Annotated in this window: 53 protein-coding genes, 2 pseudogenes and 2 riboswitches (1 of these 57 running past the window's edge); of the genes and pseudogenes, 33 read left to right on the plus strand and 22 right to left on the minus strand. The window is 36.6% G+C overall.

Annotated features, from left to right (window positions below):
* Window positions 1-752 precede the first annotated feature (752 nt).
* From HNP81_RS06760 to HNP81_RS06770, 3 genes are all read left to right on the plus strand, one after another.
* On the plus strand, window positions 753-1,973 hold the full coding sequence (locus tag HNP81_RS06760; RefSeq protein ID WP_220478514.1) for a M20 metallopeptidase family protein: 1,221 nt from the start codon (window positions 753-755) through the stop codon (window positions 1,971-1,973).
* Between the two features lie 115 nt (window positions 1,974-2,088).
* Window positions 2,089-2,907 carry a DUF3100 domain-containing protein gene (locus tag HNP81_RS06765; RefSeq protein ID WP_028392422.1) on the plus strand — a complete coding sequence of 273 codons (819 nt, stop codon included), beginning with the start codon at window positions 2,089-2,091 and terminating at the stop codon, window positions 2,905-2,907.
* Window positions 2,908-2,935: 28 nt separating this feature from the next.
* Complete coding sequence (locus HNP81_RS06770; protein ID WP_182502041.1) at window positions 2,936-3,379, plus strand: hypothetical protein; 444 nt, start codon at window positions 2,936-2,938, stop codon at window positions 3,377-3,379.
* A 139-nt stretch (window positions 3,380-3,518) separates the two neighbouring features.
* On the opposite strand, the gene HNP81_RS06775 is transcribed toward HNP81_RS06770, so the two are convergent.
* The 4 genes from HNP81_RS06775 to HNP81_RS23760 all read right to left on the minus strand — a co-directional run bounded on the left by HNP81_RS06775 (window position 3,519) and on the right by HNP81_RS23760 (window position 6,693).
* The gene (locus HNP81_RS06775; protein WP_182502042.1) at window positions 3,519-4,187 is read right to left on the minus strand and encodes a DUF5342 family protein; all 669 of its coding nucleotides are present in this window, start codon (window positions 4,185-4,187) and stop codon (window positions 3,519-3,521) included.
* A 111-nt stretch (window positions 4,188-4,298) separates the two neighbouring features.
* The gene (locus tag HNP81_RS06780) at window positions 4,299-4,625 is read right to left on the minus strand and encodes a PepSY domain-containing protein (RefSeq protein WP_182502043.1); all 327 of its coding nucleotides are present in this window, start codon (window positions 4,623-4,625) and stop codon (window positions 4,299-4,301) included.
* A 903-nt stretch (window positions 4,626-5,528) separates the two neighbouring features.
* Window positions 5,529-6,236 (minus strand): hypothetical protein, encoded by a 708-nt coding sequence (locus HNP81_RS23755; protein ID WP_246399259.1) that lies wholly within the window; start codon window positions 6,234-6,236, stop codon window positions 5,529-5,531.
* Window positions 6,190-6,693, minus strand: coding sequence for a hypothetical protein (locus tag HNP81_RS23760; RefSeq protein WP_246399260.1), 504 nt, complete (start codon window positions 6,691-6,693; stop codon window positions 6,190-6,192). Before HNP81_RS23760 ends, HNP81_RS23755 begins: the two co-directional genes overlap by 47 nt.
* Before the next feature lie 400 nt (window positions 6,694-7,093).
* Here HNP81_RS23760 and HNP81_RS06790 point away from each other — a divergent pair, with 400 nt between their 5' ends.
* Entirely contained in the window at window positions 7,094-7,579 is a 486-nt protein-coding gene (locus tag HNP81_RS06790; protein ID WP_182502044.1) for a GNAT family N-acetyltransferase, read from the plus strand.
* 242 nt (window positions 7,580-7,821) lie between these two features.
* On the opposite strand, the gene HNP81_RS06795 is transcribed toward HNP81_RS06790, so the two are convergent.
* Window positions 7,822-8,376, minus strand: coding sequence for a helix-turn-helix domain-containing protein (locus tag HNP81_RS06795; protein WP_182502045.1), 555 nt, complete (start codon window positions 8,374-8,376; stop codon window positions 7,822-7,824).
* Between the two features lie 117 nt (window positions 8,377-8,493).
* On the opposite strand from HNP81_RS06795, the gene HNP81_RS06800 reads away from it, so the two are divergent.
* Both HNP81_RS06800 and HNP81_RS06805 read left to right on the plus strand, forming a co-directional pair.
* Window positions 8,494-9,078 (plus strand): LysE family transporter, encoded by a 585-nt coding sequence (locus HNP81_RS06800; RefSeq protein WP_028392414.1) that lies wholly within the window; start codon window positions 8,494-8,496, stop codon window positions 9,076-9,078.
* Between the two features lie 494 nt (window positions 9,079-9,572).
* Window positions 9,573-9,929 carry a nuclear transport factor 2 family protein gene (locus tag HNP81_RS06805; protein ID WP_182502046.1) on the plus strand — a complete coding sequence of 119 codons (357 nt, stop codon included), beginning with the start codon at window positions 9,573-9,575 and terminating at the stop codon, window positions 9,927-9,929.
* Between the two features lie 178 nt (window positions 9,930-10,107).
* Here HNP81_RS06805 and HNP81_RS06810 read toward each other — a convergent pair whose 3' ends face one another.
* A complete protein-coding gene (locus HNP81_RS06810; RefSeq protein WP_028392412.1) occupies window positions 10,108-11,307 on the minus strand; it encodes an MFS transporter in 1,200 nt (399 codons plus the stop codon).
* Between the two features lie 126 nt (window positions 11,308-11,433).
* Between HNP81_RS06810 and HNP81_RS06815 the strand changes: the two genes are divergently transcribed.
* The gene (locus HNP81_RS06815; protein ID WP_182502047.1) at window positions 11,434-11,595 is read left to right on the plus strand and encodes a hypothetical protein; all 162 of its coding nucleotides are present in this window, start codon (window positions 11,434-11,436) and stop codon (window positions 11,593-11,595) included.
* A 23-nt stretch (window positions 11,596-11,618) separates the two neighbouring features.
* Here the strand turns inward: HNP81_RS06815 and kimA are convergent, their stop codons facing one another.
* Entirely contained in the window at window positions 11,619-13,445 is a 1,827-nt protein-coding gene (kimA, locus tag HNP81_RS06820; protein WP_182502048.1) for a potassium transporter KimA, read from the minus strand.
* A 156-nt stretch (window positions 13,446-13,601) separates the two neighbouring features.
* A riboswitch (cyclic di-AMP (ydaO/yuaA leader) is annotated at window positions 13,602-13,731 on the minus strand.
* A 162-nt stretch (window positions 13,732-13,893) separates the two neighbouring features.
* On the opposite strand from kimA, the gene HNP81_RS06825 reads away from it, so the two are divergent.
* Together HNP81_RS06825 and HNP81_RS23765 are read left to right on the plus strand one after the other, a co-directional pair.
* Window positions 13,894-14,037 carry a hypothetical protein gene (locus tag HNP81_RS06825; protein WP_182502049.1) on the plus strand — a complete coding sequence of 48 codons (144 nt, stop codon included), beginning with the start codon at window positions 13,894-13,896 and terminating at the stop codon, window positions 14,035-14,037.
* A 281-nt stretch (window positions 14,038-14,318) separates the two neighbouring features.
* Window positions 14,319-14,600: pseudogene (locus tag HNP81_RS23765) on the plus strand (amino acid permease); the annotation flags it as partial.
* A 348-nt stretch (window positions 14,601-14,948) separates the two neighbouring features.
* Here HNP81_RS23765 and HNP81_RS06830 read toward each other — a convergent pair.
* Window positions 14,949-16,181: an AraC family transcriptional regulator gene (locus HNP81_RS06830; protein ID WP_182502050.1), complete on the minus strand. Its 1,233-nt coding sequence runs from the start codon at window positions 16,179-16,181 to the stop codon at window positions 14,949-14,951.
* 207 nt (window positions 16,182-16,388) lie between these two features.
* Between HNP81_RS06830 and HNP81_RS06835 the strand changes: the two genes are divergently transcribed.
* Window positions 16,389-18,695: a glycoside hydrolase family 2 protein gene (locus HNP81_RS06835; protein WP_182502051.1), complete on the plus strand. Its 2,307-nt coding sequence runs from the start codon at window positions 16,389-16,391 to the stop codon at window positions 18,693-18,695.
* A 192-nt stretch (window positions 18,696-18,887) separates the two neighbouring features.
* Here the strand turns inward: HNP81_RS06835 and HNP81_RS06840 are convergent, their stop codons facing one another.
* Window positions 18,888-19,676, minus strand: coding sequence for a histidinol-phosphatase HisJ family protein (locus tag HNP81_RS06840; RefSeq protein ID WP_182502052.1), 789 nt, complete (start codon window positions 19,674-19,676; stop codon window positions 18,888-18,890).
* Window positions 19,677-20,036: 360 nt separating this feature from the next.
* On the opposite strand from HNP81_RS06840, the gene HNP81_RS06845 reads away from it, so the two are divergent.
* Window positions 20,037-20,513, plus strand: a complete 477-nt coding sequence (locus HNP81_RS06845; RefSeq protein WP_246399261.1) for a hypothetical protein — start codon at window positions 20,037-20,039, stop codon at window positions 20,511-20,513.
* 699 nt (window positions 20,514-21,212) lie between these two features.
* Here HNP81_RS06845 and HNP81_RS06850 read toward each other — a convergent pair.
* Window positions 21,213-22,046 carry a TetR/AcrR family transcriptional regulator gene (locus HNP81_RS06850; protein WP_182502053.1) on the minus strand — a complete coding sequence of 278 codons (834 nt, stop codon included), beginning with the start codon at window positions 22,044-22,046 and terminating at the stop codon, window positions 21,213-21,215.
* A 101-nt stretch (window positions 22,047-22,147) separates the two neighbouring features.
* On the opposite strand from HNP81_RS06850, the gene HNP81_RS06855 reads away from it, so the two are divergent.
* Window positions 22,148-25,234 (plus strand): efflux RND transporter permease subunit, encoded by a 3,087-nt coding sequence (locus HNP81_RS06855; protein WP_182502054.1) that lies wholly within the window; start codon window positions 22,148-22,150, stop codon window positions 25,232-25,234.
* Window positions 25,235-26,024: 790 nt separating this feature from the next.
* The gene (locus HNP81_RS06860; RefSeq protein WP_182502055.1) at window positions 26,025-27,053 is read left to right on the plus strand and encodes a polysaccharide deacetylase family protein; all 1,029 of its coding nucleotides are present in this window, start codon (window positions 26,025-26,027) and stop codon (window positions 27,051-27,053) included.
* 162 nt (window positions 27,054-27,215) lie between these two features.
* Here HNP81_RS06860 and HNP81_RS24565 read toward each other — a convergent pair whose 3' ends face one another.
* Entirely contained in the window at window positions 27,216-27,353 is a 138-nt protein-coding gene (locus tag HNP81_RS24565; RefSeq protein WP_182502056.1) for a DUF2922 family protein, read from the minus strand.
* Window positions 27,338-27,496: a DUF1659 domain-containing protein gene (locus tag HNP81_RS06870; RefSeq protein ID WP_246399262.1), complete on the minus strand. Its 159-nt coding sequence runs from the start codon at window positions 27,494-27,496 to the stop codon at window positions 27,338-27,340. Before HNP81_RS06870 ends, HNP81_RS24565 begins: the two co-directional genes overlap by 16 nt.
* 492 nt (window positions 27,497-27,988) lie before the next feature.
* On the opposite strand from HNP81_RS06870, the gene HNP81_RS06875 reads away from it, so the two are divergent.
* The 3 genes from HNP81_RS06875 to HNP81_RS06885 all read left to right on the plus strand — a co-directional run bounded on the left by HNP81_RS06875 (window position 27,989) and on the right by HNP81_RS06885 (window position 32,182).
* Entirely contained in the window at window positions 27,989-29,293 is a 1,305-nt protein-coding gene (locus tag HNP81_RS06875) for an aspartate aminotransferase family protein (RefSeq protein ID WP_028392399.1), read from the plus strand.
* Between the two features lie 122 nt (window positions 29,294-29,415).
* Window positions 29,416-30,789: a YjiH family protein gene (locus tag HNP81_RS06880; protein WP_246399263.1), complete on the plus strand. Its 1,374-nt coding sequence runs from the start codon at window positions 29,416-29,418 to the stop codon at window positions 30,787-30,789.
* Window positions 30,790-30,829: 40 nt separating this feature from the next.
* The gene (locus HNP81_RS06885) at window positions 30,830-32,182 is read left to right on the plus strand and encodes an FAD-binding oxidoreductase (RefSeq protein ID WP_182502058.1); all 1,353 of its coding nucleotides are present in this window, start codon (window positions 30,830-30,832) and stop codon (window positions 32,180-32,182) included.
* Between the two features lie 126 nt (window positions 32,183-32,308).
* On the opposite strand, the gene HNP81_RS06890 is transcribed toward HNP81_RS06885, so the two are convergent.
* A complete protein-coding gene (locus tag HNP81_RS06890; RefSeq protein ID WP_182502059.1) occupies window positions 32,309-32,527 on the minus strand; it encodes a DUF2922 domain-containing protein in 219 nt (72 codons plus the stop codon).
* A 29-nt stretch (window positions 32,528-32,556) separates the two neighbouring features.
* Window positions 32,557-32,775, minus strand: coding sequence for a DUF1659 domain-containing protein (locus tag HNP81_RS06895; protein WP_246399264.1), 219 nt, complete (start codon window positions 32,773-32,775; stop codon window positions 32,557-32,559).
* 553 nt (window positions 32,776-33,328) lie between these two features.
* On the opposite strand from HNP81_RS06895, the gene HNP81_RS06900 reads away from it, so the two are divergent.
* From HNP81_RS06900 to HNP81_RS06920, 5 genes are all read left to right on the plus strand, one after another.
* Window positions 33,329-33,637, plus strand: a complete 309-nt coding sequence (locus tag HNP81_RS06900; protein WP_182502060.1) for an urease subunit gamma — start codon at window positions 33,329-33,331, stop codon at window positions 33,635-33,637.
* A gap of 183 nt (window positions 33,638-33,820) precedes the next feature.
* Window positions 33,821-35,863: an urease subunit alpha gene (gene ureC / locus HNP81_RS06905; protein ID WP_182502061.1), complete on the plus strand. Its 2,043-nt coding sequence runs from the start codon at window positions 33,821-33,823 to the stop codon at window positions 35,861-35,863.
* Between the two features lie 10 nt (window positions 35,864-35,873).
* On the plus strand, window positions 35,874-36,590 hold the full coding sequence (locus HNP81_RS06910) for an urease accessory protein UreF (RefSeq protein ID WP_182502062.1): 717 nt from the start codon (window positions 35,874-35,876) through the stop codon (window positions 36,588-36,590).
* Between the two features lie 239 nt (window positions 36,591-36,829).
* A complete protein-coding gene (gene ureG, locus HNP81_RS06915) occupies window positions 36,830-37,504 on the plus strand; it encodes an urease accessory protein UreG (RefSeq protein ID WP_182502063.1) in 675 nt (224 codons plus the stop codon).
* The gene (locus HNP81_RS06920) at window positions 37,501-38,313 is read left to right on the plus strand and encodes an urease accessory protein UreD (protein WP_246399276.1); all 813 of its coding nucleotides are present in this window, start codon (window positions 37,501-37,503) and stop codon (window positions 38,311-38,313) included. The genes ureG and HNP81_RS06920 overlap by 4 nt, the downstream gene beginning before the upstream one ends.
* Before the next feature lie 310 nt (window positions 38,314-38,623).
* On the opposite strand, the gene HNP81_RS06925 is transcribed toward HNP81_RS06920, so the two are convergent.
* A complete protein-coding gene (locus HNP81_RS06925; RefSeq protein WP_182502065.1) occupies window positions 38,624-38,842 on the minus strand; it encodes a DUF2922 domain-containing protein in 219 nt (72 codons plus the stop codon).
* Window positions 38,843-38,871: 29 nt separating this feature from the next.
* A complete protein-coding gene (locus tag HNP81_RS06930) occupies window positions 38,872-39,090 on the minus strand; it encodes a DUF1659 domain-containing protein (RefSeq protein WP_246399265.1) in 219 nt (72 codons plus the stop codon).
* Between the two features lie 351 nt (window positions 39,091-39,441).
* On the opposite strand from HNP81_RS06930, the gene HNP81_RS06935 reads away from it, so the two are divergent.
* Both HNP81_RS06935 and HNP81_RS06940 read left to right on the plus strand, forming a co-directional pair.
* The gene (locus tag HNP81_RS06935; RefSeq protein WP_182502066.1) at window positions 39,442-40,362 is read left to right on the plus strand and encodes an EamA family transporter; all 921 of its coding nucleotides are present in this window, start codon (window positions 39,442-39,444) and stop codon (window positions 40,360-40,362) included.
* Window positions 40,363-41,231: 869 nt separating this feature from the next.
* Complete coding sequence (locus HNP81_RS06940) at window positions 41,232-41,804, plus strand: competence protein ComK (protein WP_182502067.1); 573 nt, start codon at window positions 41,232-41,234, stop codon at window positions 41,802-41,804.
* 154 nt (window positions 41,805-41,958) lie between these two features.
* Here the strand turns inward: HNP81_RS06940 and HNP81_RS23770 are convergent.
* Window positions 41,959-42,024, minus strand: a pseudogene (locus tag HNP81_RS23770) (8-oxo-dGTP diphosphatase MutT); the annotation flags it as partial.
* A 450-nt stretch (window positions 42,025-42,474) separates the two neighbouring features.
* Here HNP81_RS23770 and HNP81_RS06945 point away from each other — a divergent pair.
* From HNP81_RS06945 to HNP81_RS06970, 6 genes are all read left to right on the plus strand, one after another.
* The gene (locus HNP81_RS06945; protein ID WP_182502068.1) at window positions 42,475-43,485 is read left to right on the plus strand and encodes a LacI family DNA-binding transcriptional regulator; all 1,011 of its coding nucleotides are present in this window, start codon (window positions 42,475-42,477) and stop codon (window positions 43,483-43,485) included.
* A gap of 75 nt (window positions 43,486-43,560) precedes the next feature.
* Complete coding sequence (locus tag HNP81_RS06950; protein WP_182502069.1) at window positions 43,561-44,790, plus strand: ABC transporter substrate-binding protein; 1,230 nt, start codon at window positions 43,561-43,563, stop codon at window positions 44,788-44,790.
* Window positions 44,791-44,877: 87 nt separating this feature from the next.
* Complete coding sequence (locus tag HNP81_RS06955; RefSeq protein WP_182502070.1) at window positions 44,878-45,738, plus strand: carbohydrate ABC transporter permease; 861 nt, start codon at window positions 44,878-44,880, stop codon at window positions 45,736-45,738.
* Complete coding sequence (locus tag HNP81_RS06960) at window positions 45,738-46,559, plus strand: carbohydrate ABC transporter permease (protein ID WP_182502071.1); 822 nt, start codon at window positions 45,738-45,740, stop codon at window positions 46,557-46,559. Before HNP81_RS06955 ends, HNP81_RS06960 begins: the two co-directional genes overlap by 1 nt.
* 30 nt (window positions 46,560-46,589) lie before the next feature.
* The gene (locus tag HNP81_RS06965; protein ID WP_028392380.1) at window positions 46,590-48,275 is read left to right on the plus strand and encodes a glycoside hydrolase family 13 protein; all 1,686 of its coding nucleotides are present in this window, start codon (window positions 46,590-46,592) and stop codon (window positions 48,273-48,275) included.
* A gap of 221 nt (window positions 48,276-48,496) precedes the next feature.
* Window positions 48,497-48,955 (plus strand): DinB family protein, encoded by a 459-nt coding sequence (locus HNP81_RS06970; protein ID WP_028392379.1) that lies wholly within the window; start codon window positions 48,497-48,499, stop codon window positions 48,953-48,955.
* Window positions 48,956-49,306: 351 nt separating this feature from the next.
* On the opposite strand, the gene HNP81_RS06975 is transcribed toward HNP81_RS06970, so the two are convergent.
* Window positions 49,307-49,924, minus strand: a complete 618-nt coding sequence (locus tag HNP81_RS06975) for a nitroreductase family protein (RefSeq protein ID WP_220478515.1) — start codon at window positions 49,922-49,924, stop codon at window positions 49,307-49,309.
* 129 nt (window positions 49,925-50,053) lie between these two features.
* On the opposite strand from HNP81_RS06975, the gene HNP81_RS06980 reads away from it, so the two are divergent.
* Entirely contained in the window at window positions 50,054-50,410 is a 357-nt protein-coding gene (locus tag HNP81_RS06980) for a winged helix-turn-helix transcriptional regulator (protein WP_051404981.1), read from the plus strand.
* A 46-nt stretch (window positions 50,411-50,456) separates the two neighbouring features.
* On the opposite strand, the gene HNP81_RS24570 is transcribed toward HNP81_RS06980, so the two are convergent.
* The 4 genes from HNP81_RS24570 to HNP81_RS07000 all read right to left on the minus strand — a co-directional run bounded on the left by HNP81_RS24570 (window position 50,457) and on the right by HNP81_RS07000 (window position 53,969).
* Entirely contained in the window at window positions 50,457-50,642 is a 186-nt protein-coding gene (locus HNP81_RS24570; protein ID WP_182502199.1) for an SDR family NAD(P)-dependent oxidoreductase, read from the minus strand.
* A gap of 701 nt (window positions 50,643-51,343) precedes the next feature.
* A complete protein-coding gene (bioA, locus tag HNP81_RS06990; protein WP_182502072.1) occupies window positions 51,344-52,705 on the minus strand; it encodes an adenosylmethionine--8-amino-7-oxononanoate transaminase in 1,362 nt (453 codons plus the stop codon).
* On the minus strand, window positions 52,692-53,405 hold the full coding sequence (gene bioD, locus HNP81_RS06995) for a dethiobiotin synthase (RefSeq protein WP_182502073.1): 714 nt from the start codon (window positions 53,403-53,405) through the stop codon (window positions 52,692-52,694). Before bioD ends, bioA begins: the two co-directional genes overlap by 14 nt.
* 3 nt (window positions 53,406-53,408) lie before the next feature.
* On the minus strand, window positions 53,409-53,969 hold the full coding sequence (locus tag HNP81_RS07000) for a biotin transporter BioY (RefSeq protein ID WP_182502074.1): 561 nt from the start codon (window positions 53,967-53,969) through the stop codon (window positions 53,409-53,411).
* A gap of 116 nt (window positions 53,970-54,085) precedes the next feature.
* On the opposite strand from HNP81_RS07000, the gene bioB reads away from it, so the two are divergent.
* From bioB to HNP81_RS07015, 3 genes are all read left to right on the plus strand, one after another.
* Entirely contained in the window at window positions 54,086-55,081 is a 996-nt protein-coding gene (gene bioB / locus HNP81_RS07005; RefSeq protein ID WP_182502075.1) for a biotin synthase BioB, read from the plus strand.
* A gap of 114 nt (window positions 55,082-55,195) precedes the next feature.
* Window positions 55,196-55,297, plus strand: a riboswitch (purine riboswitch).
* 283 nt (window positions 55,298-55,580) lie between these two features.
* The gene (locus HNP81_RS07010) at window positions 55,581-56,774 is read left to right on the plus strand and encodes a purine nucleoside transport protein NupG (RefSeq protein WP_028392371.1); all 1,194 of its coding nucleotides are present in this window, start codon (window positions 55,581-55,583) and stop codon (window positions 56,772-56,774) included.
* Between the two features lie 497 nt (window positions 56,775-57,271).
* Window positions 57,272-57,671: the beginning of a YitT family protein gene (locus HNP81_RS07015; RefSeq protein ID WP_182502076.1), read on the plus strand. 467 nt of this gene lie beyond the right edge of the window; 400 of the gene's 867 nt are visible here — the first part of the coding sequence; its start codon is at window positions 57,272-57,274; its stop codon lies beyond the right edge, outside the window.

Below are 57,671 nucleotides of genomic sequence, written 5' to 3' on the forward strand. Positions count from 1 at the left end.
AAGATAAAATTCTAAGCAGGGGGATAGGTGAATAGAAGACGATGAATGTTTACTGTGGTGGCATATGCAATAAATTTTTAGATGAATTGGAATTCGACTAAATGCTGCATACATACGTAAATACATGTACCTATTACTCTACGTTTATCCCGCATTAACGGGCAGTCAGCCCCCACTGATTGAAGTTTCACTTTACATAGTTATACTTTTCTAAACTTTCATTTTCCCCACAACATGGACATAAATCATCATAAATCGCACATTTATCTATATAACCGCAGTCATTACAAATCAAGACAAACACGAAGTCATTTATAGGAAATGATTATACTGGAAGCCACCTCCTCGTTGAAAACGATTATCAATTATTTTTTCGTATTTTTTGACGCATAGTAACAATCGTTTAGATGTTTGTATGGAGGAATTTACATAGAAATCGGCAGTTGCTTTAGTTTTTTAGTCTAATAGATGATTTAAATCTTAATGAGATGTTATAAAAATACAATTGTATTTTTCAGATTTACAGTTGTTTTTTAGTCTAATAGATGATTTAAATCTTAATGAGATGTTATAAAAATACAATTGTATTTTTCAGATTTACAGTTGTTTTTTGATATGGTAGTATATCAATATCAATTTCGAATTTTCTAAATTACATGTTTTATCTGATGTTATTTATTTTTCCATAATAATGAAATTTTTATTTTTAATAACAGAGAACGGCTATCTAATTTTTTAGGGGATGAACAGCTATGAATGTCCAGAAAATTACAAAAACAATAACTTCAGCTGAAATCGTAGAAAAAACAGTTGGAATATATGAAGAAGCGGTGAGTTTAAGAAGAAAGATCCATGAACATCCAGAGCTTGGGTTTGAAGAGTATAAAACAGCTGAATTGATTGCTACTTACTTGCAAGAACTTGGAATCGAAGTAACAACAGGAGTAGCGGAGACAGGTGTTGTCGGCATTCTTCGCGGAGAGCTTGAAGGACCAGTGCTTGCTTTAAGAGCAGATATAGATGCTTTACCGATTCAAGAAAAAACAACCGTAAGCTATAAGTCGAAAAATCCAGGAATCATGCACGCTTGTGGACATGATATGCATACGGCAATGTTACTCTCTGCAGCAAAAATCTTATCTGAAAATAAGCAATATGTTTCTGGGACGATCAAATTTATTTTTCAACCGGCTGAAGAGATGAAAGGCGGAGGAATCATGATGGTTGAAGAAGGTGTATTAAGTAATCCACCTGTTGACCATGCTTTTGCCTTTCATGTTTGGCCCGAGTTACCGACCGGCGTATATGGATTTAGAAACGGCCCGATGATGGCGAGTATGGATACCTTTGATGTTGTATTAACTGGAAAACAAGGTCATGGAGCAGCACCGCATCAAGGAGTAGATGCGATTGTTGGGGCTTGTCATGTTGTTACAGCTCTACAAACGATTGTTAGTAGAGAAACCGATCCAGTAGACTCTGCTGTTATTACAATAGGCACCATTGAAGCAGGAGATGGTTATAATATCATTCCAGAAAAAGCTCGTTTTAAAGGAACGGTACGGACACTTAATGAAAACACTCGGAAAGAAGTACAAAATAGTATAAAACGAATTATCGAAGGAGTAGCTGCTGCTCTGAAATTGGAAGTTGAAATCAATTACAATTTTACAGTAGGCTATCCTGTTACAATGAATGATATTAAATTTAATGAACATGTGGCTTGCATTGCTACAGATTTATTTGGCGAAAATTCCGTGCAGTGGATGAGCAAACCAAGTATGGCAAGTGAAGATTTTGCCTTCTATTTAGATCAAGTACCTGGTACATTTGTTTTTCTAGGTGTTGGTGAAAATCCAGAGGAACCGATGAAACTGCATAGTGACGTGTTTTTACCAGACGAAAAGGCAATGATTCGAGGGATCTCGCTAATCGTTGGACTAGCTTTAAATACGACTGAAAAAATTCAATGAGTTGATAATTTGTATGACGATTGGAAAGCGGCGGTGTGAAGCAGCTTTTGCGAAGACCCGCTCTTTTTTCTGTTTGTTAAAATCAGCACATTTATAGAAATGGAGTGCAAAAAAAATGCAAGAAAATTCTTTAAGAAATTGGAAAATTCATTTATTTGTTTTGATATTAGTATGTGTGACAGAATTTATCGGCGTAAAAACATTAAATATCGGAATTGGAGCCATTGCCTTATTTCCAATGTTGTATGCATTAATTATTGGAGCCATTATTAGTTTACCGTCTTTAAAAATATTAAAAACAAAAGAAATGAATATAGCCGCTAATATTTTAGGTATTTCATTTATGCTATTTGTCGCAAAATTAGGCATGTTAATGGGACCATCATTACCGAAGATTTTTGAAGCGGGAATTTCTTTAGGATTACAAGAAGTAGGCCATTTTGCGGGTACAATCCTATTAGGACTACCAATCGCTTTACTACTTGGAATGAAAAGAGAAGCAGTCGGAGCCACTTTCTCAATCGATAGAGAACCTAACTTGGCCATTATTGCTGAAAAATACGGTTCTGATTCACCAGAAGGAAGGGGAGCCTTAGGCGTATATGTATGCGGTACTTTATTTGGAGCTTTATATCTGTCGGTGTTAGCAAGCGTGATGGCTCAAACTGGTTGGTTTCATCCCATTTCATTAGCCATGGGTGCTGGTGTTGGTTCAGGTAGTATGATGGCTGCTATGTCTGGTGCATTAGCCGTTATTTTCCCGGAATCGGCAAAGGATATCGCAATTTTTGCTGGTGCTGCTAACTTAATTACAACAATTTTAGGCACGTATATTTGTGTATTCTTTTCTCTCCCTTTTACAAACTATCTATACAAAAAACTTGAACCAATTTTGGGAAGAAAAGCAAAACAAGATCAAATGAAAAATATTTGAGCGTAGGACATAAAAGAGGAGATTTTATATGAAAGATAAAATATTAACTTTTGTAACTATTGGAATAATAGCCCTTATGGGAAATTGGATTGGGTACAATGTTTCACCTACTGAAGCATTACCAGGTATGATGATCATTGTAGCGGTTACGATATTAGGGTTCTTTTTAGCTAAAATCATCCCTATTAAGCTACCAATTGTTATTTGGGTGTCTATGTTAGCGTTATTGATAACAACTCCAATTTTCCCAGGAAATGAATCAATCATTAAAGTAACAGAACAAGTGAATTTTATGGCATTAGCAACACCTATTTTGGCGTATGCTGGTCTATCTTTCGGAAAAGATTTGAAAGAGTTTAAAAAATTAGGATGGCGTATCGTTGTTATCTCACTAGTTGTATATACAGGGACATTTTTATTATCATCTCTGGTAGCAGAAATTGGTTTTAGATTAACTGGTAAATTTCATTAATTTTTTGTAATCGTGTTTCTCCAATACAGAAAGTTGTTGGGAAATCGGATTTACTGGCAAAAATCGTAACACCTGATAATTCAGGTTATGAAAAAGCGAGTGAAATGCATGACTATTTCACTCGCTTTTGTGATGTTATTTATGGCTGATCTTCAATCAAAGGTTTTACTTGAAATTCTTGGTCAACGTGGTTCATCATTAAGTCATACACTTTAGATTCCAATTCTTCAATATCGTCTTCTTCAAGATTGCTATGTGGTTGAGGGTGGAACCACTGAATTTCTTCATTATGAAAAATTCCTTGGTAATTGCCGCCTTCATGGTTTAGTTCAAATTGATGACGCTTATGAAATTGATCCTCAAACATAGGTTTTACTTTAAATTCTTGATACACATGATTAGTCATCAAGTCATACACTTTGGTTTCCAAATCTTTAAGGCCCTCTTTTTCAAGCTGTTGTTTCGGTTGCGGATGTAGCCACTGAATTTCTTCGTTGTGGAAAATCCCTTGATAATTCATTCCCTCAAAGTTAAGGGCGAACTTATGACGTTCATGAACTTGGTTTTCGAACATTGGGTTTGCGGTGAAATCTTGATCAGTGTGGCTTGTTATCAAGTCATACACCCTAGATTCCAAATCTTGAACGATACCTTCTTCAAGCTTCATATTCGGTTTAGGATGATACCAATGTATTTCTTCTTCGTGGAAAATCCCTTGATACGTATCACCTGCAAAATTAAGCGTAAATTGTTGGCGTTCATGGACTTGATCTTCAAATAATGGTTTTACTTTAAAATCTTGAAACATAAAAATACCTCCCGATAGTAGTTATTAATACTATTTTTCCCTAAATGGATTAAAATTAATCGACAATCTGTTTTGCTACAAGCTGAAATAGGAATGAAAGTTTAAAATTACTTACTCAACATCGTGGTTGTTACAAACTTTCCTACATTGGTCAATTTTTAAAATTTTCCCGGATGATGCAATACCTATATCATATTCTGTTTCTTGCTTTATGATTGAAACCTCGTATTTAATATTTCCATGATCAAAAATGGTTTGTGTGTCCGTTACTAAGCCACCTTTTGATGTGTTTAAGGCAATAATTATTGCAGTTAATTCATTTATTGGTTGTACTTGTGCATTAGTTGGTTTCGATACTGGTTGGTTATCAATCATTGTATGAGCTCCTAGACCAACTGTAATCAATGCACCCTGTATAAAAATTTTCATTAGGTTCATTAATGATAACCGCCTCGTTTTGTTGATATTTGTATCATACCCAAAAGAGTTTAAAGAAAAAGAAGGAGAACCTTAAAATTTCCTTAGAAAAGTAAAAGAATTCATCTTGGAGGGGGATTTAATCTTAAGTAATATGGAGGAGATGTGCTCAGGAAAGAAATATTAACATAGGGGGTATTTAAATAAGATCTTAAGACATTATTTGAGTGGTTTGTTTTTTTCTATTCTGTAGGTATATTCGTCAGAGATTTTATTGAGGTCGTAAGATAACAACCTCAGGATATGTAGATATGGGCCAGTTTGTGGTTATTTTTGGTGGTTTTCTTGCATTCCCTTTTTATTTTCTTTCCTTGTTCTTACTCAATATACTTGTGGAAAAATATTTTAAAAAGGCTGTTTTCACATACTTTGTTGCTTTTCAATCATTTTTACACTAATAACCCGGGTTGATTTCCGTTGTAGAGGCGGTCTCAGAAGCCTCCTCAGTGCTTTGCACTTGCGGGGTCTCCCTCAACACGCTTTTCCCGCAGGAGTCTCGCACCTGTAACGAAGATCAACATCTGTTCGAATTGGTTTCTTGTTAAAAACAACAATCTTTACGAAAAGAGCCTTTAAAAATAATTTTACGTCAAAATGATTATGTATCTAGTAGTAGGTAGTATTTGTGGATATTATTTTTTCCTATATTACGTTGTCCGATTCGTTGAAGAATTTGGACTTCATGTTGAAACTTCTATCATTACTTTTGCTTTCATTGGAATCCTTGTTGGATTATTTGATCAATATTTGCAAACTTAAAAGTAGTGGTAGTTTCGCTCTGTTCTTTTATTATGATAATAATTAGTTCGAAAACGGGACAACCTTAAAATGGATGTCCCGTTTTTGATATTAAAAATAGCCCAATTAAAAGATATCAACCTGAATCACTGTATCTGTTACATTTGTACCAGCACTTGTCGTTACTTTTAATGAAAGACTGTCTCCTACTTGAAAGGATACAGATGTTGTATTGTTAATGTTGGAAGTTTGCGTACCAGATAATGAAACGGAAAGTGGTGTATCAATCCCATTTTTGCGAATGGTCCAAGTATCTGTATTAGAAACTCCTGGCCCCGTTAAAGACCGTATATTTAATGCTTTTAAAAGACATTTTTGACTGAGTCGAATAAAGATTTCAGTGGTTGTAACAGCAGCCGATCCCGGCCTATAAAAACGAATAGTTCCTTTTGGTAAGCTACCAGGATCGCTCCAAATAATCGTAGAAGGCTGTAAAACAGTAGAAAATCCTAAGTTATTAGCATTTGAATTGAATAAGTTTGAAGTACCGATACTTAAAGTCCCGGCTGTTTGAGAAACATCGGCTGTAATTCCTTGAATCGTTGATGCACGTACAACTATCTGTGATCCGGATTGATTCACTTCAACACCGATATATGAATCGCTCCCACCTGCACTCGTTAATAAAAAATTATAGTCCCGACAATTAAATCGATGTGCATTCGTATTAACTAATAATACTCGTTTAGTGCCTAAGCCAGCTGATTTTACTGTTATTACCGAAGCTCTAATAGCATCTACATTGTCTAAAGGATTTCCTGTAATGAACGCCATAAACATTAGATATACCTGTCGTCAAAGCAGTGGAGTTATCTACTGTTATAGATGTGGATCGCAATTTAGCTATTTGTGAAATTGTTCCGGAAAAAGCCACGCCAACTAAATTAACATGATTTGCTGAAGTTAAAAGCAAGTTAACATCCTCTACTCTTGAATTCTCACCCATGGTTAATAAAGTTGTATTAGTTGTTACATTCTGTTGAGGAATCGTTACAGTTAATAAACTACCCCCATAACGAACACCCTGGAGGTATGACCATCTTTTCGTCGTAAATTCCTGGATAAACGAGAATTGTGATCCCGGTAGCACCTGATGTATGAATGGCCGATATTGCTCCGTTAATTGTAAAAAAAGGGTTCCTCCAATAGCCCCTTTAGAATCATCCCCTGATTTAGTTACTATAGCTGTGTTAGGTCTAGGTATTAATACTTCCAATATCCCCGTTGACATGACGTATTCTCATAACTTCTCATTACTTTTGAAGAATAATGGGAATCCCTTCATAGGAACGTTCCTTGAAAGTGACCGCTATATTCCAATGAGCCACATTGACATAAATACATATTTGTTATCTATTAGATGCAAAATCACGTAATTTGCATCGGATTATATTTATTTTCATTATAAAGAGTTCTATCATCAAAATGCTTATAGATCGACTTGGACACTATACTAGTCTCAATATATATGTTGGTTTCATTTATTGAATAAAAAACCACATAAAGTTGATTGACAATTATCTGGATAGAAATTGAGTTGTGAAGTCAGTGAAAAGTGACTAATATAACGAAATGAATGTTATGATGTATGGAAATATTAGTATTCATTAATAAACAGAAAGGTGATATATATGGAATTCACAATTCGCCCAATGCAAAAAGAAGACATAAAGCAGGTTCAACAAGTCGCAAAAACAAGTTGGCATACTACTTATGAAGGCATCATCCCTTACGAAATTCAGGAAGGTTTCTTAAAAATCGCTTACAGTGATGAGATGATGCAAGCACGTTTAGAGCAATCTATTATTTTTGTTTCAGAAGTTAAAGGGAAAATCGTTGGTTTTGCAAACTTTTCTCCGGTAAAAGGAGGAGGAGAAACTGAACTTGGAGCCATTTATTTATTCTCTGAGTATCAAGGGAAAGGAATAGGTACTGCTTTATTAAATGAGGGCATTAAAAACATAGCCGGTGTCAAAGCAATTTTTATAAACGTAGAAAAAGAGAATAAAATTGGAAAAATCTTTTATAAAGCTAAAGGGTTTGAAGTAGTCGCAGAATTTGATGATAACTTTGATGGTCATCTCTTAAAGACAGTTAGAATGGTCTTAAACGTGTAAAGTCTATATAAAGCTGGTGAAGGAAAAGCTCTTAGGAAAGCGGAAGAAAAGACCTTGATAAAGCTGAATAAAGGACACCCCCCGAAGGAAAATATATGCGAATTGTCTCAGCAAATTAAGTGGTGAAGAATAAGCCAATGATTTACCATGTTTTTTCAGTTTTCGCACCCCGCAAATAAACTCGTGAGGAGTAAAAATAAGTTGTCGCATAAAGGAACTCTTCCTTTTGCGACAACTTATTTTTAAGCTGGATAATATATGGTCATACTTAATCGTGTTAATACTTCCCCTGAATTATGGTAGCTATGAGGTCTGTCAGCTTTGAATCTGATAGAATCACCACTACTTACTTTGTATTCAATGTTATTAACATTGACAGTTAATTCACCATCAAAGACAGTTAAAAATTCCTCAGTCCCCTCGCCGTGCGAATCAGCACTTAGAAACCCACCTTTTTCTATCTCGATTGAATATACTTCGAAGCGTCTATCTTCTTGAAAAGAGAAATAAGGATATACTCGGTACTTCCCGTTATCTTCAGATAATACTTGAACTTCGCTTTTTAAAATAACTTTTGTATCTGGCTGCGGATTATTGATTAAAGCGGAAAATGAGATCTTTAAGCCATGGGCAATTTTCCAGATCGTTGTGATAGTCGGACTTGACTCGCCTCTTTCGATTTGACCAATCATTGTTTTACTTACTCCCGTTAAATCAGCGACCTTCTCAAGGCTTAACTTTTTTTCTTCTCTTAAAGCTTTTAAATTTTTTGCAATAATAAGATTGATTTCCTCCATGAAATACACCTCCTATATTTACAATATAACGACCGTATTGTACAATAAAAAGTAATTATAAGTCTTTATAGTGTTCGTTTTAGTCATTATAACATACGTTTCGGAGGGGACAAGATTATGCCGATATTATCATTTTTGCTTTATGTTATTATTTCAAGTTTTACACCAGGTCCTAATAATATTATGGCGATGTTATTTGCGAATAAATCCGGTTTTAAAAAGACACTTAAATTTTGTTTAGGAGTAGGTGCAGGTTTTTTTGTTATCATGATATTGAGTAGTTATTTTAACCTTTTGTTGAAAAACTTCATTCCCAAAATTGAATTTGCGATGACAATTCTAGCTGCAGTTTATATGGTCTATTTGGCGATAAAAATCGTTATGAGTAAAAATCAGGATCAGAAGGATGAAGATGATAAGTATAACAGTTTTTACTCAGGTATGCTTTTACAATTCGTAAACCCGAAAGGTATTTTATACGGCATAACGGCCATTTCAACTTTTATTCTTCCTTATCACAGTTCAAATTTCAGTTTATTATCTTTTTCAATATTTTTGGCTTTTGTTGGTTTTCTAAGTACGATGTGTTGGAGTATGTTCGGTTCCTTGTTTCAAATGTTCCTAACAAAATATAGAAGTCAGTTTAATCTGATTATGGCTTTGTTATTAGTGTATAGTGCAGTTACAATTCTTATAGGATAATATAGGGTGCTCAAATTTTTTAAAGGGTTGCTGCGGCAGCTCTTTTTTTTGTTGAGCGTTGAAAAGATGTTATAAGTTGAAATTGGGAATATATAGTATAATCGAAGTGGAAGAACTTGTGACGTATAAGAATAACGATTTAATCCTTCGCTATAACAGAAGTTACTTAAAATAAAATACTTTAAAAAAATACAAGGGGGAGGAAAAGATGAAAAAACATTCGTTATGGGGAAAACTATTATTTTGGGGAGGTTATTTATTTTTTATGTTTGGCATTGCTCCTATCACCGGTGCATTTTAGTATTCTACATTTATCCCAGGTCAAGTAACAGCAATCATCTATATTGGTTTTGGATTAATAATGGTGTTTTTATCCATTTTTTTTGAAAAAAGAGAGAGTTTGATAATAATTGTGTTGTTGTTACATAACATACAATAGCCCAATTGTCTAAAAAAGCAATCGGAATCTGTTATATACGAGGAGATATTAAATTATGGAAAGTAGTAATGCATTAAAAGCTCTTTTATATGATTTAGAAGAACAATTGCTAACACCAGAAGTTCGTCAATCGAAAATAGAACTTGATAAGTTATTGGCAGATGATTTTATTGAGTTTACAAGTTCTGGTAAGATGAAAAATAAACAGGATTGCATGGAAGGCCTTGCCACACCACAGATGTATATATTGAATTTTGAGATTAAACGTTTATCATCAGATACAGTGTTAACGATTTATGATTTGAAAGATGAAACGAGAATGAAAGAAAGTTTAAGGAGCTCGGTATGGAAACAGATAAATGGCAGATGGCAGATGGTTTTTCATCAAGGTACGATAAAAAGCTCGGAATGATCAATTTATGAAATACAATTTTTTGAAAGATATCGTAAAAAATAAGTGGTTGCGCCATAATGAAAGGACCAGAACTCACATCTACTACACATCGTTTGCATGAGACCGCAAATGGTAGATAGCGTGTGAAATCAGCCCTTTATTGGATCAACCACTTATATTTTTATATTAATCAGCTTTACGACTGTTTCGACAATGTCTTCGCGTGAACAGAGCGCTTCTGCCAAGCCATCGTAATGAATAATGTAATCACTAAGAGAACTAGACCTAATACGAATGGATACATAATTCGTATATCATACATCAATCCGGCAAGTGTCGGTCCGAGCACATTGCCAATACTCATGTATGCGTTATTCATTCCCATCGCAAAGCCTTGCTCGTTCCCTGCCATCTTAGAAATCAGTGTGTTTAAGACTGGTCGAAGGATGGAAGTAGAGAGGAAGATGATGAGTGAAATACCAAAGAAAAACGCATAATCTGAAGCAAAGAGAGAAAGTAGAAATCCGATTGCTGTAATGCCGATAAAAATATTTAATACTGTAATTTCTCCAAAGCGACGAACAACTCGATCCACGACAAATAGTTGGACGATAACGCTAACGATACCTGTAGCTGTTATCATCGTGGCAATTTCCTGAGGGGTTGCACTAAATTGATTGTCGAGATATAAACCGATGATCGATTCATAGGCCATTAACCCAAAGCTTAATACGAGTGTAATAATAAGCGGAATGAAATAAGGTTTCTTAGTTGACATGACAATTTGACGAGCCATGGACTCTTCATCAGCCATATTCGTAGCTTGTGCTGTTTCTTTCGTTTCACTTTCTTTTAAAACTAAAATTGAAAATATAACAGAAGCAAGTGACACAAGAGCTGAAATTAAAAAGGGGAACTTTAAACCAAAATCAGCTAAAAATCCACCAATCCCTGGCCCAACGACAATCCCGAGTGACATAGAGGCTGAAACTAAACTATTTCCCTTTGCGCGTTGATCGAATGTCGTAATATCAGCTACATAAGCAAATATAGCCGGGATAAGTAAAGCAGCACCAATTCCACCAACAACACGAGATGCATAAAGCAACCAAATAGAATTAACGGCATAAAAGATAAACATAGACAGAGTCAAACCAGCTAACCCATAGATAATCATCTTTCTGCGACCGTATTGATCCGTCCATTTTCCGGCAATTGGCGAAAAAATAAGTTGTGCTCCTGCAAAAATAGCAATCATGAGTCCAGCTGCAACTCCACCTTGATTAATGGATGCTAAGTACGCTGGTAAAATGGGAATAATAATACCGAAGCTTCCGATTGCTATAAACATATTGATCATAAGAACGATCATTTTTTTACGTTGTTCTGTTGACATATATAGCCTCTCTCTCTTTCAATAGTTACTCATACCAACCATTAGATTGGCATGGTTCATTTTTAGGGACGCTAACTATGGTATAGTTTTTAGTGGATTGTTGTCAATTAGAAAGGATTGTCTAACATGGATAATTTAGTCGGATTATATCATCTGCATATTGGAATTAAGGAGATGAAAAGACTTTTATGGGAATTAGTGGTGCTATTATTGGATGAATACAATTTAAATACCGTACAATTTGAGATTCAAGAAAAGGTGGCTTTTCTTGAAAGGGAAGCCACCTAAAAATCATTACCCATTTAACAGTTTTATTTTTTTAGATGGTAAGGCACAGTAGTGATCACTACGTTTCTGCGATAAAGCAAGGTTGTACGAATCAGTAAACTTGATTGATTATGAAGAATATTGTGCCAGCCTTTCTTAGGGATAAATTGTGGGATAATGACTGTGACTTGATAATTCGACTCACTTGCTTTATGTTCAACGATATCAATAAATTTGGTCAGTGGCTGAATGATACTTCTGTAATAAGAATGCAGTGTCACAAGTCTAATATCAGGTTGCCACTTTTTCCACTTTTCTTCGAATTTCTTTTCATCTTCTCTTTCAAAAGCCACATAAACGGCAATAATCTGTTCTGGCGAGAGAGATTTAGCATAGTTTAATGAGTTCTCTACTACTTGAGTGATGCCAGCAACAGGTACAATCATTACATTGCCTTCAATTGGTACGGAAAGCTCAGAAGTTGCAACCCTAAGTTGGTCACCTACTGCTTCATAATGCTTTTTAATTTGGTAGAAGACAAAAATGATAATAGGTAAAAAAATTAAGACTGGCCATACCTGTGCAAATTTAGTTAAAAAGAACATGAGCATAACAATAAAGCTAATCAGGGCACCAATTGTATTAATCGTTAGTTTTGTGATCCATCCTTTAGGCTTTTCGCGTATCCATTTAACAATCATTCCCGTTTGGGATAATGTAAATGGAATAAATACACCGACAGCGTAAAGTGGGATAAGATGTTCTGTACGTCCTTTAAAAGCAATAATTAAGATGATAGAAGCGAATCCAAGTATCATAATTCCATTCGAATAGCCTAAACGGTCACCTCGAATGGTAAATATTCTTGGGATAAACTTATCTTTAGCAAGATTAACGGCTAATAAAGGGAAAGCAGAATATCCCGTATTGGCTGCAAGGATTAATATCAAAGCAGTAGTACCTTGTATAAAGTAATACATAAAATTTCGGCCAAATGTATCTTCGGCTATTTGAGAGACAACAGTTACTTTCTCGTTAGGAGCAATTCCATAGTAATAAGCTAAGAATATGATTCCTGTAAATAAAACAGCCAAAAATCCCCCCATTGCCATCAGTGTTTTAGCAGCATTATTAGGGGCTGGATTTTTAAAGTTCGGTATAGCATTGGAAATGGCTTCAACCCCTGTTAATGCAGAGCTACCTGATGCGAAAGCTCGTAAGAGGATAAATAAACTAATTCCCGCTACCGGTGTACCGATTGGTGTATGCAAGGCAGGAGAAACTTGCCCCGAAACGATATGGTAAACACCTACTCCAATTAATATCAATAACGCTACAACAAATAAATAGACTGGATAGGCTAAAATAGAAGCAGACTCGGTTACACCTCTTAAGTTCAAGAGGGTAATAAAGATTACAAAAATAACGGCAATCTCTACATTATAAAAATGTAATGCAGGAAAAGCGGATGTAATGGCATCGGTACCTGCAGACATACTTACTGCCACAGTTAAAATATAGTCCACTAACAATGAACCACCCGCTATTAACCCTGGATTCATACCTAAATTTTCCTTCGATACTACATAAGCTCCTCCACCGTGAGGATAAGAAAAGATGATTTGTCGATAAGACAAAATCAAAGCCGTTAATAGAATTAATACCCCTATGGCGATAGGAATCGAATACCAAAATGCTGTAGCACCAACTGTGACAAGGACAATCAATATTTGTTCTGGACCATATGCAACTGATGATAATGCGTCGGAAGAAAGGATCGCTAATGCTTTTGTTTTGCTAAGCCTCTGTTCCCCTAATTCAGTTGATTTAAGCGGCCGTCCAATTAAAAACCTCTTTATTGAAGAAATCATTGTTTTCACCACCAAATTGTTATAAACGTATATTTCCCTGTAATTGAAATAATTATCTCGGTGAACAGCAGCATTTACATAATTAAAATGGGAACATACCTACAAGTCACAGTTGAATAGACCTGTAGACATCAATTTTCTTCTCACAAGTTTCGCCTTCCCTCTCAATATTCGCTTACGAGGTTAGCTGTCGGATTTGGACCTTGAGTAGCCCTACCTTAAAAGGATTCAGCCCTTGTGGGTTATGTAACAACCCCGTACCATATGGCTTCAGCAATTTAGAAATTTGAAACTGGAGATTATCATACTCCCGCGTGTAAAAAAAGTAAATGAAAAAAATGTAAAGTTTATTAAAGACTATAAGGGTGGCTCTCTCTTCAAAATGAATGATATTCCTCCTTGTGTGAACACTACATAATAATATATCAAGATAGTGTGGAGGAATGACATGTTTAAAGAAAATAATCCCTTATTATCAGATGAGTTTTTAAATGAAGTAGTGAGAAAGATTAACCGAGAATTTGGTTTCCCTATAAAGGAAAAAGATGAGGATCTAATAATGAACGATTTGAGTAATAAAATAGAAGAATAGAAGTTGTAAAAGATCCCTAAATATGCAGCTATAATTTCCCTGTTGATCTTATGTGTTTCATTCTTTTAGAAAGCGGATTCACAAAGTTTATTTTATTTCAGTGTGTCTATTTTTGAGGTGCTTGACCATTTATCGCTATTAAATCTCTTGGAATAGCGGGAAAGATTTAATAGTTCACTTTTCGATTAATAATGAAGGGGACCAACTCCACTTTAGATTGTAATTCCTACAAGACGGAAATTGATTTTTTCCTAAATTATTTTATATTAATATAAAATTACGATCAGGTAATAAGCTACCTTATGACGATCCCTGGTTGTACCGTCTTATTATTATGGATAAGTATTTGTTGTGCACAATTGAAGCTTCGTCATCAATACACAGACACACCGTTTTTCCGTGTGAAGTGGTACCCATACACAACGATATTTGCAATCATGGCTTTAACTCTTATCTTTATTGCTTTTATTTTTAATAAACAAAATGTGATTGGTACCACAGTCTGTCTGATATTTGTGGGGTTACTTTCCATCTTTTCATTTATAAAGAAACAAAACAAGTAAAGCTGACTTCATAAAGTGAAACTTCAATCAGTGGGGGTTTTCTTCATCCCCCACTGATTGTTAGTTGAACCAATCGGGCTTTTACGGGCAGTTATCCCCCACCTACGCTTCTTCGGTTCCTCTAAGCCTTGAGGTGGGGGTTTTATTGCCCGTTAAAGCGGGATAAAATTAACCGCCCAGGGGATTCAATGAATCCTTGGGCTTTCGAATTTAAAGTCATTTCAAAAAAATTAAAGCTGTTGCGAAATATTTCAATCGCAATAGATTAATTTGTTCATTTGCTCAGCATAAACAGTTTTAGGATTTTTAGTTTGTTATACAATGCCTTAAAATTATAGAGTAGCTCTTTCAAGTGAACCGTTTCATATATTGCGATGGGGTAAATGATGTCATTTTTTTAAACACCCTACTAAAATAATTAAGGTCATTGAATCCGACCATAAAAGCAATTTCTGTAATCGATACATTTCCTCTTTGTAGATACAACTTCGCTTCTTCCACCCTTTTTTGGTTGATATAATCGATGATATTCATAGTCGTCTCTGCCTTGAATTTGCGAGAAAGATGCGAAGGATTCACATGTAAAGTAGCAGCGAGATCATGAAGCGTTAAAGGGTTTTCTAGATGTAAATGAATATATTCAACTGCCTTTTTGACGTGGGAGCTATAATTACGTGTTGAAAATGTTTGGACAAGATCACAGTACTCATTTAGCATCACGATGGTCAATTTTTTTAAATGGGGTAGATTCGGTGCTCTTTCAATCAAGATAGCAAATTTTTCTGAAATAGTATGAATATAAATGGGATGGACTCCTCCTCTTTCAGCAGCTTTTCTACACACTGTGTTCATAACTAATGTCATATTCTTGGCCGATCTAATGGGACTTTCAGGGATTCGATCAGAAATATGGATAAGGCTATTACTTTCTTTTACAATCCGAGCGATTTCTTCCTTGTCTCCTCTTGCAATTGCATCCATTAATCTCTTCTCAAATTGATATCTAGCCTCAATCATCGTTTTACTTTCAGTAATATTAGTTTTTAATTTTTCTTTATTGAGTGGTGGGGTGATGATATCTGAGGCGATTAGTTGTGAATCAATATGTTCATGGGTACATATATTAACAAGTAGATCGCCGATGCTAGTAGAGTCCATACTACTAATAACGGTTAACGAAGTATAGAATTCTTCGAGCTGTTTTCGTTCACTAACAGGTAGCTTGTTTTTAGATAAAATATCACTAACAAATCCAATGCTAGGTATACTTGAAATAAACGGGCCTATTAATACGGAACCGTATAATATGCCACTTCTCCAAATACCTGCTGCAATATACTCAAGGCCAAATGAATTTACATAATAATAGTAACTATTTGCTTCATGCTGTCTCATTGTCTCGTTAATTGTAATATACTCATTGTCAAAGTTTTGTAGGACAGCTGGAATGTGGTGATGAATGAGCTGTAATGTTGGATTTCCATCTTGGTCGATTAACTGAACATCCATTTTCGTAATCACGTTTAATATCGTACATTTTTTATTGAAATCTTTGAAAAAAAGTTTGGATTCCTCTGACATATCATAACTGTTCCTTTCATTAGTTATCAAACACTCAAAATAAAGTTATAAATGTGCTAATTGTGTCAAAATAATACGATAATAAATTTTACGCTTATCATATAATGAAGGCAAGCATTCGGGATTATCTAAAAGATGGTTATTGGTTTTATTGTAAATGTAATCGTTTCCCGATTAAAGTTGGTAATACCAGTTGGAGGAAGACAAATGAGAAAAATACTTAATATGAATCATGAATGGAAATTTATAAAGCAAGATGAAGTACAAGCAATGGACCAAACTTATAATGATGCGAACTGGGAAGTTGTTCATGTACCTCACACATGGAACGCTATTGATGGAGCAAATGGCTTTGATTTTTATAAAGGGGCTTGTTGGTATCGAAAAGAGTTTATTGTAGATACATTAGCAGAAGGAAACAAAGTATATATTGAATTCAACGGTTCTAACAGTATTACGGATGTCTATGTGAATGGTCAACATATGGGACAACATAAAGGTGGTTATTCTACTTTTAGATTTGATATTAGTAATGTGATTCAATTTGGAAGGAAGAACACGCTAGCTGTAAAGGTAGATAATACAGTTGTTGATGATGTCTATCCACAAATGGCCGATTTTACCTTTTACGGTGGAATCTATCGTGATGTAAATTTAGTGATTGCTAATCATATTCACTTTGATGTGATGGACTATGGTTCACAAGGAATCTATATCATTCAAGAAGAAGTAAGCGAAGAAAAAGCTTCATTAACGATTAAATCTAAAGTAGTCAACGATCATAAAGAAGATAAAAAAGTAAGACTATGGATCGATTTAGTAGATGCAGACGGAAAAACCGTAGCTTACGGGGCAAATGAAGTCGTGTTAACTTCAGGCGAAACAAAAGAAGTCGAAGTGCCAGTAGTGATATATAACCCAACACTATGGAATGGTAGAAAAAATGCGTATATGTATGAAGCGAAAGTATCTTTACAGAGTTTCAACGATACTGTAGATGAACTATCGATTCCTTTCGGTGTAAGATATTTTGAAGTAGATGCTGAGAAAGGGTTCTTCTTAAATGGTGAGCATCTTGCCTTAAATGGCGTTTCAAGACATCAAGATCGCAAAGATATGGGTTGGGCAATAACTGAAAAAGAACATAAAGAAGATATGGAATTGATTAAAGAAGTAGGAGCTACTTCTATTAGGTTGGCTCATTATCAGCATGACCAATATTTCTATGATCTGTGTGATCAAGAAGGTATGGTTGTTTGGGCAGAAATACCATTTATCTCTGTTATGTCAAAAACAGAATTAGAAGGTATTAATGCTAAACAGCAAATGATTGAATTAATTAGACAAAACTTTAACCATCCATCGATTATGTTCTGGGGAATTCAAAATGAAATCCAAATTAGTGGCGAAAGACCGGAACTTAGAAAGCTTGTGAAAGAATTAAATGAGTTAACGAAAAGTGAAGATCCGACAAGATTAACGACAATGGCGAATGTGATGTTCGTGCCTGATAAAGATGAATATAACTATATGACAGATATCGTTGGCTATAATAAATATTACGGTTGGTATCAAGGGAAAGCAGAAGATTTTGCTGGCTGGCTTGATGGATTCCATAAGACGAATCCTACTGTGAAAGTAGGGATTTCAGAATACGGAGCAGAAGGTATTTTACAATATCACAGCAATGATCCTAAAGTAAAAGACTATACGGAAGAATACCATGCGCTCTATCACGAAAAAGTTTGGAAAATTTTCTCGGAACGTCCTTACCTCTGGTCAACATATGTATGGAATATGTTTGATTTTGGTGCCAATATAAGAGATGAAGGCGGCGTTAAAGGAAGAAATAACAAAGGATTGATCACATACGATCGTAAGATTAAAAAAGACGCGTTTTATATGTATAAAGCAAATTGGTCAGATGAAAAATTCGTGCATATTACAAGTAAACGCTATATTGATCGCGCTGATCGGACAATTTCTGTTAAAGTGTATTCGAATTGTGAGGAACTAACGCTTTATGTAAATGGGAAAGAATTAGAAACGAAGACAGGTCATAGCACGTTTACTTTTGAACATGTTGAATTACAAGATGGCATGAACGAGATCAAGGTTATTTCGAACCATGATGGTGTTGAATTACAAGATGTGGCTAGGTTTAATAAAGTGGCTGAACCTAACCCAAGTTATGAAGCTCCTGAAGAGGAAAAAGGTGGAGTAGTAGCAAACTGGTTCCAAATGCCTGATCTAGGTGATGATGAAGTGCAAGTAGAAGAAATTCACATTACTGATGATGTGTATTCAACAGCTGACACATTTAAAGATCTTATGGAAAATGAAGAAGCGAAAGCTGTGCTTGAAAAATATTTAGGTAATTTTTCCGAACATCCAATGTTTGGTATGGCACAAGGAATGCAGGTAGATTTCATCGCATCTATGGACGAAGACTTGTTTAATGAAAAATTGATGTATCGACTTAATAAAGAATTAACACAAATTAAAAAGTCATAATTGAAGCGTAATTACATGAGGTAGATACGTGGATTATCATCTATAAGTAACAGTTCACTTCTAGCAACTTGTAAGAGAGAGACATGGAAAGTGTATAAGTGGAAAGGAGTTGCTAACAAGGGCAACTCCTTTTCCGCTTTTACGAGATTTATCCCGCATTAACGGGCAGTATAACCCCCACCGATTGAAGTTTCACTTTATCGCAATCGGCTTTCGACGCTCAAAAGTGAATATGGAGGTAAAACCACATTGTTTCGCCATATCAACAGCATCTTCGATATTCGAGCCAACAGCGTGCGCAAAATGAGAATCAGAACCGATTGTTAGAATTTCTCCGCCTAATTCTTTATAAAGTTTTACTATTTCAATCGAAGGAAGTGTTTGCTTCAAGTTTCCTCTAAGTCCTGAAGTATTAATTTCAATGCCGATGTTTCGTTCGATTGCCTTCTTTAAAATCGCTTCTAATATCTCCTTGTGATCCTCAAAATGATACATGCCAATCGTTTTGACGGCATAGCGTTTGAGTAAGTCTAAATGTGCAATCACATCTAAATCCGCTGAACAAACCATCTTATACACTTCTTCAAAATAGCTTTGATATGCTAAATAGGCATCCTTATTCTCCAAAAATCTACGTAATTTAAGGTTGTTCATATTATGGATAGATCCTAAAATGAAATCTAAATTCAATGGTGACAGTGCTGCTTCATATTCCTGTTTAAGCAGGTGTGGCTCACAAAGTTCAATTCCAACTTTGATAACCAAGTGGTTGCCGTATATTTCTTGACATTCCTTGATCTCGTTAAAATAATTAGTGAAATTCATATGACCATAAGTGGGAGCAAGGGGGTTAACAGAAAAGTGTTCCGTGAAACAAATTTCTCTGATTCCTTTTTCAATAGCGGTTTTACACACATCTTTCATGGAAGCGGTAGAATCAAACGAATGATTTGTATGGTGATGATAATCTATTAAGTGCAATGCAGGTCATCCTCTCAGTTCATGACTTTTCTAAAGGTATAAATGATACATGATTCTAGCAAAAGAAACTGTGAGGGTCAAAGAAGATAGAGGATCAACTGCTAAAGGGTAGGTTGGTGAGATGCAGTGAAGTACCTTACATCAAAAATTACAACAGAATTTATAACCCCTTCCTAAATATAGAACTGGGTTATGCTAGTTCTATATTTAATAATAAAGTCGTTTAAAAATGCGAGTCATTCTATTCAGCAATCGGAACAATTAATAGAAATAGGTTTAGAGTAAATTCTGTGTTGGTCGAAACAAGTTATTAAGGGAGAACAAAATTTTTAATTTTTCCTAGAGAGTAACAGGTTTATTTTGTTAGAATTAAAGGGGATTAAATCAACAGGAGATGAAAATGTTATGCACAAAACGATTATTGCATTAATTGCTGTTGTAACAATTTTAACAGCTTGTAACAATAATGGAGCTGATAAAAACAAAAACGAGATTACAGAAAAAAATGAGCAATCGTTGCAAACAGAGGGCGAACAAGAAGTTCAACAAGAAAATGAACAGTCAAAAGAAAGTATCCAAAACCAATCTAAAGAAAGTGCACATCATGAGGAATGGGCTTCATTACCTGAATATGACAGTATTATGGAGCAACTCGATAATAACGATTATAACTTTCAAACTGTAACAGATAACGAAGGTAAACGCGTTCTTCTTCTTATCGATGAAAACGGTGTAGAACAATACAAAACCATATTTATCAAAAACACGAGTCGGCTTAAAATAATTAAAATAAATGGTGAAGGGCAAATTTTCAATGAGATCTTAGATAAAAAATAGGAAATTTCTAAGCTTCTACATTATAAGTTGGTTTAATATGGATTAGGGTAAAATATAAGGCTTTAAAACAAACATGTACCAAAGTTAAGATTGTATATTTTATTAATATAATTGTTCAGAATAAGGAGCGATTGTTAAAGACTTTATTGGTTAGATTTTTTAGTATAGTGAAGTATCTTACATTAAAAATTAAACAACAAAATTATTAACCCCGTCCTAAATCTAGAACGGGGTTATGCTTGTTCGAACTTCATGTATAAAACATTCATCGCAGTAGCAACAAACAATGAAGTATTGAATGTGACGACATATGATTTATATAACGAGGAACTAGCATTCTTAGGGAAAGACTTATTTCGTACGTTTTGTCAATTACATAATAATGAAGAATGAACCCAAGTCGAACATCGTATTGGGTTCATGATTGGTGTTAGGCTATAGGACAGGTTAGTTTAAGAAAGTAGAGTTTGGTCTTTATTCTGCTTCCGTCAGCACTGTGTTCTGACCCAGAGCCCATTCACTAGCAAATTACAAACTCTTGTGGAATTTCAAATTGGCAAAAATATCGAGTGCGGCAGGGAGATTGGGCATACTCTTTAAAAGAGTATCGTGAATGGTGACTATCCACTTACTTCTTTGATGTATAAGAAAAGAAAGGCAGAATGCTTTAAAGTAAAAGCGTTCTTCCTTTCTTAGTTTTTAAAATTCATAGTAGCGACGAAGTAAATACGAAATCCATTTACAATGAGGGTGATTTCGAATATTTTCTAGTAACCCTTTCACAATTGCGGGAACTAGAGTTGGTTCAAGTAGCTGTTGCTTTAGGAGAATTAACGATTCTTTTTCAATAGATTCCTCTATTTCTTCAATTTTTTGTTCAATCATTTCGATCAGTTGTTCCTTCGTTACTTCTTCCTTCATTGGTTGGTTAATCATTTCGATCAATTCTTGTGAAAAAAATGGGATGGTAGTATGTCTCGCTAGTAAATTTGTCTTTTCCACAAGTGATTGAGACAATAAGTCAAAATCTAACGGTGCGTTATAGAATAAAAATAACTGTAAATAAGTACTCATAAAGCCTTTAATATTATAAATTAAATCATATTTTATCGGCTCGACCTCTTCACCATATAAACGTTCAATCATCGATAAGATAATTTTCTCATTTAATCTGTTATAGTAATGAATTTTTACGATGAGTTCTTCATTAAATGATTGAACTTGCTCTTTGATGAGAATTTTGGCGAAATCAGAATGCTCATAAAAAGTATGAAACATTGTGTAATAAAATTCGAATAAGAGTTTTTTATCATCATTTGTGTTTCTGACCGTATAGTCAATATTGGAGGTGATTTGCATCATAAAATGATCAATCAAGGCTAAAATCAGCTCGTCCTTTGACTTAAAGGCTAAGTAAAAAGAGCCTTTGGAAATTCCGCAATGTTCTGTAATTTGCTGAATGGATGTGGCTTCTATCCCTTGATTTGCAAAGAGCTCCAACGCTTTTTCCATAATTAACTGCTTTTTCATCATTTGATTATCTCGCTCCTTGATACCATATCGTTGACAAATGACTGAGTAGTCATTATTATAATTAAATGAACTTGATAAGTCAATTAAAGGTGGGTGTTTAAGTGAAAGGGTTAGTCAACTTTGTCTTGAAGAATAAACTTGCAGTATGGCTGCTTACTATTATTGTTACAGTATCTGGTATTTATTCAGGTACAAGAATGAATATGGAGACGATTCCAAACATATCGATTCCATACTTAATGGTCATGGACGTATATCCTGGAGCAACGCCAGAGAAAGTAATGGAAGACGTATCCATGCCAATAGAGAAAGCAGTAGAAAACCTTGAGAACGTGAAATCCGTTTATTCAAATTCCTATTCTAACATGGCGAGTATTCAAGTGGAATACGAATACGGTGTGGATATGGATGAGGCGAAACGTGCCTTACAATCTGCGTTAGACGCAGTGAAATTACCAGAAGGTGCACAAGAGCCGACAACTACAGCTATAAGCATGAATATGATGCCGGTTGTTGCCCTAAGTGTAAGTAGTTCAAAAGAGGATATTGTTGAATTAACGTCAACAGTAGAGGAAAGCTTACTGCCAAAAATCGAGAAAATCGATGGTGTTGCGTCTGCAACGATTACTGGTCAGCATATTGAAGAAGTAGACCTTACGTATAACAAAGAAAAAATGGCTGAATATGGCTTAACGGAAGATCAAGTTAAGCAAATGATTCAAGCGAGTAACATGGCTGTTTCCTTAGGCCTTTATGAGTTTAAAGAAGGCGAACAAGCGGTAGCAATCGACGGCAAGTTCATGACAGCTGATGAATTAAAGAATATGCTTATTCCGGTAACTCCATCTGCTGCACAACCGTCACCATTTGTAAAACTTAAAGACATCGCTACAATTGATGTAATTGGTAAAGTAGAATCTGTTTCACGGACAAATGGTAAAGAGGCTATTGCGATTCAAATTGTTAAAGGGCAACAGGCGAACACAGTTGATGTTGTGAACAGTGTGAAGAAGTTAGTGAAAGAAGAAAAGAAAAAGTTCGATGGCCTGACGATCGATGTCACACTTGACCAAGGTAAGCCAATTGAACAATCCGTTTCAACGATGATTGAAAAAGCGGTATTTGGTGGCTTAATTGCCGTTTTAATTATCTTGCTATTCCTACGTGATTTTAAATCGACGATTATTTCGATTGTATCGATTCCAGTTTCAATTTTTATGGCTTTAATGATCCTAAACTGGATGGATATTACACTAAATATCATGACGCTTGGTGCAATTACGGTTGCCATCGGTCGAGTCATTGATGATTCCATCGTAGTTGTAGAAAATATTTATCGTCGTTTACATTTAAAAGAAGAGAAATTAACAGGTCGTGCACTTGTACGTGAAGCAACAATTGAAATGTTCAAACCAATCATGTCATCTACATTAGTAACGGTTGCAGTATTCGCGCCACTTATTTTCGTTGGTGGTATGGTCGGTGAGCTGTTCATGCCGTTCGCATTAACAATGGCGTTTGCGCTATTTGCTTCGTTAATCGTAGCGATTACAATCGTTCCTGCCTTATCCCACTTCTTATTTAAGAAGAAGCTATATGGTGAGAAAACAGAAAGCAGCCATAAAGAGGTTGGAAAATTAGCGAAATGGTACAAAGGGGTCCTTAATCGAACTCTTAATCATAAAGTGATTACTTCGCTAATTGCAATTGTATTACTAGCAGGTAGTTTGGCGTTAACGCCATTAATCGGCTTTAGCTTCATGGGTAGTGAAGAGGATAAAGTCATGTACTTAACGTACACACCTAAAGCAGGCGAGCTTAAGGAAGATACTTTAGCGAACATTCAAGTTGTCGAAGAGAGGTTACTGAAACGTGATGATATTGATATTGTTCAAGTTTCTGTAACGGAGAGCGGCGATGCGATGTCAGCGATGATGGGTGGCGGATCAGGAGGCGGGTTAATGTACCTAATCTTTGACCCGGAAATGGATGACTTCCCAGAGGTTCGCACAGAAATTGAAAACTATGTGACCAATATTGGTCAAACAGGCGAATGGAAGAGCCAGAACTTCTCATCTATGTCGGGATCGACAAATGAAGTAAGCTACTCATTCTATAGTGAAAATCTTGATAAACTAAATGAAACGGTAAAACAAGTAGAAGGCGTTATGAAGAAAACGGAAGGTTTAAAAGATGTTTCTTCAAGTGCTGAAGACGCGTATGTTGAATATACTTTCAAAGTAGCGCAAGATGAATTGCTGCAGTATGGTTTAACAACGGGGCAACTCGTCATGATGTTAAGCCCAGCAAAAACACAAGATGTGTTAACAACGGTTGAAAAAAATGGGGATACATTAGATGTTATCGTTCAGCAGGAACAAGCTGCACAACCAAAATCAATCGATGATATTTTAGCAACACCAGTACAAACAGCACAAGGCAATACAATGCCCCTTTCAGAGCTTGTAACGGTTAAGAAAGGTACAACTTTAAATACACTTGCACGTAGTAAAGGTGAATACTACGCAACCGTATCAGGAAAAATCATTGGCGATGATATTTCCAAAGTAACATCTAAAGTAGATAAAGAGATTGATCAATTAGATGTACCTAAAGGTGTTACTATGGACGTTGCTGGTGTAACGGCAGACATGACCGAAACATTTACACAACTTGGTGTAGCCATGGCTGCAGCAGTTGCCATTGTCTACTTCATCCTTGTTGTCACATTCCGTGAAGGTGTCGCGCCATTTGCGATTCTATTCTCATTACCATTTGCGGTAATAGGTTCATTTGTTGGTTTATTAATCGGTCGTGAAACGATCTCTGTCTCTGTTATGATGGGTCTATTAATGTTAATCGGTATCGTCGTAACGAACGCGATCGTCCTAGTGGACCGGATCATTCATATGGAACGTGATGGTATGACTATGCGTGAAGCGATTCTTGAAGCTGGAGCAACACGTCTACGCCCAATCCTAATGACAGCAATCGCTACGATTGGTGCATTAATTCCATTAGCAGTTAGTTCAGGCGGTGGTGGCGGTTTAATCTCCAAAGGTCTTGCAATTACCGTAATCGGTGGTTTAACAAGTTCGACATTATTAACATTAATTGTTGTACCAATCGTTTATGAAATCTTATCGAAGCTATTCAAGAAAAACCGTAAAGAAATAGAAGAGAACTAAAGGTTTTAGCCCTACAAGAAACATTATCTTGTAGGGCTTTTTGTTTAGGTGAGACCCTATACACGAATACTTATTCTTCAACTTCATATAAAGTTACTTCCAATATGAATGAATGTTAGCAATGCTCCTTATATATGAACACTATGTCTTTCTTTTATTCACAATTTAAACTCCATTATGTCAATCATTATTCCTACAATGTCCCAAATAAACAACCTTTTAAATCTTTCGTGAAATAAAAAAATAACATTCTAGAAAGCAAGATTAATGATAATTAAAACAAATGGCTCACCGGCAAAATGTTTTCGCTTTAACAATCGCCTCTATTCCAATTGCCAACTTTATTTAACGTTTACTTATATAGGAATCTTTTCAGTCTTTAGAGCCCTGGGTGTAATGAGATTTGGACATTATTAATTTATTCTGAGCTATGTTTTTCCCGCTCCCTCATTGCCCTTTTCGATTTGATAAATAATTGAAAGCAATTCTTCCTCTCTAAATAGATGATTAATAATATTTGTAACAAGTATGATGCAATAGACAAATAGAGCATCTTCCACATGATTATGTGCACACCTATTCCTTTAAAAACAGCCATGCAAATAACCCGTGATCAAACTAATAATTAGTGAAATTATTTTATAAAAAAACGCATATTGGTGATCTATAGGAAATTAACTCTGACTGTGAGGCGTTTATGAAAGATATAGGAAGGTTATAGAGAAATGAATCACGTATTTAGGTGACGATTAGAGATAGATAGTTAGATTGATAGAGAGGATGATATTAAGTGAAAGTAGCGCCAAAGGGACGGCACAAATTAAATCGTTTGGGGAAAATATCAGTTGGATTCCTAATTCTATTCGTCTTGCTATTAGTCTATTTCATTATAGATGGAATCGATGAATGGACCGCTGAAGCCGGAAAAAACATCTCACAAGCTATTGTTGTTGGAGAGAGCAATATTTCTGAACATAAAATCATTCATAATAGCGAAAAAAAGCGTGAAAGTCACCACGATATAGATAAGGCAAAAGAAGTACAGGAGAAGAAGCCGGTGAAAGAAGATGAAGTACAAAAATCTAATGACTCCAAGCCGATGGATGAAGAGTCAGTTCAGGAAGATCAGACTAATGACTCGAAACAAGATTCGACAGCCAATCAGCAGAATGCAAAAAAAATTCCTACTAACAGTACATTGAATGAAAATGATAAGTTGAAAACTGGAAAAGTTGTTTATTTAACTTTTGACGATGGCCCACATCCAGTTTCATTAGACATTTTAAATCTTTTAAAAAAATACGATGCAAAGGCAACCTTTTTCATGTTGGAACCAAATATGAGAAAACATCCAGAAGCTGTCAAAGCAATGGTTCGAGAGGGGCATGCCGTGGGGGTACATGGAGTTACACATGATGTATCAAAAGTGTATCATTCCCCAGAAAGTTTTGTTTCCGAGATGAAGCAGGCGATTGGATGTGTGTGGGAATTGACTGGTGTTGAAACAAAATTAGTTCGGGCCCCATATGGATCTAAACCATATATTACACCCCCATTTAAAGCGGCGGCAGATCAGGAAAAATTTTTACTTTGGGATTGGAATATCGACTCTTTGGATTGGGAATTAAGAAATGGTGAATATGTACAAAAAGTGCAACAGAAAATGGCGCAGCTGGCAGGCAAGGAACCACTTCTTGTATTATTGCATGAAAAACCTTCGACCCTTGACCATTTGGAACGTTTGTTGAAGTATTATCATGATAACGATTATGAAATGCGACCACTCAATCATTCGATGAGTCCTTTACAGTTAAAATGATTTAATTGGGTTTTATTGATTTCTAAATGTTTTACTTTTTTATAATTTTTTTAAAAGCTTTTAGAAATAACACGAAAAGTTTAAGAAAAAAAACGAATCATGAGATCCAAATTAGATTAGAGTCATATATAAGATCGTATTAAGAGACCGAGGTTGTCCTACTTACAGGAAAGCCTCGGTCTCATTTAATTCATTCACTTCAAATTCATTCACATTGCGCTCGACAACTTTTGCACCTTTTGTGCTAATGAATGATCCGGACGCTGTTGTGATTACACATCTCGCTATGATTTCATCCATAGCCGTTTTGAAATACGATCTGGCGTAGCATCTGTTTTTACATTGGAAAATGATTTACGCTTTACAATCAGCATGCCTTCTTCGTCCAAGCCAGTTTCATACTCTAAGCGGATCGTTACAGCTTCAAGCATTTCGTTTGCCAAGTTGCTCCCCTCCTTTCACTATCTTTATAAGTGATAAAACAAAAAAAGTAGCAACGGGGAAAAATTAATAACGAGATTCTAGATGACCAGATTGAATGTCAATTTTTTAGAGCCCTTTAAGGTATCCGCTTCATTAGTAGCTTTAAGCCTATGTCTATTTACAATTAAATTGACAGAATGAACCAAAGGAACGTTTTTTTGTTTTTGCTAACACCATAGTCGACTCTTTTTCAATGGAATTATTATTTTAAAATAAAAGAAGATATATCGAACTGACTTGTTATCTAAGGTGGTCTTTATGTTATTTAAAGGGAAATAATAAAAATAAATATTTCGAATAAAAAAACTCTTCCAACATCATTTGTTTTCTTATATAATGTTTAATATTCATGCAAAGTATTGCATGTTATTGCAAATGTCGTAATTGTGTAAAAATAAATGATGATTAAGCAGAGGAATACAATTTTCTTATTAAAAAGGAGTTCTATAAGAATGGAAAAGACAGATTATAGTTGGAAACGTTTAGTTGACTCAATTGGGAATTATCTTGCGCCAAGTATGGCGAAGGATCACCCAAATTTACCAGTAGTAAAAGCTGAAGGGAGCTATTACTACGGCGCGGATGGCAAGCGATATTTAGATTTCACATCTGGTATTGCAGTAGAAAACGTTGGTCATCGCCATCCGAAGGTAGTTGCTGCGATTAAAGAAAGTGCAGATCATTTAGTTCACGGCCCATCTGGTGTCATTATCTATGAATCGATTTTAAAATTAGCTGAGGAGCTTCAAGGAATTCTACCTGGAGATTTAGACAACTTTTTCTTCGCAAATAGTGGGACAGAAGCGATTGAAGGGGCTTTAAAACTAGCAAAACATGTCACAAAGCGCCCATACGTTCTATCATTTACTGGAAACTTCCATGGTCGTTCGATGGGAGCTTTAAGTGTGACAACATCCAAAAGTAAATATCGCAAATACCAGCAGCCGTCGATGTTGGCTTATCAACTTCCATACGCGCTTCCAGAATATTTGCCAGAAGGTAAGGATCCTGAAATTTTCTTCCCAGAGAAGCTTGAGAAAGATGTGAAGTCATTATTTAGCCATCAGGTGGACCCTGAAGAGGTTGCTTGCATGATTTTAGAGCCGGTGATGGGTGAAGGTGGTTATGTTATCCCGCCAAAAGCATGGGTAAAGAAAGTACGTGAAATTTGTGATCGTTATGGTATTTTACTGATTTTTGATGAAGTACAAACTGGTTTCGGGCGTACAGGTGAATGGTTTGCTGCTCAAACGTTTGATGTCACACCAGATATTATGGCGATAGCAAAAGGAATTGCCGCTGGATTGCCGTTAAGCGCGACTGTCGCCTCTAAAGAACTAATGTTACAGTGGCCGCTAGGTTCCCATGGGACAACCTTTGGTGGAAATCCGATTGCCTGTTCAGCGGCACTTGCTTCTCTTTCAATTATGAAGGAAGAAAGATTATTAGAAAATACGAAGGAAATGGGTCAATACGCTCTTTCTCGTTTAGAAAGTTTAAAGGAAAAATATGATGTAGTGAAGGACATTCGCGGTGTCGGTTTGATGATTGGTATTGAACTGCAAAATCGAGAAACTGGTGAGCCGGATGGGGAATTGGTCATGAACGTATTAAACAGCTGCTTAGATAAAGGAGTTCTCTTCTATCTTTGTGGAAATTCGGGTGAGGTGATTCGAATGCTCCCTCCTTTGAATGTGACCAAAGAACAAATCGATGACGGGATTCGAATGCTCGATGAAGCATTAAGCGAACTATAGGAGAAGCAAGGAGAGGAGATTTGAAGAATAACGAAAAACTCCTCTCCTAACATTGTAAAAATATGAATCTTACAATAAAGAGTAATAGAACAGATAACATCATGAATGAGGAGGGGGTTCCCTTGAGCTTGAAGGAACCATATTTGATAGAAGAAGAAAGTACTGATCAATTAGATAAAAGGGGCATAATGAAATTTATTTTACCTTCATTATTTGGAGCATTTATTTTTCTTTTCCCGATCGTAACAGAAGATACATTTAATATCCCATTAGGTATTATTACAGAATATTTCATCAATTTGTTATCAGCGTGGCTTCCAATTGTAGTCGTAACGATTATTACGATTTCAACACTGTTGACCATTTTATCTGCTGTATTTAAGCCAGCTTTTATTCGTAATTCACAGACATTACAGTCGTTATTTGATGTGTCCATCGGGTGGACCATTACAAGAACCGTTGGCTGTATTTATGCCTATATGGCGTATTTTCATACAGGATGGTCTCTTGTTTACTCCGACATTACTGGACAAGTGACGTTTGGTTTGTTGACAAAGCTTATTGTTTGGTTTTGCATCGCTGCTTTTCTCATGCCTTATTTAATTAATTTTGGGATTATGGAGTTTGTCGGAACGCTTAGTAGAAAAGTTATTAGACCTCTCTTCACATTACCAGGACGTTCGGCTATTGATTTATTAGCATCATGGATTGGCAATGTGAATGTTGGTGTTGTGATTACAAGAGAGCAATTTGAAAACGGTACATATACTGGACGAGAAGCAGCTGCGATTGTGACATGTTTCTCGACTGTTTCTCTACCATTCTGTCTTGTGATTGCTGAAATGCTCGGTGTTGGTTATCGCTTTCCGATCTTTTATTTAACAATTGTAATTGCAGGTTTAGTAAGTGCAATCATTATTCCTAGGATTCCTCCTATTACAAAGATACCAAACACATATTATTCGGAAAATTCATACCAAGAAGAAGCTCCAAAAAATGTTTCAAAAGTTCGTTGGGCGCTTATACAAGCTGTAAACCAAGCAAATAAATCGGGGTCGTTTACGGATCAGCTAAAGCAAGGAAGAGATATTTTTCTTGGTATAGCGTTTGCTTTAATGCCGCAAGTGATGGCAATCGGGACAACTGCTTTAATCATTGCAGAATATACACCTGTTTTTCAAATTATTTCAAAACCAATGGTGCCAATACTTGAGCTTATGCAGCTTCCAGAGGCATCTGCTGCCGCACCAGCTACGATTATCGGATTTATTGATATGTTCATTCCAGCGATTTTGGCATCTAGCATTGATGCGGAAATTACACGTTTTGTGATTGGAGCGTTGTCCTTAATTCAGATCATTTATATGACGGAAATGGGAACACTTCTACTTACGTCGAAAATTCCGATTAAATTTTGGCATTTACTTGTTATTTTTATGCTACGAACAGCTATTTCGCTGCCGATTATTGTACTCATTGCCCATCTCATATATTAATAGGGAGCAAGGCTATGAAAGTAGAACGGAGGAATGTTGAGTGTATATCCAACAATTGATTGACAAACTAGGACAAGATCATGTAAGTCAGGAAGAACATGAATTATTTCGCCATAGTCGAGATGAATCACCACATGACTCAGTGTTGCCGGATGTTGTATGCTTTCCGACTTGTCGTGAGGATGTTGAAGCTGTTTTAGAAATTGCTCGAATCAACAATGTTCCTATTACACCTTTTGGAATTGGCACTGGCTTAGAAGGAGCAGCGATTCCAGTTAAAAAAGGCATTTCCCTAAACTTTGCTAAGATGAATCGAATTCTTGATTTTTCTCCTGAAGATATGACGGTAACGGTTCAGCCTGGGATCACTCGAGTTGAACTGAATGAGTATTTAAAAGAATACGGTCTATTCTTTCCAATTGATCCAGCATTAGATGCATCAATTGGTGGCATGATTGCGACGAATGCGAGCGGAACAACGGGTGTGCGCTACGGTGCGATGAAAGAACAAATTCTTGATTTAGAAGTCGTGTTAGCAGATGGTACGGTGATGCATACGGGAACAAAGGCAAAGAAATCTTCATCAGGCTATCTTGTAACGAATCTTTTTGTCGGTTCAGAAGGCACATTAGGGATTTTTACTGAAGTCACGTTGAAATTGTATGGTCTTCCTGAATGTACGGTAATGGCGAGGTGTACATTCAACTCGATTGAAAGCTGTGCAAAAGCAGCACAGAACATTTTATTAAAAGGTGTTTCTATTTTGCGGATGGAATTTATTGATAAGGAAAGCATGATCGTCATCAACCGCGAAAACGGCTACGATTTTCCAGAGGAACATTCCCTTTTCTTGGAGTTTGCTGGAGCTGAGCGTACGGTTCATCAAGAGGTGGACATCGTTCATTCTCTATTACAGGACCTTGGCTGCAATCATTGGGAAGTTTCAAGTAATCCAGTTGAAATGCAAGAAATTTGGCGTGCCCGAAAGGAACTTTCATTTTCATTCCTACAGGAGGAAGGAATTGATGAAGTAGGGGCGGATGTATGTGTGCCAGTTTCTCGCTTACCAGAATTGTTAACATATGCTAGACAGTTGATTAATGAAACTGGTTTAAAAGGCGGCGTGTGGGGACATATTGGTGATGGCAATTTTCATACACTTGTACTATTCCATCCTACTATCGAAGGGCAGCGAGAGCTAGCTGAGTCAACGAACGAAGCGTTAGCAAAACGAGCGATTGCCGTTGGTGGAACATGTACAGGCGAACACGGAGTTGGAATTGGGAAACGAAAATACCAACAACTTGAACATGGACAAGCATATGACATGATGAAAAAACTAAAGCAACTGTTTGATCCACAAGGAATACTAAACCCGGGGAAAATCTTTTAGTTTTTGGAAAGCAAGGGGACAGATCGTCTTGTTGTCAATCGAAAAATAAAATATTCAAATGATTATGTAGATCGCATAAAGAGGCTGAGGCTGTCCTAAGTATAGGACAGCCTCAGCCTCTTTTAATTAATTCATTTCATACTCATTCACATTGCGCTCGACAACTCTTGCCCCTTTCGCACTAATGAATAATCCAGACGCTGTTGTGAACACATTGCTCGCAATGATGTCATCCATAGCCATTTTCACTTTTTCAATGTCAATCGGTTCAATTGGGTCAGCAACAGAAAGTGTCGCTGATTTACCGCCTTCGGTTAGAAACAACAATTCCAGTGTTTTTGCCATTTTCTTCACCCCTTTCTTTTCTTAGAGAATTAATGAGATAGAACAGTTGTCCCAATTTGAGCGACTTTTGAGAGAGGGTGAATTTGTAACCCTGCAATCGCTTCAGCTGCTGCTAAAATATGATCTGGCGCAGCATCTGTTTTTACATTGGAAAATGATTTACGCTTTACAATTGGCATACCATCTTCGTCCAAGCCTGTTTCAAACTCTAAGCGGATCGTTACAGCTTCAAGTATTTCGTTTGCCAAGTTGCTCACCTCCTTTCACTTTCTTTATAAGTGTTAAAACGGAAAAAGTAGCATCGGGGGAAAGTTTTTATACGGGATTCTTGATTGGAAGATTAAATTCTGATTTTTGTTAAAATTAATATCTGAAAACCTTACCTTTAATCAGTAGCTGCGGATCAGGCGGATTAATCTCTAAAGACCTTGTTTTTTACAGTTATCGTTTTACAAATTCGACGTTATTAACAATAATTGTTGTCCCAATCTTTTATGAAATCTTATCGAAGATATTCAAGAAAGCCGTAAAGAAGTGGTAGAAAACTAATGACTTTAGCCCTGCAAGATTATACGTGATCTTGTAGGGCTTTTTGTTTAATAAAAACCTTGTTTATTGATGTTATTTATTCTAGATTAATTCGGACTATAAATGCATATCTATGATTACATACATTTTTAAATAAACGGTATCATACATTTGAAAAAAGGGCTTATTTTACAAAATCCTAATCTTCATGCAGAGTTCGGATACTAAGTAAGTGATTGTATAGCTAATTGTTAGAGTGTGAGGAGGGACAAGATGTACCTTACAGAACGTGAGAAGGATGGGTTGCTCATTGTAGTTGCTGCGAATTTGGCAAAAAAAAGAAGGGCTGAAGGTTTGAAACTGAACTATCCTGAAGCAGTGGCGTTGATTACTTATGAAATGATGGAAATGGCCAGAAGGGGTGATAAAACGGTTCCTGAAATGGAAGAGGCTGGCAGTAAAATTCTAAGAGAAGAAGATGTAATGGAAGGTGTTGCTTTCATGGTTAAACAGATCAATGTAGAGGCCACTTTCCCAGATGGGACACAACTGGTTGTTATTCATGACCCTATTCAACCGTGATGAAGAACGATTTATCCCGCATTAACGGGCAGTAAGACCCCCACCTTAAAGCTTAGAGGAATCGAAGAAGTGTAGATGGGGGACAACTGCCCGTAAAAGCCCGATTGGTTCAACTAACAATCAGTGAGAAAACCCCTACTGATTGAAGTTTCACTTTAACATAACGGAGAGGAGGTATGTGTATTGAAACCAGGTGAATTCTTCCTAAAAAAGGGATCTGTCCCTATTAATGTAGGAAGAGAGACTCGGATGATAGAAGTGGTAAACCGAGGAGATCGTCCAATCTTTGTTGGTTCGCATTATCATTTCTACGAGACGGATCCGGGATTGGAATTTAATAGAGATCTTGCCAAAGGGATGCGTTTGAATATTGCGGCTGGAGAAGCGGTGCAATTTCCGCCGGGAGAAATAAGAGTGGTTGAGCTTGTAGAAATTGGCGGGAGTAAGGAAGTTTATGGTTTTAGAGGATATATAAATGGGCCTGTTAAAAGTATAGCTTCCCCAACTGTAAGCGAGAAAAGCATTCCAAAGAAAAATTATGCCATGAAATATGGTCCGACTGTGGGGGATAAAGTTCGTTTAGCTGATACGAATCTTGTGATTGAAGTGGAAAAGGATTATACCGTGTATGGAGAGGAATTAAGATTTGGCATGGGACAAACGATCCGTAGTGGAATGGGGATGTCTGCTCGTGCAACAAGGAAGGAATCCCTTGATCTTATCATCACCAATGCTCTTATTGTAGATTACTGGGGTATTATTAAGGCGGACATTGGGATAAAAAATGGGCACATTCACGGAATTGGTAAAGGTGGAAACCCGGATTACATGGATGGGGTTGCTCCGAATATGATTGTTGGAGCATCAACAGAAGTTATTGCAGGTGAGGGATTGATTGTGACAGCTGGAGGAGTTGACTCTCATGTTCACCAAGTATCGCCTGAGATTGTCTTAATAGCTTTACAAAGTGGAGTCACAACGCTGCTTGGGGGCGGAACAGGCTCTGCGACTGGGACAAAGGCGACCAATATTTCCCCAGGAAAATGGAATATTCAGAGAATGTTAGAAGCGTATGAAGCATTTCCAGTTAACGTTGGGATATGGGGAAAGGGAAGCGCATGGTCGCTTAAGCCTTTAGAGGAACAGATTTTAAATGGTGCAGCTGGATTCAAAATTCATGAAGATTGGGGAGCTACGCCAGCCGTGATTGATAGTTGTCTGAAGGTAGCCGATTATTACGATGTTCAAGTGTCCATCCATACCGATTCATTAAACGAATCGGGGCATGTTGAAAGTACCATTAAGGCGATCAACGGAAGGGCCATTCACACCTACCATACGGAAGGGGCTGGTGGAGGACATGCACCCGATATTATGGAAATTGCCAAAGAAAGTTATGTGATGCCAGGATCGACAACGCCGACTCGACCATTCACCATTAATACTTCCGCATCCAATTTGGATATGGTCTTTGAAGCCCATCATTTAAATAGGAAAGATCCCACCCAAGTTGCGATGGCAGAAGCGAGAATTCGACCAGAAACGCAGGGAGCAGAAGGAATTCTTCATGATCTTGGCGTGTTAAGTATTATGGGATCGGATTCTATGGCGATGGGACATATGGGTGAGATGATTTTGAGAACATGGCAAACCGCATCCATTATGAAAGCGAAGCGTGGTCCTTTAAAGGAAGAACAGGGTGACAACGACAATTTTCGGGTCAAACGGTATGTGGCAAAGTATGCGATAAACCCCGCGATTACGCATGGTATTTCGCATGTCGTTGGCTCCATTGAAGTGGGGAAAATGGCGGATCTTGTCCTATGGAAACCTGAATTTTTTGGAGTCAAACCAGATACAGTAGTAAAAGGAGGATGTATTGTGACTAGCATCATCGGAAGCGGCAATGGATCGATTGCAGAAGTCCAACCGATAACGTATCGCCCGATGTTCGGCTCTTTTGGGAATGCGCCAAAAAGCATCTCGGTTACATTTATGTCCCAGGCTGCGATTGATCGAAATGTTGCACAGTCACTAGGTCTTGAAAAAAAAGTAGTTGCAATCCGTAATACCCGTACGATTGGCAAGAAAGATATGATTCTAAATAATGAGACGCCGAACATTGTAATCGATCCGGAAACATTCGTCGTATACCTCGATGGAGTGCCAGTACATAATCCCCCTGTTGATCGTGTTCCAATGGGTCAACGCTATTTCTTATTTTAGGGGTAAGATGATGGAAAATGATTTTTTTCTTTTTCAACTTGTTGATTCGGCTTTTCCAACTGGGGCATTTTCCCATTCATTCGGTTTAGAAACAGCTTTTCAAGAAAATAAAATAGACAAGCCCATTGAACTTTATAGCTGGTTAAAGTCCTATGTATCTGGGAGTCTTGCCCCTACAGAAGGAGTTGTGGTTTATCTGATATATCAAGCAATTCAAAAAGAAATCCTTAATCAAGGAAAATCAGCATACACCGAGAAATATATTCAACGGTTAGATCGGAAATTAACAGTAAGTAAAATGTCATCGGAATCGCGAAACGGTGGAATCAAGATAGGAAAACGTTATTTAACGATTGTTCAAACTTTATATCCACAATCGGGGCTCAAACAGTACGCTCGCTGGATTGACAGCCAGCTTTGTTATGGAAATGCTGCGATTGTACATGGCTGGATCACTGCTTATCTAGAGGTTCAAGCTGAATTATCGGTGTTCACACATCTTTATGTAAGTGTCAATAATTTATTACAAAGCGCCATAAGGCTCACTGTGATTGGTCAGACTGGCGCACAAATGATTTTGCAAAAACTGTATCCTTTTTTAGTAGAAGAAGCAGAGAAAATTATCCAGTCATCTCCAGATGAAGATGATTTATTCAATAATTCTATTATTCAAGAAATCGAAGCAATGCGGCATGAAACACTATACTCAAGGTTATTTATGTCGTGAAAAATGATCTGCTTTTGTTCGACATACAAAACCTGTATGGTGTTAAAACGCCGCTATTTATCGTGATCAATCCTGTAGCACACTACATTCGCCTAATCAAGATGGTGGCGGTGTGGACCCGGACATTTGGCGGCTTTCTATAATAAAAGAAGTATACCTGCTAAGTAGAGGGCTAAATTAGATAGTTGCAAAACCCGTCTCCATGTCTTTCATACTTTCAAAATAGAGGAGTGAAAAAAATGGGCCATCACCATGATTTTAATTGGAATTATCAAGAGTTTGAAGGGGATCGACCGATGCGAATTGGGATTGGAGGACCTGTTGGTTCGGGAAAAACAGCTCTTGTTCAGGCATTGGCGTCTGTTTTAAAAGAAAGCTATCAAGTCGGTGTCATTACCAATGATATTTATACGAAAGAAGATGGCGAGTTTTTGAAAAAGAGTGGAGTGCTTCCTGAGCATCATATAATCGGAGTTGAAACGGGTGGGTGTCCTCATACAGCCATTCGGGAAGACATTTCGATGAATCTTGAAGCGGCAGAAGAACTAACGAAGAAAATCGACAAGCTTGACTTGATTTTTATAGAAAGCGGTGGCGACAACCTTGCTGCAGCGTTTAGTCAGGAATTGGCGGATGTTTTCCTTTATATCATTGATGTGGCCCAAGGGGAGGATATTCCAAGAAAGGGTGGACCCGGGATTAAGCAATCAGATCTCTTAATTGTCAATAAAATTGATTTGGCTCCTTATGTTGGTGTAGATTTGCATTCGATGGAACTGGATTGTCAAAAACAACGAAATGAAAAATGGACCTTTTTTACGAATGTGAAAAAAGGTATAGGCGTGTTAGAGATTGCAAACTGGATAGTGAAAGAATATTGTGGGCGAGGAGGAAAATCTGCGGCGTGGGAATGACAGGAGAATGGAAAGGAACCATTAGCGTGGTGGGAGAAAAAAATTATCTAACCGATTCTTCTCGCCGTCCCCCCTTAAAGGTAGTGAATTTTTCAGGAGAAGACGGTGAAAGTATCGTTTATTTAGCCTCGAGCTCTCCTGGATTATTTAATGGAGACCGGCAAGAAATTTCTTGCCTGTTAAAGGAAGGCGCACATTTATTTTTAACCGATGCGTCCGCTACAGAGATACACCCGTCTTTAACGAAAGAGGAATGCCGGCAGAATCAGGTTTTTCAATTGGGGAAAAACAGCAAGTTTGAATATATATCGGAACCGTTGATTCCTTTTAAAGGATCGAATTATGACGGGAAAATGTCCATTTATATGACTGAAGGAGCGCAAGCGATTATAGGGGAGATTATTACAGCCGGTAGAGTAGGCAGAAATGAGATCTTTGAATATCAATGCTTCCAATCAAGTTTTGAGGTGTACTGGGATGAGCAATTACAAGTGTGGGATTCGATTCGTCTTATACCTGAATCGAATTTAAAAGAAAATGGCATTTTGGGGGATTTTACCCATATCAGTACGTTGTGGATACTATCTGATCACATTAAGATAGAACACCTGCAACATATACAAAATGCGATACTTAAGGACAGTGAAGCGTTCGATGGATATGGTGGGGCAAGTCGTTTGCAAAATAGGGGAATCGTGATCCGTGTGCTAGGTCATTCCACGCAAACTTTACAAAAGGTCATGAAAACATGCTGGGACTATTTTCGCCAAGAACTTTTCCACTTGCATCCATTTGATGTGTTGAAATAAATAAGAATATGGTGATAGGCTAAGCCGTTGCCCCAAAAAAGTTTTATCATTGGCAAATGTGGATACGCCCGACAAATGGATAAAAAGAGCTGAATGAAGGGAGACTTTCACGTTCGGTTCTGTGATGCTTGCAATCTACATCATCATTAGATACCCAATGATGATGTAGATTGTATAAAGAGCGGGTAATACAAAAGAAAAGGATCAGACCCCTGCAACGACTATATTCAGTATAAAAAAAGTGTAAGATACACTACATACTGATTTAGAGTGCGAAGTCTGACCCTTAAGAGATATTCTCCTCATTTAATTAATTCACTTCATACTCATTCACATTACGCTCGACAACTCTTGCCCCTTTCGCACTAATGAATGATCCGGATGCTGTTGTGAACACATTGCTTGCTATAACCTCATTCATAGCCGTTTTCACTTTTTCAATGTCAACCGGTTCAATTGGATCAGCGACGGAAAGGCTCGCTGATTTACCGCCCTCTGTTAGAAACAACAATTCCAGTGTTTTTGCCATTTTCTTCACCCCTTTCTTTCCTAAGAAAATTAATGTGATAGAACAGTTGTCCCAATTTGAGCGACTTTTGAGAGAGGGTGAATTTGTAACCCTGCGATCGCTTCAGCTGCTGCTAAAATATTATCTGGCGCAGCATCTGTTTTTACATTGGAAAATGATTTACGCTTTACAATTGGCATACCTTCTTCGTCCAAGCCTGTTTCAAACTCTAAGCGGATCGTTACAGCTTCAAGAATTTCGTTTGCCAAGTTGCTCACCTCCTTTCACTTTCTTTATAAGTGTTAAAACGGAAAAAGTAGCATCGGAGAAAAAAGTTTTTAACTGGGTTTCTAGATTGCTAGATTGAATTCTAATTTTTTAGAGCGTTAAAGGAATTCGCTTCAATGGTAGCTTGGATCCCTGTCTTACGGTGTTTTTCGGTGTATTGACTAATTAAATTGACAGAATAATTCTGTTCCCTTATGGTTGAATGGAAATAGATGGGGAGTACTGGTTGATTGTAAGGAGGAACGAAAAGTTTCTTCAATTAGCCGTTATTATTTTACTAACAGAAGGGGGAAAGGGAGTAGCACGGTTAGAGAGAATTGGGGGAGAACAGCATGTGGTTTTTTTTCGCAGTAGCTGCGGCTATCTGCTTCGGCATTAGGGGAATTCTTTATCAATGGACGTCACAAAGACCGATTGATCGTAATCTATTACTTTTAGGCGTCTACATATCTGGTACTTTGATTGCTTTAATTAGTAATGTGATCGTTCAACAGCCTTGGTCAAACGGTGCATGGTATGGAGTGTTAATAGGATTGTTTTCATTTATTGCAAACGCTTCAATGTATAAAGGATATGCAGTCGGGAAGGCTTCTATTATTGCTTTATTTTCAGGATTGCCACCGCTTGTAGTCGTGATCGTTGCCTACATATTGTGGGGAGAGGTTCTTTCTACTTGGCAATTAACTGCGTTCTTTATTGTATTACTTGGTCTCATTCTTATTAAATATTCACAAGATTTAAAGCTTAATCAATTAAGAGGTATACAATGGGGAATTCTAACTATGCTTTTCTTCGGATTCTCGGATGTATCTGTTAAACAGTCAACCATTGCTGGTGCAGAGACGCTTCCTGCATTAACAATGATGTATGCAACAGGTACGGTATTATTTGGTGTTTCCTGGATCGTTTCCTATAGGAAGAGTCATGTTAAGAAATCCACTGTTGAGGAAAATAATCAGAACGTGGAAGAACTGAGTAAGCCAAGGCAACAGAACAATATACTTCCTTGGACTTTGAAAAGAACATTAGGCTGGGGAATGATTGTTGGGATTTCCAATATAGCAGGCATGATGTTTCTTCTTCCGGCATTTCGTTATGGGGTGACCGGGATTGTTTCCGCTATTAGTGCCATGAGCGTTGCGCTCGTCATATTGTATGCACATTTTTATTTGAAAGAAAACTTAAGTAAACGTGAAATAACTGGACTTATCGTAACTGTTGTGGGAATTCTTGTTTTACGTTTAACTTCTTAGGAACTAAACTGACTTAAATGACGTCAGCTAAAATGCTTATGTGAAAATAAAAAAGCTTGCAGAGTGGTCAAACTTCGACATTCTCTGCAAGCTTTTTTTGTGGGATTAGTAAAAAAGAAGTTTTCGTGAAAAAAAGAAAAATTTTACAAATCATTAATAATTTTGGAATTTAAAGTAAAAATATATAGAGAATTAGTTGAAAAAAACGATACATTCTATAAAAAAATCAAGAATTGAATACAGAAAATTAATAATTTATATTAAAATTGGAAAAATGTCAAGAGTTAGAGAACAAAAAAATAAAATAATTAATAATCAAATTAAAATTTAGTTGTTTATAATTTGAGATAATTTTACAAAAAATGAATTTAATATAATAATAGGTAAAGATACCTAATTGAGGGAGGGGTCAAGATATATTTTAGGAGAAAAGTCTTGATCTTTAAATCTCTGCCTTTAAAGAAAATATTTATTTAACCAGTGATTGTGAACTTGGAAGAAGAAATATCAGATTTTTTTCTGGTTGATGAATAATGCAATATGAAAAAACTGCGAAACTGTCACTATGCTTAAGGGAGGTGAGAACCATGTAAAAATAGAAAAACATCGGAAAGAACCCATGAACAAGGATCCTGGAAGATATTGTCCATGGGCATTTCGAGCAGAAATAAATTCTGTCTTATCGTCTAGTATACTCTTTTTATTTCATTAGTAAAGAAGAGGTCGATAGAAAAGTGCATGGAAAGAAGGCATTTATTGTTAAGAAAATATGGATGAGATGTATTGTTAGTGAACGAACATAACGGTAAACGAAAATCGGCACAAAAAAATGTACGGATCATCAATTACCTAAATAAGGAGTGTTAGTGATGTTATTGAAACAATTTTATATTATAAACAAAAAGACAGTATGCTTGTTCTCTGAATATGACGAGCAAGGAAATGAACATACACGAGTAATCGAAGGAAAAAGATTTATCTTTGTTAAAAAGCCCATTCAAGATGTCCTCGAAGAATCGTTTAACTATTATGCTCGAAATTTAGCTGGTGCCATAGTAGGGGCACGTTCGATTCTTGGCGATAAATACTTTTTGCCAGTTGAGTTAAATGTCCACCAAGGGATTATTTTAGCTCCTTTCCACCTATCAAATAGTAAAAAGAAAATTTGGGTTGTTACCCCAAAAATCATTAGACCTGAGGTAATTTCTATTAAAGAAACGATTTTACACTTAACGTACGGACATAGCATTTCTATTCACCTGACAAGCGAACAAATTGAAAAACGCCGAGGCAGAGCAGCTCAACTTCAGACTACTTTACAAGAACGCGACACGATTGAAAAAAGTAGAACTATACTATTTGAACCAGGTAGCGGCTTTACCGTAGTAGAAGAAAAGGGAGAATATAATTTCCAAGTGAAGAAAAAGAAGAAAGAAGAATGAGATAGAGGCAGCTGACTTTTGGAGTCGGCTGTTTTTTTGTAGGGGAAATTAAGTATAGTTTACTATTGTTCCACTTTTTAGTATGAAATCTTACATATAAAGAATACTTGGGAGCTGCCATGACTATTGATATGGACATCTCAGGAGATCTTTAAGCGCAAAGAATTTCATTTTGATCGTTCTCAATGATTGCTGCAACTACCTTAACAACTTTTTTCATAGAAACCTCCGCTAAGTTTTATTTTGTTATCATATCATGTTTAATCGGATGAGCCCAAATAGTTTGGATACTAGTTGTATACATAGAAGTAACAATGAATTTACTCTTATTTCTTTGATTGAGGTAGGAAGAGAGTTATATTATAGGATTTTTTTTAAAACTACTTGTTCGATGATGTGTCCTAGAAGTGATAGAAAGAATGGGATAGAAGAGCATTAAATGAAGGAAATAGATTATAAACGCGAGAGGAAACCCTTTGAGGAGTTGTTTGAGTACATGAAGGATGATCAAATTTGCGATGTTTTGATAGCTACCTTGTCATGATAAACTTGCAATCGGGTGATGGGTAATATATTTATATGATTATATTGAAAAGGCTTTCAAAAAATGGTATTATAATCACGTAAACGTTTTCGTTACTTGATTTTATTTTACAAAGTAGGTGGGAGTATGGCGTATACCATCAAAGATGTCGCAAAAAAAGCAGGGGTTTCTATCGCAACTGTTTCTAGAGTTCTTAATAACCAACCTGGTTTTTCGGAAAAAACGAAAAAGAAGGTTCAACATGTTATTGAAGAACTGGGGTACGAACCAAATGCTGTAGCAAGAGGTTTAATCAATAATAAGACACATACAATTGGGGTGCTATTCCCTGAATTATCAAGTATGTTGGTAACAGACTTCTTAAATGGTATTGAAACGATGGCCCATGAACTTGGCTCAAGTGTAATTGTTTGTCATACAGAGGCTGATGGTGAGAAAACGATGAAGTACCTTCAGTTATTAAATGAAAAAAGAATTGATGGCATAATTTTTGTAAGCGCCATCTTAAAAGAAGAGTATTACAATTATATAAGAAAAATGGGCATTCCCATGGTACTCTTATCTACAGAATCTTATGCTTACCCAGTACCTTATGTAAAAGTGAATGATCAGCATGCTGCTTATTCAGCAACCAAATACCTACTTAATAAAGGGCATAATAAGATAGGGATGATTAGCGGTAGCAAAGATGACCTAATTGCTGGTAAGCCACGAATAATGGGATTTAAAATGGCTCTAAAAGATTCGGGTATCGCTTTTACAGAGGATAATATTATCTATAGTAAGGGATTCGGCTTTCAAGATGGATTAGATGGTATGGAAAAGCTTATGAAGCAATCACCTGAAATATCCGCTATCTTTGCGGCTAGTGATGAAATCGCCTTTGGAGCATTGTCTTTTGCGTATCAACATGGGATAAAGATTCCTGACGATGTATCGATAATTGGGTATGATAATTTAAGTATTGCAGAAATGGCTATTCCACCGTTAACCACTGTTGGACAACCATTGATAAAAATGGGGAAGACAGCAGCAAGTATGCTTTTTGAAATGCTTGAATCTGGAAATGTTTTTGTTGAGAATCGGATTTTACCACATGAAATTTTGGAAAGGGAGACAGTAAGAGAAAAGCGTTAAACTTTTCTTTTTACTCTTTTACGTAAACGTTTACGTAGAGTGGAAATTATCAATCTCATATTTGGAGGGAATTTTATGTATAAAAAAATAACTACAAGTATCGCAACAATCGCTTTAGGAACTTTCATTCTAACTGGCTGTTCATCTTCTGATTCAAGTGATGGTGTTAAGCTAGAGCTTTTTTCGAATAAATCAGAGAGTATTGATACATATAAAGAACTTATAAAAGAATTCGAGGCAGAAAATCCTGATATTAAAATAGAATTTAATTCACCGCCAGAAGCTGAAACGGTATTAAAAACGCGTCTAACTAAAAATGATTTACCAGATTTAATGTCTATTGCTGGTAATGCCACATATGGTGAGTTGGCGCGTGCTGAAGTTTTAAGTGATTTCACTGACTCAGAGCTAGTTAAAACTGTACAACCTTCATATATTGATATGATAGACCGTTTGGTTGGACCAGAAGTAGAAGGAGTATATGGTCTTCCATATGCAACGAATGCAAACACTGTTATTTATAATAAACAAAAATTTGCTGAGCTTGGGCTTGAAGTTCCAACTACTTGGGATGAATTTATCGAATTACTTGAAAAGGTAAAAGCAACCGGAGAGACACCTATTTATTTCACATTAAAAGATGCATGGACTGGAATGATTAGTTGGAACTCTCTAGGTGCTAACATTGCGGGCGAAGACTTTGCTGAAAAGAAAAATGCAGGCGAAACCTCATTTGTCAAAAGCTATGATGAGGTTGCTGATAAAATGTTGAAGCTTATCTCATATGGTCACAAAGATAATATGGGTGTTGCTTACGGCGACGGAAATAATGCATTTTCAAAAGGGGAGGCAGTCTTGTATATCCAGGGTAACTGGGCGATCCCTGAGATCTTAAAAGCGAATCCGAATATCGAGCTTGGTGTTTTCCCAATGCCTGTCAATAATGATCCAGCACAGAATAAATTGGTTTCTGGTGTTGATGTCTTACTGACGATGAATAAGGAAACAAAACATAAGGACGAAGCAATGAAATTTATTGAATTCATGATGAAAGAAGAAATCTCTCAAAAATACATTAATGAGCAGAAGGCTTTCTCAGCTATTGCAAACGTTTACCAAGAAGATCCTGTTTTTGAAGGGATAAAAGGAAACTTTGAATCAGGTACAATTACGAGTTTCCCTGATCATTACTATCCAGCGGGAATGGGTGCGGAAAACCTCGTTCAGGAATTCCTAATTAAACAAGATAAAGCTGTCTTCCTGAAGAAAATGGATAAAGAATGGGAAAAAGTTGAGAGTCGTTGATTTCTAGATTATGAGGATGGCCCATAATAAAAGGAGCTGAACCCTTTTTTTGTCATTCTCATCTTCTAAAAAAGGAGATGTCATCATATGAAGAAAAACCATGTATTCATGGCTATTGCCTTGCCTGCTCTTGCCCTTTTCTTTATTTTCCATACGTATCCTGCTTTGCAAGGAATTTTTTATAGCTTTACGGATTGGAAAGGGTATGGGAGTTGGAATTTTGTTGGGGTAAAGAACTACCTGAATGTCTTTAAGGACAACCGTGCAGGAGCAGCCTATATTTTTACCTTTCAATTCGCCATTGTTACTACGATTGTTGTAAATATTATTAGTTTACTCATTGCTATTGGCCTAAATTCTAAGATTAAATTTCGAAAGACGCTCAGGGCGATCTATTTCTTACCCTATATCTTAAGTATTCTGATCATTGGTTTCATTTTCAACTTCATTTTTGCTCATTTCCTACCACAAATCGGAACAGTACTGGGTTCAGAATTACTATCTAAAAATATTCTTGGTGATCCGGATTTAGCCTGGATTGGTATCGTCATTGTTGCCGTTTGGCAGGGTGTAGCCTTTAATACCCTTCTTTACTTAGCTGGGCTGGTCACGATTTCAGAAGACTTATATGAAGCAGCGAGTATTGATGGAGCAGGTATCTGGACAAAGTTTTGGAAGATTACATTTCCAATGATTGCTCCTTTCTTTACGATCAATATGGTGTTATCGATGAAAAACTATTTAATGGTATTTGACCAGATTGTCGCTATGACAGGAGGAGGACCTGGTAAATCAACTGAATCGATATCTTTGCTGATTTACCGTGGAGGATTTGAAGGTGGCCAATTCGCCTATCAATCTGCCAATGCTGTCGTGTACTTTGTTGTCATTGTCATCATTTCTATTATTCAACTCAAAATTTTAAATAGAAGAGAGGTGGCCAACTAATGACTCGCAAGAAAACAAACTGGATAATTACCGTTCTCTTAATGTTAGGTTCACTTTTTATTCTTTTCCCAATATATTTAGCGATTACGATTGCTTTTAAAACACCTCCAGAAATGGCAGGGAATTTACTTGTACTTCCGAAGTCCTGGTCATTTGATAACTTTAAACAAGCCATTGAAATGACGAATTTTTTCAATGCCTTTAAGAATAGTTTTTTTATTACATTCTTTGTGGTGATATTTACGGTTCTAACCAATTCCTTAGTTGCTTACGCCATTGCAAGAAATCTGCATAAGAAGTTTTATAAAACATTGTACTTTTATTTTCTTAGTGCCATGTTCATCCCGTTTCCCATTATTATGCTCCCGTTAGTTAAACAAACAAGTGCCTGGGGAATGGATAATTTAGTTGGTTTAATTGTTTTATATGTTGTATTTAATTTATCATTCAATGTATTTATCTATATCGGGTATATAAAGTCCATACCGGTTGAATTAGAAGAAGCAGCCATTATGGATGGTGCAAGTACATGGGGCGTATTCTGGAAGGTCATCTTCCCGTTATTGGCTCCGATGAATGCAACAGTAGCTATTATTACTTGTCTTGGTGCGTGGAATGATTTTATGCTCCCGCTCGTGCTTTTAAGTGACCAAGGCATGGCGACATTGCCACTTGTACAGTACATTTTCCAATCGCAATTTAGTACGGATTATAATTTAGCATTCGCATCCTATTTAATGGCTCTTGCTCCGATGATTTTAGTGTATGTCTTTGCTCAAAAATGGATCATTAGTGGAGTTATGAGAGGATCAATTAAATAAAGTGTATTCTAGCATATTGGAGTGAAAAACTTGGAAAAGTCATGGTGGAAAGAAAGTGTTATTTATCAAATCTATCCTCGGAGTTTTAAGGATAGTAATGGAGATGGAATCGGTGATATTAAAGGTATAATTGAAAAACTCGATTATTTAAAAAAACTAGGGGTGGATGTGATTTGGTTATCACCGGTTTATAAATCCCCTAATGATGACAATGGATACGATATTAGTAATTATCAAGATATTATGGATGAATTTGGAACCTTGGAAGATTGGGATCAATTATTACATGAAATTCATTCACGGAGCATGAAGTTGATTATGGACTTAGTGGTGAACCATTCTTCAGATGAACATGCTTGGTTTGAAGAATCTAGAAAATCAAAAGATAACCCATATCGCGACTATTATATTTGGCGTCCTGGTAAAGATGGCAAAGAGCCGAACAACTGGGAATCTGCATTTAGTGGTTCGGCATGGCAATATGATGAAGATACTGATGAGTATTATTTACACTTATTTAGTAAGAAACAGCCCGATTTAAATTGGGAAAATCCTACACTTCGGAATGAAGTATACAAAATGATGGCTTGGTGGTTAGATAAAGGAATCGACGGATTCCGCATGGATGTAATTAACTTTATTTCTAAAGTGCCTGGCCTTCCCGATGCGGCGAATCCAGAGGCAAAAGCCTATGTGGGTGGCGGTCAGTATTATATGAATGGCCCTCGTATTCATGAGTTTTTACAGGAAATGAATAAGGAAGTTCTATCTAAATATGACATTATGACAGTCGGTGAAATGCCAGGGGTTGATGCTGAAGAGGCAAAGCTTTATACAGAACAAAACCGTGGGGAATTGAACATGGTGTTCACGTTTGAGCATATGGATCTCGATTCAGGCCCTAATGGAAAATGGGATCTAAAGCCACTTAACCTTCTTGATTTAAAAGAAAACATCACGAAATGGCAAACTGGTCTTCAGGGGGGCGGATGGAATAGCTTGTATTTAAACAATCATGATCAGCCCCGGATGGTTTCTCGATTCGGAAATGACCAGGAATACAGGATTGAATCGGCTAAAATGCTGGCAACCTTCCTTCATATGCTTCAAGGAACTCCTTATATTTATCAAGGGGAAGAAATCGGCATGACGAATGTTTGTTTTGAAACAATTGATGAGTACAGGGATATCGAAATTTTGAATATGTACAAAGAAAAAGTAATAGATGGCAATATGGATCAAAAAGAGGTATTGAAATCGATCTACGTAAAAGGAAGGGATAACGCAAGAACTCCTATCCAGTGGGATGATTCAGATCATGGCGGATTCACTTGCGGTCAGCCATGGATCAAAGTAAATCCGAACTATAAGCAAATTAATGTCAAGCAGGCTATACAGGATCCAAAATCTATTTACCACTATTATCGTAAGTTAATCGAGTTGCGCAAAGAAAATGAAATCATCGTGTATGGGGAATATGAGCTAATCTTGGCTGAACATGAACAGATCTTTGCTTACACGAGAACATATCACGATGAGAAGCTTCTTATTGTGACGAACTTCAGTGAAGAGCAAGCGGAATTTGTTATGCCAGAGGATTATACATTTACACCTAATGAGCTGCTCATTAGCAATTATGATTTAGAAGAAACAGAAGCGAAACGAACATCGTTTACATTAAGACCATATGAATCAAGAGTGTATAAAGGATATTAGGAGTAAAAAAAGTAGCAGTGTCTACTTTTGATAATCAACGGTTGTATAAATCATTGGAAGAAGTTCAGCCTAATCATTGGTCCCGAGCATATCAAGATACTCACAACTAAAGGATAGCTAATAAAGATTTGTCCCGTAATACCTTCTAAAATCACAAAATTTGCCTTGGAAAATCGTAGTCGTTATACTTCTATATATATAGTGATAAAAGGAGAGATTCCATGAGCAACTTAATCAAGAAACAATTTGAACTAACAAGAGGATATTTCATTAAAAATGCGGAGACATTATCGAATCAGGTAGTGGACGTACAACCAGAAGGTTTTAATAATACGATTCATTGGCATATTGGCCATGTTCTGGTATCGGCAGAGGCCCTTTTATTAGGCTTCCCGGAAAACGGAAGTCTACCAGCTAGCTATGGTGCGTTGTTTGCAACCCGTACTAAGCCAAGTGATTGGCAAGGTGAAGTCCCGACTGTTGAAACATTAATTGAACAGTTGAAGGAACAGCTTACTCGCCTTAAGGAAATTCCAGATGCTCGTTTTGAAGAATTGCTGCCAGAACCATTTTTAGGCATGACTTCTGTTGGTGAAATAGCCAATTTCGTAGCGTTTCATGAATCACTCCACTTAGGACAAGTTCAAACTATGAAGCGTTTGATTGAGGCTTCATTATAATGATTTAACCGGTTAAGAATCCATTCTTAACCGGTTTTTTATTTTGTTATGGGCGTTACTTTATGCCTTTGAAGATGTAATGATTACTTTCTCATTTGATTTTCTTTTGTTATTAGCTGTAATGTTTTCCTTATTAATTAGAATTATTGAATTACTAAGGAAAAAATAAGATTATCTGAAGAATGACGATAATGTTATTTAATTTTTGATGAAAAACAATTCACTGAACTTAAAAAAATAGCAATAAATTCGTTAAAATTCTAGGCTTTATTCCAATAAAGTACATTCATGGAAAGGTGCCAGGTTCTAAAACAATTCGGAATCCAATTAGAACCTAGCACTAATAGAGTGTTATATGAATTTTACCTTATCCTCTATCGCGAGGCGTGTTGTCTGATAAGCTGGCGCGTTTAATTTACCTAGCGTAATCAGGACAATCGGGAAATAGCGGTCAGATACATTGAAGCGCTCCGAGAACTTAACTTTATCGAAGCCGCCCATTGGCCCTGTAGCATAGCCCCGCTCCTTGGCATTCAGCATAAATTGCATTGCAGCCAGTCCGGAATCGAACGTTGCTAAGTTCTTACGTGTCTCTTCAGGTGCATATGGATAGGTTTTTCTTGCATTACCGACGAGAACTTCTTTGCTAGCGCTATCAATATACCCTGCCTCATACATGCTGTCATAAACTGGATCAATATTTTCATGAAATTCTTTATCTCCTAATACCGCGATGACGGCTGAAGCCGTTTCAATCTGCTCCTGATTGTACGCAATCGCCCGCAAGTCTTTCCTCTCTTCGGGATTCAGGAATACAATAAATTCCCACGGCTGCAAATTGCTTGTTGAAGGTGCCAGTGTTGCATCCTTCAGCATCTCCAGAATCTCTTCTTTCTTGATTTTAAAGTTCGGATCGTATTTCCTGACCGAACGCCGTTCTTTAATTACGGTAGAAATCGTTTCAGACAATTGAATTCCTCCTATTATTTGAACTAATTTTTAGTAAGTGCAATTCCAACATACTTTTAGTAAGTGGAATCTGTCAAGTATTTTGCAATATGGTATGATTAAGAAAAGTAGAAAAAGAGGTTTTGGCGAATGAACAGGAATGCAAAAGAGCGGGAGCCAATCATTGAATCATCGTGCCATACGTACCGGCTCGCGATTGAATTTATCGGAAAACGCTGGACGGGGATCATTATTTATCAATTATTCGAAGGACCGAAGCGCTACCACGAATTGCTTAATGCCATTGACGGGATTTCGGACAGGCTGCTATCGGAGCGGTTGAAAGATTTGGAACTAGAAGGTTTGCTGAGGAAGCATGTCATTGCGGAAGCACCGAAAAAAGTGGAGTACGAACTGACTCCTCCCGGTTATGAATTCATAGAGGTATTCAAAGCGATTATGAACTGGGCGGGGAAAAAAGAAGAGTATTTGAAAGGAGGAAAGTGAGCATAAAAGGTGCCAAAAAGGACACCATCTTCCAGAATGGTGCCCTTTAATGGCGGATTGTTCCTATTTTGCGTTCAATCATTTCTGGTATAACTTGTTGAGAACTAGTCAAAGCACCTGCTACGTTCACATTAAAATCGTTCAATAAATCTTGTTGATTCAAAATTGAAGAGGTGTTTATCGAATTGGCACCTGCATTATAGATTAAACGTCTGGTACTCCGTAGTCTGATTTTATTTGATCAAATGCAGCTATTAATGGGTTTGCTTCTTTTAATTATCTCCTTTTTACTTAAATAACTACTTAGCAAAATCAATCTAATTGAATGATATTTTTTAACATACGGGGGAGTATCAGACAAAAAGGACTATAAGCAATACTGAATAGCAAATATCACAACTTTTGTATGGTCTTTTATTAAGGCTATTTTTCGTATACTTTGTTGCTTTTAAATAATATTTAATCTACTATCCTGGGTTGATTTCCGTTACAGGTCCTCGCTTTCCGCGGGCGGTCTCAGGGGCCTCCTCAGTGCTTCGGCACTTGCGGGGTCTCCCTCAACACGCTTTTCCCGCAGGAGTCTCGCATCTTTCACTACAATCAACATCTGCTCGAATTTGTTATTTGCTAAAATCAACAATCTTTAAAAAAAGAGCCTTTATTAATCAATATGGCCCTTTACATAAAGAAAGACGCTATCGTTATTACAGATAAGCGTCCGATTGTTGAGCATGACTGGCGTATATTAAACAACATTATTGTCACTTAACATTTTCAAATGGGGATACTCTAGATTCTACTCGAATGTACCCATTTTGTGTCTTAAGCCTTAGAATTGCAATAAATAAGTTTAACTCAAGGAAATTGTTGGGGAATGCACTATATGTTTATTGGTAGTTTTTAGACTACTGAATTTTCTATTAAACGAGCAAGTTACATATTTTCTAAAATTGATTGATAGATTATTTTAATGGCTTCTTCTAGCTCATTTTGGCTCATCGCTAAAACAGGCATAAATGTTAATACTTGATCTAATTGGCGGATGATCAGTCCTTTTTGCCGTGCAGCTAAGACAATGTTATCAAGTTTATTTTCTTGAATGGGGAAAATGGTTTTCGTTACTCTGTCTTGTACAATCTCTATCCCAACCATTAATCCTCGTTGCCGAATGTCTCCTACAATGTCTAGCTTATATAAGTCTTGTAATTGTTCATTTACGAATGAAGCATTTTTTTGAACTTTTTTGATTAATGCTGTTTCTTCCATTAATTGAATATTTTTTAGTGCAACGGAACAGCTTAGTTGGTTACCAGTGTATGTATGACCATGGTAAAACGTTTTATGCTCTTCTTTTTCTCCTAAAAAAGCATCAAAAATTTGTTGACTTGTAATCGTTGCTGCGAGGGGCATGTAGCCACCAGTTATCCCTTTTCCTACACATAATATGTCAGGTACAACCTCTTCTTGTTCACAGGCAAACATTGTTCCGGTGCGCCCAAAGCCAACTGCCACTTCATCACAAATAAGGAGAACATTATATTTTCTACATAGGTTTTCTACACCTTTTAAGAAACCAGATGGATGAGTAATTATTCCCGCTGCTCCTTGTACTAAAGGCTCAATGATGATACCAGCTATTTCATCAGCTTTTTCTTGAAGTAAGCTTTCTAACCGCTGTAAGCAGAAATTCTTAACATCTTCGGTATGATCAAATTCTGTCATTCGATACGTGTGAGGGGTTGGTAATGAGACACGTTTGAAGAGCAATGGCTCAAAGATACGATGATATAAATCCATACCACCTACGCTGACGGAACCGATGGTGTCACCATGATACGCATCGTCTAAGGAGATAAATGTATGTTTATTTTTATATTTTTCCAGATTAGTATTTTGCCAATATTGATAAGCGATTTTTAAGGCGATTTCAACGGAAGCAGAACCTGTATCAGAATAGAAAACTTTACGTAAGTTGCCTGGCGTGATTTCTGCTAATTTTTTTGCTAGTAGTATTGAAGGAACATTGGCAGAACCTAATAGAGTAGAATGAGCGATTTGATGTACTTGATGGATCAGTGCTTCGTTTAACGCAGGAACATTATGTCCATGGACATTTACCCATAGAGAAGCATAGCCATCTAAATATTTCTTGCCTTCAATATCATACAAATAGCTACCTTGTCCTCTTTCAATAATCAGCGGTTTAGTTTGTTGATAATTCTTCATTTGAGTAAATGGATGCCAGACATATTCTTTATCCCAGTTTTCTAAATTTTGCATCTCATCGTGTTCCATGAATGAAAACCTCCTTGATTTGTTTCTTGAATGATTCGGATTGAATACAACTTTCGGAATAGCGTTCTAATTCATTTTTGAGATCTTCAAAAAAAGGAATAGCTAAAGCAGGCAACTGAACGATTCGCTTTATGGTCTCGATATTGTCTAGATGAATGGGGTTCGTTTCTTCAAATCTATTGAAAAATAATAATTGAATAGGAATGTCATAATGGTTAGCATATTGGTTAGTTGTTAATACATCATGAATCGAACCAAGACCGCTTGGACTCACAAGAATAGCAGGCATATTCGCTTCTTTAATAAAATCTTTTGTCATGTAAAAGTCATCTTCTCGTTCAATTAAAGGAACGGCTAAACCTCCAGCTCCTTCGACTAAGACGATATCATTCGTTTGTTCTAATTCTTTCAGTCTATGTAAAACCGCTTCGATGTTCACTTTGGCACCTTGTAGCTTAATCGCTAGATGGGGTGAAGCTTCAGGTTCCAAAGCATAGAATCCAGCATTGCTAACGCCGATGACTGACGAGAACCAGTCTAAGTCTGGATAAGTTTGTGTTTGTTCAATTAACCCTGTTTGAAAAGGTTTAAATACAGTTGTTTTCAAGCCAAGCTTGTTTAATGTGAAGTATAAAAAACCAGTAGCAATCGTTTTGCCAATATCAGTGCCTGTTCCTGTAATAAAGAATGATTTGCCCATCTTTTATGCAGCTCCTTGCTTAATAATGATATGTTTTAATCTTGGACGAACTTTAGATATGATGACAGCACTCATAAAAGCTAATAGTAGATCACCAGGAGCAGGTAAATAGAAACCAAATAACAATGTTTCATGAAGAGAAAGAGGTTTTTCAATCACCCATTTCATTGCTCCATAAAGCCAAATGCATCCAAAGAAGTACACAATGAGGAGGGTACTTACGTTCGCAAAGAAAATAGAATAGACTCTTTTTAAATTAAATCTTTGAATGAACCAGCCATTTGTATATGCTCCCAATATAAACCCAATTAAATAGCCAAATGTCGGTTTTAGAAGATAGCTGGGTCCGCCTCCTTCTGTAAAGATTGGTAATCCGACTAATCCGATTAACACATAGCAAAGTTGACTTAAACTGCCAAGCTTAGGCCCTAATAGGGCACCAGCAAGATAGACAGATAAAATTTGTAGTGTAAAGGGAATAAAGGGAATAGGAATTTTAATGAATGCCCCTATTGCGGTTAAGGCAGCGAATAATGCTGCGAACGCTATGGTTGTATTTTTCATTATTTCACCTCGTTTATTTTTTTACTTGAATATTATTCTGCATGATTTATAATTCAAATGTCAACCAATTTTATTTTTAGGTTAACATTATAGAGATTCTACAGAAAAGAGGAGAAATGGATATGATAAAAGAAATGGAGCTACAACAATTAGCGGAGCGAGTAATAAGTGGGGAAGCAGTGAGTAAAGACGAAGCCCTGTCTCTTTTGCAAATAGAAGATACACAGATTTTAGAATTAATGAATGCTGCTTATAAGATTCGTCATCATTTCTATGGAAATAAAGTTAAATTGAATATGATTATTAATGCAAAGTCAGGTCTCTGTCCTGAAAACTGTGGATATTGTTCACAGTCAATCGTTGCAGAAACACCGATTGACAAATATGCCTGGCTAACGAAGGAGAAAATTATTCAAGGTGCAAAAGAGGCTATTTATCGTAAAGCGGGTACATATTGTATTGTTGCTTCTGGAAGACGTCCTACTGATAAAGAAATTTCACATGTTGTTGACGCAGTAAAAGAGATTCGAGAAACGACAAATTTAAAGATTTGTTGCTGTTTAGGGTTCTTGAATCCAGATCATGCGAAAGCTCTAGCAGATGCGGGGGTACATCGTTACAATCACAATCTCAATACACATCGTGATCAGTATGAGGAGATTTGTACAACACATACGTATGACCAAAGAATAGACACTGTACAGCAAGTTAAAGAAGCAGGAATTTCACCTTGTTCTGGTGCTATTTTTGGAATGGGGGAGAATGATGAGCAGCGAGTAGATATCGCCTTTGAGTTGCGTGATTTAGATGCTGATTCGATACCTTGTAACTTTCTCGTGGCCATTACAGGAACACCATTAAGCGGTAAGAAAGATTTAACGCCGATAAACTGTTTAAAGATCCTTGCAATGATGCGGTTTGTAAATCCTGCGAAAGAAATTCGGATTTCTGGTGGACGGGAAGTGAACCTAGGCTCGCTTCAGCCGCTAGGTTTGTATGCAGCTAATTCGATTTTCGTTGGTGATTACTTAACGACAGAAGGTCAACAACCATTAGATGATTGGAGAATGATTGCCGAACTAGGTTTTGAAATCGAAGAATGTGCTCTGTAATAGACTCTTTTTAAAATGATTATGAATTTTCCCGCGAATTTTGCTATTCCGAATAACATTCAAAGTATTGATTATTTATAAGTGAACACGTACTATTTGTTCATAACAATTGAAAAACGTTACAAAAATACTTCTTGTATATTATCAGTAATATGGTCTGATCGTCTCTACCTAGTAGCCGTAAAATACTAGACTACAAGAAAGTTTGAAATGTAGATGGAAAGAAATTTGTAGTAGATATGTTTTGTCTAATCCATAGTTCTCTTCCTTTAAGCTCTTATTTTTCATTCTTTCTGTTGATCAGAATAAATGAAAAGTAAGGGCTTTTTTGTTGTTTGGCGTATAAAGGGTTTTTAGTTGTAGATAATTATAGTAGTGTTGCTACACAGCAAAATCCAGCACCTTAGCCTTTAACGAATTGCATAAAAAAAGATATAGTTGCGATCTCAGGCGAATACGCTGTTACTCTTGTAAAAATCCACATCTAGGAGCTGCTTTCATGTACTTTTTGTTAAATCTTTTAGGCGTTTTTGTTGTGATAGGCGTTGTATTTTTATGTTCTCCGAATAAGAAAGAAGTAAAATGGAGACCCGTTGTTTCCCTGATCGTTGTCGAATTGCTTATTACATGGTTTATGTTAGGAACAACAATAGGGAGCTGGGTTATTACTAAAATTGCCTCATTCTTTACGTGGTTAATTGCCTGTGCAAGTGAAGGAATAGCCTTTGTCTTCCCATCGGTTATGGCGAATGAAACTGTAGACTTTTTCTTTAGTGCATTGTTACCGATTATTTTTGTTGTTACGTTCTTTGATATTCTATCTTATTTTGGCATTTTAACTTGGATTATTGATAAAGTTGGCTGGGTGATTTCTAAAGTGTCACGCTTGCCTAAACTTGAGAGCTTTTTCTCGATTCAAATGATGTTTTTAGGAAATACAGAGGCATTAGCGGTTATTCGCGATCAGCTCTCTGTTTTAAAGGACAATCGTTTGCTTACCTTTGGAATTATGAGTATGAGTAGTATTAGTGGATCGATTATTGGTGCCTACTTATCAATGGTCCCGGCAGAATATGTCTTTACAGCGATACCTGTAAACTGTTTAAATGCACTCATTTTAGTTAGTATTTTAAATCCAATCCATGTGCCAAAAGAAGAAGATATTATTTATGTACCACCAAAAGAGGAGAAAAAGGATTTCTTCTCCACGATTTCGAATAGTATGTTAATTGGTATGAATATGGTTATCGTTATATTAGCCATGGTGATTGGCTATGTAGCTCTTACTGCTGGCGTTAATGGGATTTTGGGTGTCATTGTAGATGGTCTGACGATTCAAAAAATCTTTTCAGTCATTTTTAGTCCATTTGCCTTTTTACTTGGTTTGACAGGACATGATGCCATGTATGTCGCGCAGTTAATGGGAATTAAATTGGCCACGAATGAATTTGTTGCCATGATGGATCTAAAGAAAAACTTAGATACACTGCCTCCTCATACAATTGCGGTTGCCACGACGTTCTTAACGTCATTTGCGAATTTTAGTACAGTAGGTATGATTTATGGAACATATAATTCGGTATTATCAGAAGGAAAATCAGCGATTATCGGTAAAAACGTCTGGAAGCTTCTCGTAAGCGGCGTTGCGGTATCCTTATTAAGTGCCATGATTGTCGGCTTATTTGTTTGGTAATAAAGCAGTACAAGAGGATGTCCCAAAAGCTCGGACCTCACAGTCTATCCACCGTTTTGAGTGTAGATGTGGGCCTGGTCTTTTTATGGGCATCCCTTTTTTTAGGAAAAAGAAAGTGACAGGAAGTAATTCTCGTTTATTATGTAGAGATTCCTCTTTCAATTACAATCTTCGTTGTACCTGGTTTCTGTCAAAAAAATAGAGTGAAATGGCGTACTCTATCCAACTTTATCCCGCATTAACGGATAGTCAAGACCCCGCTGATTGAAGCTTCACTTATTCTTCCAAAGGATGAAGGTGATTGTTGCATGATTGATAAGTACCGAGAATAACTGTGTATCCGAATTGTGCCCCTATTATGTTTGATTTCCTCATCTTCGAACGATTTTTACCAACAATAGACTTGTTTTTTGAATTAATAGTTCTTTCTTTTTTTCATTCAGGCTTTTTTTCATGTATGATTAATCATGTATTTAAATAGGAAAGGCTTGATTTAGATGGGATTGACAAAGAAAAAACGGGTAGTAAAAGAAGTTAAACAATTAATTATGATTACAATTGGTGCTATTATTGCTGCTGTCGGGCTTGAATTATTTTTAGTTCCTAATGCTATTTTAGACGGTGGGATTATTGGTCTTTCGATAATCACAGCCGAATTAACTAGTTTAAACATGAGTATCTTTCTCATTATTTTCAATATTCCCTTTCTTTATATCGGCTATAAGCGAATAGGAACGATGTTTACCCTTCATACTTTATATGGTGTTATTGTTTTATCGATATTTACATCTTATTTACATCATTTTGAGCCGTTTACCAATGATTTATTTTTAGCAACGGTAGTAGGTGCAGTCATACTAGGAGCAGGTGTTGGTTTAGTTATTAGAACGGGTGGTG

It is taken from the genome of Peribacillus huizhouensis (assembly GCF_014138605.1).
GTDB lineage: Bacteria > Bacillota > Bacilli > Bacillales > DSM-1321 > Peribacillus > Peribacillus huizhouensis.

Excerpts from the sequence above, each read along its gene's own strand:
- HNP81_RS06760 (WP_220478514.1), top strand. The coding sequence starts at position 753 with ATGAATGTCCAGAAAATTACAAAAACAATAACTTCAGCTGAAATCGTA.
- HNP81_RS06765 (WP_028392422.1), top strand. The coding sequence starts at position 2,089 with ATGCAAGAAAATTCTTTAAGAAATTGGAAAATTCATTTATTTGTTTTG.
- HNP81_RS06770 (WP_182502041.1), top strand. The coding sequence starts at position 2,936 with ATGAAAGATAAAATATTAACTTTTGTAACTATTGGAATAATAGCCCTT.
- HNP81_RS06775 (WP_182502042.1), bottom strand. The coding sequence starts at position 4,187 with ATGTTTCAAGATTTTAAAGTAAAACCATTATTTGAAGATCAAGTCCAT.
- HNP81_RS06780 (WP_182502043.1), bottom strand. The coding sequence starts at position 4,625 with ATGAACCTAATGAAAATTTTTATACAGGGTGCATTGATTACAGTTGGT.
- HNP81_RS23755 (WP_246399259.1), bottom strand. The coding sequence starts at position 6,236 with ATGGCGTTCATTACAGGAAATCCTTTAGACAATGTAGATGCTATTAGA.
- HNP81_RS23760 (WP_246399260.1), bottom strand. The coding sequence starts at position 6,693 with ATGTCAACGGGGATATTGGAAGTATTAATACCTAGACCTAACACAGCT.
- HNP81_RS06790 (WP_182502044.1), top strand. The coding sequence starts at position 7,094 with ATGGAATTCACAATTCGCCCAATGCAAAAAGAAGACATAAAGCAGGTT.
- HNP81_RS06795 (WP_182502045.1), bottom strand. The coding sequence starts at position 8,376 with ATGGAGGAAATCAATCTTATTATTGCAAAAAATTTAAAAGCTTTAAGA.
- HNP81_RS06800 (WP_028392414.1), top strand. The coding sequence starts at position 8,494 with ATGCCGATATTATCATTTTTGCTTTATGTTATTATTTCAAGTTTTACA.
- HNP81_RS06805 (WP_182502046.1), top strand. The coding sequence starts at position 9,573 with ATGGAAAGTAGTAATGCATTAAAAGCTCTTTTATATGATTTAGAAGAA.
- HNP81_RS06810 (WP_028392412.1), bottom strand. The coding sequence starts at position 11,307 with ATGTCAACAGAACAACGTAAAAAAATGATCGTTCTTATGATCAATATG.
- HNP81_RS06815 (WP_182502047.1), top strand. The coding sequence starts at position 11,434 with ATGGATAATTTAGTCGGATTATATCATCTGCATATTGGAATTAAGGAG.
- kimA (WP_182502048.1), bottom strand. The coding sequence starts at position 13,445 with ATGATTTCTTCAATAAAGAGGTTTTTAATTGGACGGCCGCTTAAATCA.
- HNP81_RS06825 (WP_182502049.1), top strand. The coding sequence starts at position 13,894 with ATGTTTAAAGAAAATAATCCCTTATTATCAGATGAGTTTTTAAATGAA.
- HNP81_RS06830 (WP_182502050.1), bottom strand. The coding sequence starts at position 16,181 with ATGTCAGAGGAATCCAAACTTTTTTTCAAAGATTTCAATAAAAAATGT.
- HNP81_RS06835 (WP_182502051.1), top strand. The coding sequence starts at position 16,389 with ATGAGAAAAATACTTAATATGAATCATGAATGGAAATTTATAAAGCAA.
- HNP81_RS06850 (WP_182502053.1), bottom strand. The coding sequence starts at position 22,046 with ATGATGAAAAAGCAGTTAATTATGGAAAAAGCGTTGGAGCTCTTTGCA.
- HNP81_RS24565 (WP_182502056.1), bottom strand. The coding sequence starts at position 27,353 with ATGGATGAAATCATAGCGAGATGTGTAATCACAACAGCGTCCGGATCA.
- HNP81_RS06875 (WP_028392399.1), top strand. The coding sequence starts at position 27,989 with ATGGAAAAGACAGATTATAGTTGGAAACGTTTAGTTGACTCAATTGGG.
- HNP81_RS06890 (WP_182502059.1), bottom strand. The coding sequence starts at position 32,527 with ATGGCAAAAACACTGGAATTGTTGTTTCTAACCGAAGGCGGTAAATCA.
- HNP81_RS06900 (WP_182502060.1), top strand. The coding sequence starts at position 33,329 with ATGTACCTTACAGAACGTGAGAAGGATGGGTTGCTCATTGTAGTTGCT.
- HNP81_RS06910 (WP_182502062.1), top strand. The coding sequence starts at position 35,874 with ATGGAAAATGATTTTTTTCTTTTTCAACTTGTTGATTCGGCTTTTCCA.
- ureG (WP_182502063.1), top strand. The coding sequence starts at position 36,830 with ATGGGCCATCACCATGATTTTAATTGGAATTATCAAGAGTTTGAAGGG.
- HNP81_RS06920 (WP_246399276.1), top strand. The coding sequence starts at position 37,501 with ATGACAGGAGAATGGAAAGGAACCATTAGCGTGGTGGGAGAAAAAAAT.
- HNP81_RS06925 (WP_182502065.1), bottom strand. The coding sequence starts at position 38,842 with ATGGCAAAAACACTGGAATTGTTGTTTCTAACAGAGGGCGGTAAATCA.
- HNP81_RS06935 (WP_182502066.1), top strand. The coding sequence starts at position 39,442 with ATGTGGTTTTTTTTCGCAGTAGCTGCGGCTATCTGCTTCGGCATTAGG.
- HNP81_RS06940 (WP_182502067.1), top strand. The coding sequence starts at position 41,232 with ATGTTATTGAAACAATTTTATATTATAAACAAAAAGACAGTATGCTTG.
- HNP81_RS06945 (WP_182502068.1), top strand. The coding sequence starts at position 42,475 with ATGGCGTATACCATCAAAGATGTCGCAAAAAAAGCAGGGGTTTCTATC.
- HNP81_RS06950 (WP_182502069.1), top strand. The coding sequence starts at position 43,561 with ATGTATAAAAAAATAACTACAAGTATCGCAACAATCGCTTTAGGAACT.
- HNP81_RS06955 (WP_182502070.1), top strand. The coding sequence starts at position 44,878 with ATGAAGAAAAACCATGTATTCATGGCTATTGCCTTGCCTGCTCTTGCC.
- HNP81_RS06960 (WP_182502071.1), top strand. The coding sequence starts at position 45,738 with ATGACTCGCAAGAAAACAAACTGGATAATTACCGTTCTCTTAATGTTA.
- HNP81_RS06970 (WP_028392379.1), top strand. The coding sequence starts at position 48,497 with ATGAGCAACTTAATCAAGAAACAATTTGAACTAACAAGAGGATATTTC.
- HNP81_RS06980 (WP_051404981.1), top strand. The coding sequence starts at position 50,054 with ATGAACAGGAATGCAAAAGAGCGGGAGCCAATCATTGAATCATCGTGC.
- bioA (WP_182502072.1), bottom strand. The coding sequence starts at position 52,705 with ATGGAACACGATGAGATGCAAAATTTAGAAAACTGGGATAAAGAATAT.
- bioD (WP_182502073.1), bottom strand. The coding sequence starts at position 53,405 with ATGGGCAAATCATTCTTTATTACAGGAACAGGCACTGATATTGGCAAA.
- HNP81_RS07000 (WP_182502074.1), bottom strand. The coding sequence starts at position 53,969 with ATGAAAAATACAACCATAGCGTTCGCAGCATTATTCGCTGCCTTAACC.
- bioB (WP_182502075.1), top strand. The coding sequence starts at position 54,086 with ATGGATATGATAAAAGAAATGGAGCTACAACAATTAGCGGAGCGAGTA.
- HNP81_RS07010 (WP_028392371.1), top strand. The coding sequence starts at position 55,581 with ATGTACTTTTTGTTAAATCTTTTAGGCGTTTTTGTTGTGATAGGCGTT.